Genomic DNA, 55,241 nt, shown 5'->3' on the forward strand with positions numbered 1-55,241 from the left:
TGCGCGCCGATGAAGAACAGCGGCGCGCCAGTAACAACGACAGGGTTGCCTGAGTTACTTCTTCTTGTTACCCGCCACGCAGCTGGAGGCGTCGAAGGCTTGGTCCATGATCGGCTGGTTGGTCTTGTAGACCGAAAACCGATAGACCAGGACCGCGCCCTTGGACATCAGCTGACGATAGCCATTGTTGCGGCACACGCTGTCGCCCAGCTGGCTGCGAACCTGTTCCGGGTTGGCGCGCATCCGCTCGGCGTGGCTCTCGCGTACGCTCAGGTGGTTGACCAACGCCCGGCCTTTCTCGACGGTATAGCCTTGGTCGAGGATATCTTCGTTGATGGCACGCGGGGTGCCGACGCTGCTTTCCTTGGCGACCTTCTGCAGCATCTGGTTCAGCTCGTATTCCTGCTTGGAGGCCGCCTGGGCCGCCAGTGGCAGTGCGAGCAGCAGGCTCAAGGTCGGGATGGTAAGACGCAGCATGAATCTCTCCTGGTTCGATGACTGGCACTTTGACCTGCGCCAGCGAGCGGCGTTCCATGAAACCACCCGCCTGTGGGATATCCCAGGTCGCCAAAATCGCGATTATAAAGGAGGCGTCCGTCCACCTGCACGGCAAATGACAACGCCTCTGGTAGACTGGCGGCTTGTTTCCCGCCGAGTTGCAACCGTGCCTGTTTCCTTCCTTCCGCGAGGCGTGCAGCCATGAGCCACGCCGTAGCACGCCTGCGCGCCGAACGCCTGGCCCGCAGCAACAAGCCTTTCATCGCCCGTGGTTCGCGCGCGGTGCGTTGTCCGGATTGCCGCGTGATCGCCAGCCACTGCCTGTGTGCCTTTAAGCCCAAGGTCACCGCCGACGCCGGCATGTGTCTGGTGATGCATGATACAGAGCCACTCAAGCCGACCAATACTGGCTGGCTGATCGCTGATCTGGTAGAGGACACCTCGGCCTTTGGCTGGCTCCGTACCGACGTCGACCCGCGCCTGCTCGCATTGCTCGACGACCCCAAATGGCAGCCCTACATCGTCTTCCCCGGTGAGTTCGTCGCGCCAGAGCGGGTTGTCAGCGAGGTGGTGCGCGAGCCGGGTAAACGCCCGTTGTTCATTCTGCTCGACGCCACCTGGACCGAAGCCCGCAAGATGTTTCGCAAGAGCCCTTATCTGGACCGCTTCCCAGTTCTGAGCCTGCAGGCCGAGCAGATGTCGCGTTACAAGCTGCGCCGTTCCAAACGTGATGACCATTTCTGTACCGCCGAGGTTGCGGCAATGTGCTTGGAATTGGCCGGTGACCAACGCGCCAGCGAGGCACTGGACGCCTACCTGGATGTGTTCAGCCTGCATTATTTGAGTGCCAAGCGGCACTTGCCGCTGGATCTGGACGACGACGCGCATCGGCGGTTGCATACCTTCCTATAGTCCAAGGGGCAGGCGCGGTGGATTGGTTCATAATGACCAGGCTGGCAGTCAAGGAGGCGGGGACGACCGGGCAATTGGCTTGACCACCCGGACCGTGCTCGGCATTCTTGGCGCCGATTCGGGCACGACGAAGATGCTGTTATCCCGGACTTCGCCGTGCCATTGCGGCCGGCGGCCCTGCCGTTTGCGCCTTGAGTTGCTCGCCAGGCATTCCTCCACCCCTCGCGCCTGGCACAGAACAGGATCCTTAGATCGATGGCCACATACGAAATCCTGATTGCCGATGACCACCCACTGTTTCGTAGCGCCCTGCGCCAGGCCGTTACCCTCGGCCTGGGGCCGGATGTACGTCTGGTCGAGGTGGCGAGCATCGCCGAGCTGGAAACCCGCCTGTCCGAGAAGGCCGACTGGGATCTGGTCCTGTTGGACCTGAACATGCCCGGCGCCTATGGTTTCTCCGGCTTGGTCCTGCTGCGTGGGCAGTACCCGCAGATTCCAGTGGTCATGGTCTCGGCGCAGGAAGAGGCGGCCGTGGTGGTCAAGTCTCGCGAGTTCGGTGCCAGCGGTTTCATCCCCAAGTCGAGCAACCTGGACGTCATCCAGGATGCAGTGCAGAAGGTGCTCGATGGTGACGTGTGGTGGCCGCCACAGGCGTTCGAGAAGGTCGATGTCTCGGCCGAGGCCAAGGCTGCGAGCGAAGGTCTGGCCAGTCTGACGCCGCAGCAGTTCCGGGTGCTGACCATGGTTTGTGAAGGTTTGCTGAACAAGCAGATCGCCTACGAATTGAGCGTGTCGGAGGCGACCATCAAGGCCCACGTGACGGCAATCTTCCGCAAGCTGGGGGTGCGTACCCGTACTCAGGCAGCGTTGCTGCTGCAACAACTCGAATCGGTTTCGGCTAACTAAGTTCCCGTATATTCACGCTTTTTTGACCCGGGTTGGACTAATCTGCTGGCCCTTTAATCGGTGAAGTAACCGTCCATGTCGCCATTCAAGGGCCAGACCGGCCTTAAACGTATCTTCAACGCCGCCGGGTATTCGTTGGACGGCCTGCGTACCGCTTTCAAGGGCGAGGCGGCGTTCCGCCAGCTGGTGCTGGCCAACGTCGTACTGATTCCGTTGGCCTTCTGGCTGCCCGTCACCCGTGTGGAGCGTGCGATCCTTATCGCCGTATGCTTGCTGGGGTTGATCGTCGAGTTGCTCAATTCTGCGGTTGAGGCGGCCATCGACCGTATCTCCCTGGAGCGCCACCCCTTGTCCAAGAATGCCAAGGACATGGGCAGCGCCGCGCAACTGGTCGCGATGACCATGGTGGCGCTGGTGTGGGGTGTAATCCTGCTCTGATCAGGCAATCGGCGGCAGGACGATCTCGTCACTGCGGCTGACGCCGGCGGTGAAGTTACGGCACAGCTCCAGGAATTCGCGCATGGCCGAGGTCTGGTATTTCTGCTTGTGCCAGATGAAATAGAACTGCCGCGACAAGTCCAGTTCCGGCGTTTCCACCGCCACCAGGCTGCCACGCCGGAACGCGTCGCGCAGGGCCAGGCGCGAGATGCAGCCGATGCCCAAGCCGGACTCAACGGCGCGTTTGATCGCCTCGGTGTGTTCCAGCTCCAGGCGGATGTTCAGGTTGGCGCGGTGATGACGCATGGCTTGGTCGAACGTCAGCCGCGTCCCCGAGCCTTGCTCGCGAAGAATCCACGCCTCGTGGGACAAGGTCTCCACATCTGCCCGGCCCACCTTGGCCAAGGGATGCTGAGGCGCGCAGAACACCACCAGTTCATCTTCCACCCAGGGCTGCACTTCCAGATCCGGGTGGTTGCAGTCGCCTTCGATTAGACCCAGGTCAATTTCATAGTGCGCGACCTGCTGCACGATATGTACGGTGTTCTGCACATGGAGTTTGACCTGACTCTCCGGGTGACCCTGCATGAAGCTGCCGATCAGCAGGGTTGCCAAGTAGTTGCCGATGGTCAAGGTGGCACCGACCGAGAGCGATCCGAAGCCGGACTTGCCATTGAGCAGGTCCTCGATCTCCTTGGCCTGGTCGAGCAGGGCAACGGCCTGGGGCAGCAATTGATGGCCCAAGGCATTGAGGCTCAGCCGTTTACCCGCGCGGTCGAATAACTGGCAGCTCGATTGACGCTCCAGTTCAGTGATCGAGGTGCTGGCTGCCGATTGCGACAACGCCAACAGGCTCGCGGCCCGGGACACGCTTTGGTGCTGGGCGACGGCGACAAAGACTTGTAGCTGACGAAGCGTGAATCGCATATCTATATAACCGATAAGACATATCTTGATAATCCATTTAACAGATATTGTCGCTGCCCCTAAAATATCGCGCAATAGTGCGCTAGGTCCGCGCCGCGTCTTTCTTCAGGAGCCCCATCGATGAGCAACATGAACCACGAACGTGTCCTCAGTGTGCACCACTGGAACGACACTCTGTTCAGCTTCAAGTGCACCCGTGATCCGGGCCTGCGCTTCGAGAACGGTCAGTTCGTGATGATCGGCCTGCAACAGGACAACGGCCGTCCGCTCATGCGCGCCTATTCCATCGCTTCGCCTAACTGGGAAGAGCACCTGGAGTTCTTCAGCATCAAGGTGCCGGATGGCCCGCTGACCTCCCAGCTGCAGCACTTGAAGGAAGGTGACGAGATCATCATCAGCAAGAAGCCCACCGGTACCCTGGTGCTCGACGACCTGAACCCGGGCAAGCACCTTTACCTGCTGAGCACCGGCACCGGTCTGGCGCCGTTCATGAGCGTCATCCAGGATCCGGAAACCTACGAGCGCTTCGAAAAAGTGATCCTGGTTCACGGCGTGCGCTACGTCAACGAAGTCGCCTACCGTGAGTTCATCACCGAGCACTTGCCACAGAACGAGTTCTTCGGCGAGGCAGTTCGCGACAAGCTGATCTACTACCCGACCGTGACCCGCGAGCCGTTCGAAAATCAGGGCCGTCTGACCGACCTGATGCGCAGCGGCAAGCTGTTCAGCGACATCGGCCTGCCGCCGATCAACCCACAAGACGACCGCGCCATGATCTGTGGTAGCCCGAGCATGCTCGACGAAACCGCCGAGGTTCTCGACAGCTTCGGTCTGAAGATCTCCCCACGCATGCGTGAGCCAGGTGACTACCTGATCGAGCGTGCTTTCGTCGAAAAGTAAGACGAATCGCACAACGCAAAAACGCAGGCCATGGCCTGCGTTTTTTTATGTCCGGAAAACCGGTACTGCCGGCGGCTGCACCGCCGGGAATTTTCCGAAAGGCTTAAGCGTCCGGTACGACTTCCAGAACACGGATCTGGTCTGGCTTCGGGTAGTGCCAGCGCACCTGGACATCCCAGAACTTCACCCCATACACCCGATCAGCTGGCGGTACCTGGTAAGCCGGGCGTGGGTCCTGCGCCAGGCACTGCTCGATCAGCTCGACCAATGGCTCTCGAAGACGCAAGGCATGTGTATGGGCCTGGGGTAGGGCGGCCTCGCTCCAGGTCACGGCAATAGGTTCAGGCGCATCGCTGGCCATCTGGTTGGTTGCATCATCGATGCAGTCGGCGTAGGGCACATAAGGCTTGATGTCCAGTACCGGCGTCCCGTCGAGCAGGTCGATCCCCGACAGCAGCAGACGACCTGCCTCGACACCCTCCAGGCGCACCACTGACTGGCCGATACCATTGGGTCTGTGGGTGGCGCGGGTGGCGAACACGCCCATGCTCTTGTTGCCCCCTAGGCGCGGCGGGCGCACCTTTAGGCGGGGCTTGTCTTCCAGGGCCTGGTGGAACAGGAACAACAGCCAGACATGGCTGACCTGTTCGAGCCCGGCGACGGCATCACCCTGGTCGAACGGGGGCAGCAGTTCCAGCACGCCACGTGCGGCGGGCGCAAGCTGCGGCTGGCGAGGTATGGCGAACTTCTCCTTGAAGCAGGAGCGGACGATGCCAACCGGTGAGACCGTGTGTTGCATCGTGCTCAGCCACGCACACGCAGGGTCAGGCCCTTGAGAAAGTTGCGCAGCAGCTGGTCGCCACAAGGTCGGTAGTTGTCATGGCCGACCTTGCGGAACAGCGCGCTGAGTTCGGGTTTGGACACTGGGAAGTTGACCGACTTCAGAATTACGTGCAGGTCTTCCTCCTTGAGTTCGAAGGCCACGCGCAACTTCTTGAGGATGGTGTTATTGCTCACCGGGACTTCGATCGGTTGCGCCGGGCGGCTGTCATCGCGGCCTCGACGGTGAATCACCAACCCGTCGAGAAAATGCGCCATGACCCGTTCCGGGCAACGCACGTAGCCGGCTTCATCTTCTTTCTTCAAGTAGGTGGCGACCGCTTCGGGAGAAACTTCGAGGCCGGTCAGCCCAATGATCTCGGCCATTTGGGCATCGCTGACCTTGAGCATGTAGCGCAGGCTGCGCAGGACATCGTTGTGGTTCATGGTGACAAATCCTGTTCAGGCGCCACGCCAGCAGTGGCGTGGCGATAATGCTAGGGGCAGTGTGGCCCGGTGCGGATACATTGCGTACAGGGCCTAGAAGCGTTCGTTGGTCGCCAGGTAGCGCCACTGCCCGGCGGGCAGCTTGCCCATGGACACCCCGCCCAGGCGGATACGGCGCATACCCAGCACCTTGAGTCCAAGGGCGGCGCACAAGGCGCCGATCTGCCCGGGCCGCGGATTCTTCAGGGCCAGGCGCAGATGGCTTTCGTTCTGCCAACTGGCCTTGGCCTTGGGCAGTTCCTGACCGCTGCGGGTGATGCCACGGGCAAGGCGCTGCAAGGCCTCTGCCGACGCCTGGCCTTCGACCTGGACGATGTACTCCTGCTCCATCCGATGAAGATCGGCCTCGAGCTTGCGGGTGACTCGCCAGTCCTGGGTGTACAGCTGCATACCGGTTGCGCCGGGTTCCAGAGGCGCGACACAGGACAACCTGGCGAAGTGACCATGCAGCGGGCGCACCGAAGGCGGATGGGCTTCGCTGAGGGTAGCCATGGTCATGCTGATGCGACCGCTCTCGGCGTCCTGACCAGCCGTTTGATTGAGCAGGAGCGTGACCGGTGGCAGTTGCTCGGCGCGTGCTCCCGGGAGCAGTGCAACCTGCTCGGTCCCGACCTTGTAGTGGGGTTGCTCGACCACGACGCCATCCACCGTGACCCAGCCGCCCTCGATGTACAGCTCGGCCTCGCGGCGGGAGCAACCAAGTTGCTCGATGAGGCGTTTGGAGAGGCGCAGGGGTTCTGACATGAAGGCAATTCGCAAAATGAGGCAGGGAAGGCCGCCATTGTACCTCTCTGGACGATCTTGGGGCTGGGAATCTATGTCATTTACGCCATTTCAGGAGGGGCGTACGGCATCCTGCATCCAAAGCTCAAGAGCCTGTGCGAATCAGGGTCATGTGCAGTAAGGGATAGGGCTGACCTAGTCCATCGGTATCCGAACGCCCGGTGACTTCGAACCCTTCGTGCAGGTAGAACCCCAACGCCTGCGGGTTTTGCTCGTTGACATCCAGGCGCTCGGCATTGAGTTCGTCGACGGCATAGCGCAACAGCCGTTTGCCGATGCCCTGGCCACGGTATTCAGGGGCGACGAAGAGCATGTCCACCCGGCCATTGGCGACGCCGGCAAAACCAAGAATGCGCCTGGTGCTGTCCCTGCAGCAGACCAGCATCACGGCGTCCAGATAACGGCGTAGCACATGTTCGCGCAGCAGTACGATATAGGCATCGGGCATGAAGTCGTGGGTGGCGCGCACCGAGGCCTCCCAGATCCGCACCAGTTCCGGGTAGTCGCTCACATTTGGCGTTTGAAGCGTCAGTGCCGGTTGCATCGCATTGCTCCTGCTGGGTCCTGAGGAAAACATAGATGCAAAAAAAAGCCCCGCCAGTGGCGGGGCTTGATCGGGGCTGACCTGAGGAGGCTCAGATCGGTTCTGCCCACATGTCGTATTCGTCGGCATCGACGATGCGGCAGCGCACCTTGTCGCCTGGCTTGAAGCCATGATCGCCATCGATGAACACGCTGCCGTCGATTTCCGGGGCATCGAAGAAGCTGCGGCCAACCGAGCCCTGCTCCTCGACTTCGTCGATCAGCACGTCGATTTCCTTGCCGATGCGCAGTTGCAGGCGTGCGGCGCTGATGGCCTGCTGGTGGGCCATGAAGCGGTCCCAGCGCTCCTGCTTGATTTCGTCCGGGACTTCTTCCAGGCCCAGATCGTTGGCCGGGGCGCCTTCGACCGGCGAGTACTGGAAGCAGCCGACGCGATCGAGCTGGGCTTCGGTCAGCCAGTCGAGCAGGTATTGGAAGTCTTCTTCGGTTTCACCGGGGAAGCCGACGATGAAGGTGGAGCGGATCACCAGCTCAGGGCACTGCTCGCGCCAGCTCTTGATGCGGGCCAGGGTACGGTCTTCGAAGGCCGGACGCTTCATGGCCTTGAGCACCTTGGGGCTGGCGTGCTGGAAGGGAATGTCCAGGTACGGCAGGATCTTGCCGGCGGCCATCAGGGGGATCACGTCGTCGACGTTCGGGTATGGGTAGACATAATGCAGGCGCACCCAGGCACCGAGGCTGCTCAGGGCCTCGCACAACTCGAGCATGCGGGTCTTGACCGGGCGACCGTTCCAGAAATCGGTCTTGTACTTGACGTCCACACCGTAGGCGCTGGTGTCCTGAGAGATCACCAGGATTTCCTTGACGCCGGCCTTGACCAGGCGCTCGGCCTCGCTCAGCACTTCGCCGACCGGGCGGCTAACCAATTTGCCGCGCATCGACGGGATGATGCAGAAGCTGCAGCTGTGGTTGCAGCCTTCGGAAATCTTCAGGTAGGCGTAGTGACGTGGGGTCAGCTTGACGCCTTGGGGCGGGACCAGATCGATCAGCGGGTTATGGTCCTGACGCGGTGGAACCACTTCGTGTACGGCATTGACTACCTGCTCGTACTGTTGCGGGCCGCTGACCGACAGCACGCTCGGGTGCACGTCGCGGATATTGCCTTCCTCGACACCCATGCAACCGGTGACGATGACCTTGCCGTTTTCCTTGATCGCCTCGCCGATCACCTCCAGGGACTCGGCCTTGGCGCTGTCGATGAAGCCGCAGGTGTTGACCACCACCACGTCGGCGTCCTCGTAGGTAGGCACGACTTCATAGCCTTCCATGCGCAGCTGGGTCAGGATGCGCTCGGAGTCAACGAGAGCCTTGGGGCAACCCAGGCTGACGAAACCGACCTTCGGGGTGGCGGGAGTGGTGGACATGGCTAACCTCGGTATTGAAGACAGATCGCCCAGCCGCTGACGGGGGCGATACTGATGGGCGCTTTTGGCGCCTCTGATCAAAAAGTGCGCAATTCTAGCGAGCGCAAGGTCGCTTTACCAGCAGAAATACGACGAACGCTGCGCTATGCTTCGCGCCGTTGCGCGGGGGCATTCGGGATGGCTCGGCGCGGGTGCAACTCAAATGGGTCTAGAAGGCCTTCTGCGGGAGTGGTCGATGGTTCAGGCAAGCAGTCACGCCGAAGGTGGGCAGGGGGCGACACGCTCGCTGGGCCTGCTCGTAGCAGCTGTTGGGGTGGTGTATGGCGATATCGGTACCAGCCCGCTGTACACCCTCAAAGAGGTCTTCACCGGGGGGTATGGGGTACAGGTCAACCATGATGGCGTGCTGGGCATCCTGTCGCTGATTCTGTGGTCGCTGTTGTGGGTGGTTTCGTTCAAGTACGTGATGTTCATCCTGCGTGCCGATAACCAGGGGGAAGGCGGCACGATGGCATTGACCGCACTGGCGCGCCGGGCGACGGCCAATTACCCGAAGCTCAGGGCGCTAATGGTCGGTTGCGGTCTGGTCGGTGCCTCGTTGTTCTACGGTGACAGCATGATCACCCCGGCGGTGTCGGTGCTTTCGGCGGTTGAGGGCATGGGGCTTGCCTTCGACGGAATCGATCATTGGGTGGTGCCGGTGTCGCTGGTGGTGCTGGTGGCATTGTTCCTGGTGCAGAAGCATGGCACCGAGAAAATCGGCAAGCTGTTCGGGCCGATCATGGTCACTTGGTTCGTGGTGCTGGGGGCGCTCGGGGTGCATGGCATCGCGCAGAGCCCGGAAGTGCTCAAGGCGTTCAATCCGGGCTGGGCGCTGAACTTCTTCATCGTTCACCCGGGCATGGGCGTGGCGATCCTCGGGGCGGTGGTACTGGCGCTGACCGGTGCCGAGGCGCTGTATGCCGACATGGGGCATTTTGGCCGCAAACCGATTGCTCGGGCCTGGTTCGCACTGGTGCTGCCGGCCTTGGTACTCAACTATTTCGGACAGGGCGCGATGCTGCTGCAAAACCCGGAAGCGGCGCGCAACCCCTTCTACCTGCTGGCGCCGGGCTGGGCACTGTTGCCGCTGGTGGGGCTGGCCACGCTGGCGACGGTGATCGCTTCCCAGGCGGTGATTTCCGGGGCCTTTTCCCTGACCCGCCAGGCCATCCAGCTTGGCTACATCCCGCGGATGCAGATCCAGCACACTTCAAGCGACGAGCAAGGGCAGATCTACATCAGTGCGGTGAACTGGACCTTGATGGTCGGCGTCGTGTTGCTGGTGATCGGCTTCGAGTCGTCGGGCGCATTGGCCGCAGCCTATGGCGTTGCGGTGACCGGCACCATGTTGATGACCACCATCCTGGTGTCGGCAGTGATGCTGCTGCTGTGGAAGTGGCCACCGGTGCTGGCGGTGCCGATTCTGTTGGGTTTCCTGTTTGTCGATGGATTGTTCTTCGCCGCCAACGTGCCGAAGATCGTGCAGGGCGGCGCGTTCCCTGTGCTGGCGGGGATCGTGCTGTTCGTACTGATGAGTACCTGGAAGCGCGGTAAACAGATTCTGGTGGACCGTATCGACGAGGGAGCCCTGCCGTTGCCCGTGTTCATCAGCAGTATCCGCGTACAGCCGCCACATCGCGTCGAGGGCACGGCGGTGTTTCTCACTGCGCGGGCAGACGCTGTGCCCCATGCGCTGTTGCACAACATGCTGCATAACCAGGTGCTGCACAGCCAGGTAGTGCTGTTGACGGTGGTCAGTGAGGATCGGCCGCGGGTGCCGGAGCACGAGCGCTTTGAAGTGGAGGCCTATGGTGATGGGTTCTTCCGCGTTCTGCTGCACTTTGGCTTCATGGATGAACCGGACGTGCCGGCGGCGCTGAAGCTGTGCCACCTGGACGGACTCGATTTCAGCCCGATGCGTACCACCTACTTCCTCAGCCGCGAGACAGTGATCGCCTCGCGCCTGGAGGGCATGGCGCGCTGGCGTGGCAACCTGTTCGCGTTCCTGCTCAAGAATGCCAACGGTAATCTTCGGTTCTTCAACCTGCCGCTGAACCGGGTGATCGAATTGGGAACGCAGGTCGAGATCTGATTCCCAGGGGCATTCGGACAGCTGATCGCAGGGCAAGCCCGTGATCAGCCGTCCGAGGCGGCCCGCAGGCTTATTTCAGTTCTGTTCCGCCACGCTGGACTTCCCCTGGCGCGTCTCGATCTCGCTGATCAGGCGCTTGGCCAGGGCTGGATAGTTCTCGTCGAAGTGATGCCCGCCAGGCAGCTTCAGGCGTTCACCGACTGCGGTCTTGTCGGTGCACCCACTTTCATCGGTCTCCTCGACACCATAGACGCACACCACCTTGGGCGCTGGCAGCTTGGCCATTTCCGGGCCGGTTGGGGCTTCCTGACCTTCCTTGCCCAACCAGCCCTCGACCTCGATCTCGAAGCTGCCGCTGCGGGCAAACGCCAGCAAGATCACGGCATCGATCCGCTGTTTGTCTTCATCCGGCAGGCGGTTGTAGATCGCCGGCAGCACGTCGGCGCCGAAGGAGTAGCCGGTGAGCACGAAACGCTTGGTGCCCCATTTCTGGCGATAGTGCTGCATCAGCTCAGAGAGGTCGGCGGCGCTCTGTTCCGGCGTCTTGTGCTGCCAGTAGTAGCGCAGCGTATCGATCCCTACGACCGGATAACCGAGCTTGGCCATTTCGCCGGCGACGTCGCGGTCCAGGTCACGCCAGCCGCCATCCCCGGAGAGGAACAGGGTGACGGTGTCGGTGGTCTGCCCGGCGGGGACCTCAACTACCGGAATGCTCAGTGCATTGCCGTCCTTGCCGATCAGGGCCTGGGTCAGTTGAGCTTTGAGCACCTGGGGCAGGTGAATGTCGTAGTCGGCGATGCTCGTCTCGGCGTTCGCCTGGTCGCGCACGAATGCGGCACTGGCATCGTCGGGGTTGTCATTCCACGCTACGTTCCAATGGCCGTGGGCGGCGGATTTGGGCAGGGGCTGGCAACCGGGCTGTTCGAGGGTGAAGTCCACGGAGATGGCGCGGGCCTTGTCATCGCTCTGGGTGGCCAGCCATCGCCAGGCCTGCGCAGCGCCAGGGCCGATTCCAGCCACCAAGTTCGGCGGTGCGGCCAGCTCGCCCATGGCCTGGTCGAGTGCGCGCTGCTGCTTGACGCAGTCGCCAGGCGGCAGAAGCACCTGGACCAGCTGGGCCTCGCCGGCCTGGCTCAGGTCCAGCAATTGTTTGTCGCTGAGCGCCTGGTCCTGGGGCACGGCAATGGCCACGTGGGCCTTGGCGTGTACGCCCGGTATGGCGCGGACCAGGCTGCTGCCGTCGCCCAGGGTCAGGTGTTCCAGGCGGGCCTCGGGCGCTGGGCGGGTCCACAGCCAGAAGGCCGCGGCACCGGCCAGCAAGGCCAGGAGCAGGGCGCCGGTCAGGTAAAGCCAATAGCGTCGGATCATCAACGTTTCACCAATCCAGTCAGGCCGCCTGCGATCAGGGCGGCGGTATCGGCCAATGCCACCAACGGGTCGAGCCCGGCCGGCACAGCCATGTAGCGGGGTTCCCAATCCGGTTGGAACTTGTCCTTGAAGCGACGTAGCCCCTGGAAGTTGTACAGCTGCTCGCCGCGCTGGAACACCATCGAACCCAGGCGTTGGGTCAGGGGGGCGCCACGTCGGGGTTGAAGGCCGGAGAGCGGGACCATCCCGAGGCTGAAGCGAGCGTAGTCGTGGTTTTTGTAGTGCAGGATCAAACCGATCATCATGAATTCCATGGTCAGCTTGGGGGCTTGCGGATGGGCACGCATCAGGTCCAGGCTCGCCAGCTCTTTGCTCTGGGTTTCGAGCAGGTTGGCAAAGGCCACCGGTAGGCCTTGAAAGCGGATCAACGCGATACGGAAATGCTGCAGGTACTCGGGGCTGAAGCGACCGAGGGAAAAGCCTTTTTCACGTACGTTCTTGCCACCGAGCCAGGCGTCGGAAATTGCCTTGAGTGCCTCGAGCGGGGCATCGCCTGGCTCATGGATATCCAGCGTCAGCCCGTCACGGCCGCCGCGGTTCCAGGTATAGCGCAGGTCTTTCATCTCCTTGCCCTTGGCTTCGAGGTCAAAACGGCGCAGATCGACCCGCGCTTCTTCGCCGAGCTTAAGTGCCGTCAGGCCGATATCCATGTAGAACGGCAGATTCTCCGCGCGGACTTGATAGAACACTGGGCGGGCGTGGTGCAGATCGCAGAGGTCACGGAATTGCCAGATCATCTCGGCGCGCTCCTGGGCGGGGCCGATCGGGTCGTACAGGGCGACCAGGCTGCGGCCGCGACGGGCATACATAAGGAAGGCCTTGTGGTTGGGGTGGAACAGCAAGGCTTTGTCGCCGGTGAGTGCCAGGCCACCGTCGGGTTGGTCGGAGGCCATCAGAATGCCCTTGGCCTGTTGCAGTTCCTCATCGTTGGGCAAGTGAATCACGGGCCGTGCGGTGCGCAGCAGCCAAGTCAGCGCGACGACCACTAACAGCACTGCACTGCCCATGGCGGCGCGCAGGCCACGTGGTGCGTCGGCATCGAGGGTGAACTGCCACCACAGTTCGTGGCTGTAGGGTACATCCTGGTAGGCGAACAGCAGCAGCCAGACCGAGGCGCCGACCACACAAACGCTTGCCACCAGGTACACCGGCGAGAAGGGCAGCTCCAGCAACCGGCTTGGGCGATAGAACGAGCGACGGAACAAGGTCAGCAGCGCCACTGTGAAGATCAGCACGCTGGCCTCTTCCCAATCGAAGCCCTTGAGCAACGACAGCAGTGCGCCTACCAGCAGCAGGACGGTGGTCAGCAGCCAGGCGGCCGACAGTCGCCGGCGTAACCCTTGAGCCAGCAGCAGGCACAGCACCCCGATGAGGCTCGCGCCAAAATGCGAAGCGTCGATCAGGCGATGGGGCACCAGAAAGCCCATGTGCTCAAGGCGCGTGTCGATCTCGGGCGTGGCCCCGGAGAACAACAGCACGACGCCTGACAGAAACACCAGGATTGCCAGCACCGGCGCAGCAAGCCCGGCGGCTGCATTGATCGCTTGGCGGGCGAACAGCAGACGGCGGGCTTCGCTCGCCAACAGCAGCACACAGGCCACTAGCAAAGGCAGGACCACATAGATCAGGCGATACAACAGTAAGGCAGCTGCCAGTGGCGCGGCGCCCAGCTGATTGGCGAAGGCGGCCAGGAGAATGGCTTCGAACACCCCCACGCCACCTGGCACATGGCTGAGTACACCGGCGGCCAGGGCGAGCAGGTAGACCAGGACGAAGGCGCCGAAAGGCGGAGCTTCGGGTAGCAGCAGGTAAAGCACGGTAGCGGCGGCGACGACGTCTAGGGCGGTGATCAACAACTGCAGGGCGGCCAAGCGGGCGCCTGGTAGTCGCAGGGTGCGCCGTCCAAACTGCACCACCAGGCTATCGGCCAGAGGTTGCTCGTCCAGGCGGCGGCGATAGAGGCCGATTACCAATACGGCCGTCAGCGCCAGCACTGCCACGGCGATACTGGCCAGCAATGGGGCAGGCAGGCGCAGGGCGGTGGCGGCACCTTGCAGGTTGCTCAATGTCGCCAGCGCTGCCAGAGGGGGCAGGGCGCAGCCTAGGGATAGGCTAGCGAACACGGTCATCCGTGCGATTTCAGCGGCGCCTAGCCCATGCCGCGCATACAGGCGATAACGTACCGAGCCACCGGACAGGATCGACAGCCCGACCGCGTTACCAATGGCAAAGGCGCTGAACCCGCCCAGCGCCAATGTGCGGGCCGGTAGCTGCACTGCAGCGTAACGGCTGGCGGACCATTCATAGCCCAGCAAAGTCACAAAGCCCACGACGGTCGCCAGCAAGGCGCCCGCCAAAGATCGTGTCGGCACGCTGAGCATGGCGTCGTGAAGGGCATAAATGTCCAGTTCGCTCAGCAAGTGCCGGCAGGCGATCAAGGCCATGCTGAACAGCAGCAACGTCAAGGCCAGCCCCAAGGGTTGGCGATAACGGCTCAGCCGCTCCAGCCAGGGCAGGCGGCGGGCGGCGTTGGGAAGCGCGGTGGCGAGAGGCTCCTGAGGTTCGGAGTCGTGTGAAATCATGGATAACCTCGGGCCAGGAGCGCGAGGTTGGGCAGAGGTGCGGCCAAGTGAAAGTCCCTTCGGAAAACGTATCCAGATATTACTCCTGCCCGGCCCGCTTTCAGCGGTTTGGCAGGGTTAAAGATAGTTCATCCGGCGAGCCCCACTTGAGGCGAAGTGGGGAAGTATTCACGGGGCCAAAAGCAACAAACCCCGCGCTGCGTTAGCAGGCGGGGTTTGTTCTGACGAATATGGTTGCGGGAGCCGGATTTGAACCGACGACCTTCGGGTTATGAGCCCGACGAGCTACCAGGCTGCTCCATCCCGCGTCAGTGGATGCGCATTCTACGGAATTCCGAGTAGCTGTCAAGCATTACTCTTTGATTTGTCGTAGATTTTTTTTAAGACAAGAAAAAAGGCCACTGTATCGACAGTGGCCTTTTTCTGAATCTGGTTGCGGGAGCCGGATTTGAACCGACGACCTTCGGGTTATGAGCCCGACGAGCTACCAGGCTGCTCCATCCCGCGCCTGTGAGATCGAATTCTACGGAAATCCTCTGCCATGTCAAGCGCTATTTCGGAAAAACCCTTTTTTGTTCAATCTCTTAGCGTTTGAATAAGGGCTGCAGCTCAGCAATGACGGGGCTTGCATCGGATTGGAAGGCTTTCCGACAGGCCGGCTCTGGAACACATGGCGACGCACCGGTAGTATCTGTATGAATTTACAGTGCTGACGGTCATCCATGTCCTTGCGCAAGATCATCCACATCGACTGCGATTGTTTCTATGCCGCAATCGAAATGCGCGACGACCCGCGTTTGGCAGGGCGCCCGATGGCCGTGGGCGGGGCGCCTGAGCAGCGCGGGGTGATCGCGACCTGCAATTATGAGGCGCGTGCCTATGGTGTGCGCTCGGCCATGTCTTCGCGTCATGCGCTCAAGCTCTGTCCAGACCTGTTGATCGTCAAGCCGCGCTTTGAGGCTTATCGCGAGGCCTCTCGGGAAATCCACGCCATTTTTCGTGACTACACCGACTTGATCGAGCCGCTGTCGCTGGACGAGGCCTATCTGGATGTCAGCGACAGCCAATGGTTCGCCGGCAGCGCCACGCGTATTGCTGAAGACATTCGCAAGCGGGTCGCTCGGACGCTGCACATCACGGTTTCGGCTGGCGTGGCGCCGAATAAGTTCTTGGCCAAGATCGCCAGCGACTGGCGCAAGCCCAATGGTTTGTTCGTGATAACCCCCGACCAGGTGGAAGCATTCGTAGCAGCCTTGCCGGTCGCAAGGCTGCACGGCGTGGGCAAGGTCACGGCGGACAAACTGGCACGCCTGGGTATCGAAACGTGTCTGGAGCTGCGCGAGTGGTCGCGCTTGGCTTTGGTGCGGGAGTTCGGCAGTTTTGGTGAGCGGTTATGGGGGCTGGCGCGGGGTATAGATGAACGAATCGTACAAAATGACAGCCGGCGTCAATCTGTAAGTGTCGAAAATACCTACGATACCGACTTGCCGGACCTGGCGAGTTGCCTGCAGAAACTGCCCGAGCTGCTCGAGAGCCTGAACGCGCGCATTGCGCGCATGGATAACAGTTACCGGCCGGACAAACCGTTCGTGAAGGTAAAATTTCACGACTTCAGCCAGACGACCCTGGAACAGGCTGGAGCCGGTCGTGATCTGGAGAGCTACCGACAGTTGCTCAGCCAGGCGTTTGCCCGGGGTGGCAAGCCAGTACGGTTATTAGGCGTGGGAGTTCGATTGCGAGATCTGCGTGGGGCGCATGAGCAGTTGGAGCTCTTCCCGCCGCAGTGAGTGAAGGGGAGGGGCCGCTAGGCAGCCCCGGCGGGTTTACTGTATTCCAGGGTCGGCAACCAGTCGCCCGGTGTCCTTAGTCAGTGCTTGCAGGAAGTCCCGTTGCAGCTCCGGATCATTGCGGGTCAACTCGATCAGGCTTTGCTCCAGCTCGCTGGCTTCTTCTTCCAAGCCCAGCTCCGACAGGCGCTTGACCCGATGCACCCATTGGCCGACATCGTCGCCCTCGAGGTCATCGAAGATCAGCTCGTGGGCTTCGAGCAGCTTGCCACGCAAATTGCTGCTGACCAGCAGGCTGGCATCGCCGCGCACACCATTGTCCTCGTCGGCTACATGCAGGTGCAGGGTGCCGATGTGATTGAGGTTCTGCTCGGAGAACGGGCTGTCGAGCAGGTTCAGGCGAAGTACGCCGTTATGGTCGGTGGTCAGCTCGTGGGTCAGTTTGCCAGCCTTGACTTCGACCAGGCGTTCGCTCCAAGGCAGGCTGGTGTACTCCTCGCGCTTGTCCTTCTGCACTTCGCTGATCCCAGCCAGGTTCTGCTGCGCGCGACCATTGGACGGCACGTTCATGAACGGGTTGAGCCCAGCCAGGCCGTAACTGAGCCAATCGTGAGTGATGCTTTCCGGTAGATTGCCCAGGGCGAACACGTTGACCACGTTGGCGCCGACACCGGCCACCACGGCAACCGCGCCCAGGGGGATCTCATAGATCTCTCGCCAGGGTTGGTAAGGCGTGTAGCGGTCGTAACGGCGAGTGACTTCGAACTCGGTAACTTCGAAGCGCTTCTGTTCATGAATACGTACGCGCCGCTGGGGAAGCTCCATCACCTTGGGCTCGCCCACGTCGATTTGCAGGGTATGTTCGAGCAGCTTGCGCTCGGCGCGCTCCTCATGCTCGCTGCGTTGGGACATCTGGTTGGCGCAGCCGCTGACGAGCAGGGCGCCGCACAGTGCGGCGCCCCCCAGGGTAAAGGTGCTTCTGGACATGATCACTCGTGCGGTGGGCTATCAGCGACGGATGCGGGCTTGCAGGAAGGTCAGCACTTCGTTGAGCGGCAGAGGCTGGGCTTCTTGCTCGGTACGGTGCTTGTACTCCAGGTTGCCCTCGGCCAGGCCGCGGTCGCTGACCACGATGCGGTGAGGGATGCCGATCAGTTCCATGTCAGCGAACTTGATGCCGGGGCTGGTCTTCTTGTCGCGATCGTCCAGCAGCACTTCGAAACCGGCGGCAGTCAGTTCAGCGTACAGCTTGTCGGTCGCTTCGCGAACGGCGTCGGTTTCATAACGCAGCGGTACCAGGGCGATCTGGAAGGGCGCGAGGGCATCGTTCCAGATGATGCCCTTGTCGTCATAGCTCTGCTCGATAGCGGCGGCGACCACGCGGGAGACGCCGATGCCGTAGCAGCCCATGGACAAGGTTACCGGTTTGCCGCTCTCGCCCAGTACCTGGCACTTGAGCGCCTCGCTGTACTTGGTGCCGAGCTGGAAGATGTGGCCGACTTCGATGCCGCGCTTGATGACCAGGGTGCCCTGGCCGTCCGGGCTTGGGTCGCCCTCGACCACGTTGCGCAGGTCGGCGACCTGAGGAACCGGCAAGTCACGTTCCCAGTTGACGCCGAAGTAATGTTTGTCGTCGATGTTGGCGCCGATGCCGAAGTCGCTCATCAGGGCGACCGAGCGGTCGATGATGCATTCGAGCGGCAGGTTCAGCGGGCCCAGGGAGCCTGCGCCAGCACCGATGGCGGCGCGCAGCTCGGCGTCGGTTGCCATGACCAGTGGGTCGGCGACCTGCTCGAGCTTGGCGGCCTTGATTTCGTTCAGCTCATGGTCGCCACGGACCACCAGGGCGATCAGCTTGCCTTCTTCGGCGCCGCGCACGATCAGGGTCTTGACGGTCTTTTCGATCGGCAGGCCGTAGTTCTCGACCAGTTGAGCGATGGTCTTGGCATTCGGGGTGTCGACCAGGCGCAGCTCCTCAGTGGGGGCTGGACGCACGGTTTCGCGTGGAATGGCCTCGGCCTTCTCGATGTTGGCGGCGTAGTCGGAGCTGTCGCTGAAAATCACGTCGTCTTCGCCGGATTCGGCCAAAACGTGGAATTCATGGGAGTAGCTACCACCGATGGAACCGGTGTCTGCCTGCACTGGACGGAAGTCCAGGCCCAGGCGGGTGAAGATGTTGGTGTACGCCTGGTGCATGCGGTCGTAGGTTTCCTGCAGGGAAGCCTGGTCGGCATGGAAGGAGTAGGCGTCCTTCATGATGAACTCGCGACCGCGCATCAAGCCGAAGCGCGGACGGATCTCGTCACGGAACTTGGTCTGGATCTGGTACATGTTCAGCGGTAGCTGTTTATAGCTGGACAGCTCGTTGCGTGCCAGGTCGGTGATGACTTCTTCGTGAGTCGGGCCAACGCAGAAGTCGCGGTCATGGCGGTCCTTCAGGCGCAGCAGCTCAGGGCCGTATTGCTCCCAGCGGCCGGATTCCTGCCACAGCTCCGCGGGCTGGATGCTTGGCATCAGCACTTCCAGGGCGCCAGCGGCGTTCATTTCCTCGCGGACCACGGCTTCGACCTTGCGCATCACCCGCAGGCCCATCGGCAGCCAGGTGTACAGGCCGGAGGCCAGCTTGCGGATCATGCCGGCGCGCAGCATGAGCTGGTGGCTGATGACCACTGCATCGGCAGGGGTTTCTTTCTGGGTGGCGAGCAAATATTGACTGGTACGCATGGTGGGCCGTGTCGATTGCCTAAGACGTTGAAATGACCCCGCATTGTACGGGGGCGGAGCGAAGGCGTACAGGATGCCCCAGGGCGGGGCGCTTGTCAGCCAAGAAAAAGCCCGGCGTGATCGCCGGGCTTTTTCGGTGCGGGGCAATTGCAAGCCAGGGGCTTACAGGATGCTCAGCGGGTACTCGACGATCAGGCGCAGTTCGTCGATCGACGGGGAACCGTAGTAGACACCGTCGGCGGAACGGTAGGTGGCCTGGCGTACGCGGAAGCTCAGGTCCTTGGCAGGGCCTTCTTGCAGCACGTACTTGATATCGATGTCGCGTTCCCATTCTTTGCCGTTGCTGGTGCCGGCGACGTTGGCGTCGGTGCCGCGCACGTAACGGGTCATGAAGGTCAGGCCTGGAATGCCGTACTCGGCGAAGTTCAGGTCGTAGCGAGCCTGCCAGGACTTCTCGTCTTCGGCGTTGAAGTCGGAGCGGGCTACGGAGTTAGCCAGGAAGATGGTGCCGCCACCGTCGACGCCGTAAGCGTAGTCGCCGTCACCGGTCACTTTCTGATAGGCCAGAGTGAAGGTGTGAGCGCCGATGTTGTAGGCGCCCGAAAGGCTGAATGCACGGTTGTCGAGCTTGTCGCCATCGAAGGCGCGGGCCAGGTGGCCTTCGCTCTTGGTGTCATAGATGTTGAAGTCGAACACCAGGCCTTGCTTGTCGGAGATCGGCAGCGCCCAGTTGACGTTGGCGTAGTACTTGCGCCAGTAGTCTTCGACCTTGGAGTAGTAGAGGCTGGTGCTCAGGTTTTCGGTGAACGCGTAGGTACCACCGACAACGTTAGCTTCCTTCAGGTGAAGGCTGTCGCGGTTGGTCTCTTCCTGAGCGGTCAGGCTGGTGAAGTGACCGGCGTGCAGGGTCAGGTCCTTGATCTCGTTGCTGGTGATCAAGGTGCCTTGGGCCATTTCTGGCAGCAGGCGGCTGTCATCGGTCGCGAAGACCGGCAGTGCGGTGAATTGGTCACCTACCTTCAGCACGGTGTCGGAAACGCGGAACTTAACTGCGGCGCCGCCTTTGGAGTAGTCGTCCTGCGAACGGCCATCCGAGTCGGTTGGGAAGAGGCCGGTGCCGGAGCGGCCTTTGCCGCTGTCCAATTTCAGGCCCAGCATGCCGATTGCGTCGACGCCCACACCGACGGTGCCTTGGGTGAAACCGGACTCGTAAGTGCCGAGGAAGCCCAGGCCGGTCTCTTCACGGCGGCTTTGGGTGCCGGCCGGGTTGTTGCGGAAGTCACGGCTGAAATACAGCATACGGGTCTTGACGTTCAGCTGGCTGTCTTCAATGAAACCCTTGGATTCGTCCTGCGAAGAGGCCACTGCCAACTGCGAGGTCCCTGCCGCAACGGCCAGGGCGATCATGCTCCACTTCATCACGCGCATCGTGATTTGCTCCTTTGGTTTTTAGGAAGTACCGCTTCACCCTGCTCTTTTAGTTATAGGGCGAGCTCTTTCTTGTTATGTCGGCGAAAATGTATATCACGCTGACTATTCTTGGCGACACTGAAAAAACAACCTTTAGGGAACTTTTTCAACATGTCGCGTTTGGCTATTTCCATGTCGCAAATTACGCCCAGTTTCGGGGCGTATAACGCCAGCGCTGTAACAATTCTGTAAACACACCTGGCTGGTGGAACAACCTGGGTATCCCTGCCGCTTTTTTTATTGTCTCGTGCACCGAGGTGCCTCGTGACTTGGTCGGATGGGGATGCAACAAGCGTGCTCAAAATCACGATTTGTTCATGAATTTTTCACAGTCCCTCTGGCAGGGATGGCAAAGGTCCATAAATACGGGGCGAAAAGCGTCTGATGGTGTGCCAAATCGCGGCCACGCTCGTGGGCGAAAAGCTACCTTAAAAGTCAACGTGTTACCGAAAACTGTTAATCCGCGCACAAAGCAGTGGGGTGTGTTGCGCTGTCGGCTCCTTTTTGGTGCGAAAAGTAGCGCAGTGTTACCGGGTTGTGCGTACAAGTGTGCTGCTCGCCGAAAAAGACAGCCCTTGCGGTGGCATTTCATGCTGGCGCTGTTGAAGCAAGGTATCCTTCGCTCATCTCGCCCGCGCTCTGGCCGGGCCGTTTCGTCTTGAGGAGATATTGCCGTGTTCGTTCTGGATTCGCGTTTGCAGCAGGATTCCCTGGTGTTGGGAGATTTTCCATTGAGTCGCTTGTTGCTGAGCAAGGATGCCAACTACCCCTGGTTTATCCTGGTGCCGCGGCGCGCCGATATCAGCGAACTGTTTCAGTTGAACGAAGCCGACCAGCAGCAGCTCTGGAAGGAAACCACTTACCTGGCCGAGACACTCAAGGACAGCTTCGCTGCCGACAAGCTCAACGTCGCGACTTTGGGCAATGTGGTGAGCCAACTGCACATGCACGTGATCGTGCGCCGACGCGACGACGCGGCCTGGCCCGCGCCAGTGTGGGGGCGGGTGCCTGCTACCGAGTACACCGCCGACCAGATCGACTCGATCCGTCAGCGTTTGCGGATGGTGTTGAACGATGACTTCCGGGAGGTTTAAGGCTATGTCGTTGGAATCCCGAGTCATCGAGCTGGAAAGCCGTCAGGCGTTTCAGGACGACACCATTCAGGCGCTGAATGATGTGCTGGTCGAGCAGGGGCGGGTGATCGAGCGCCTGCAGCTGCAGATGGCCGAATTGATCAAGCGTTACGAGGAAGTGGTGGGGCAGTACGGTGGCGAGGGGGAGCAGGCGCCGCCGCCTCATTATTAAGGAGGGTGACCCTGGCGCGGAGGGATCCGCTGCGCCAGGGTCTGTCGGTCAGCGGCGGGAAACCGCGACCACGTCTTCAGCCTGCAGACCTTTGTCGCGGTGCATCACCGAAAACTCAACGCGCTGGCCTTCGACCAGAACGCGGTGGCCCTCGCCACGGATCGCGCGGAAATGCACGAAAATGTCGTCGCCCGAATCGCGGGAGATAAAGCCGAAGCCCTTGGAGGTGTTGAACCACTTCACCGTGCCGGTATCACGTTTGCCCGCATCTTGTGAGGTGCCTTGGTTGGCGCGTGGCTTCTTGAAGCTGCGGGCGAAGCCTGTGCCAAGGTGCAAGGCTACGGCCAGGGTGGCGCAGAGCAGGGCTGGCAGGTCGCCCAGTTCCGGGCGTGCCAGCAGGGTGATGGTCTGCAGGATCACCGCCAGCACCAACAAGGCGCACGCCAGCGATTGCAGTTGCTGGCGGGCGCCTTTGTAGTAGAGCGGCAGTGCAGGTGCCAACAGCAGGTTGAGCAGGCCGAGCAATGCCAGGTAGACGGCTTCAGGTTGCTCCAGGAACGGGGTTGCATCGGTTTTCAGGCTGGGTATGAGCGACAGCAGCAAAGCTGCTACGCCCGTCACCAGATGGACGATCTTGAACATTTGAGTGGGCTCACATTGATAAGGCCGATCACAGGAAGAGCTGGACGTGCGGTGCGCAGATACAAGGCGCGATCACGCAACTGGCCAGCCTATGCCCCCGGCAATGACTGTCCGCACGGGTGGCACGGTGCCTATTTAACAGCAAAGGCAGGGGGTTCTCAAACCGTGGGGCGACGGTTTGTCCTGTGTCACGGGCAGGAGCGGGAGGGTCTGATACAGTTTGGGGTGCCCGCTTGATGACCAAGCCTTATGGAAAGGGGAGCTTCATGGCAATCGATATCGGTATCAATGAAGAAGATCGCAAGTCCATCGTCGATGGGCTTTCCCGCCTGTTGTCGGATACTTACGTGCTGTATCTGAAAACCCATAACTTTCACTGGAACGTCACCGGCCCTGCGTTCCGCACCCTGCACCTGATGTTCGAAGAGCAGTACAACGAGCTGGCCCTGGCGGTCGACTCGATCGCCGAGCGCATTCGGGCGTTGGGCTTCCCGGCGCCAGGTTCCTATGCCTTCTATGCGCGTCACTCGTCAATCAAGGAAGAAGAGGGCGTACCGCCTGCCGAAGAGATGATCCGCCAGCTCGTTCAGGGGCAGGAGGCGGTGGTGCGCACGGCGCGTAGCATCTTCCCGGTCGTCGACAAGGTCAGCGATGAGCCGACCGCCGACCTGCTGACCCAGCGCATGCAGATCCATGAAAAAACCGCCTGGATGCTGCGGGTATTGCTCGAGGAAAAGTGATCGTTCGTTTGTAGGCTCCATCGACCCGACCCCGTCCAGGGTCGGGTCTTTCGTTTCGCCCGGAAGGTTTTGCCACTGCTTTGGAGGCCCTGACAGCGCTTTATTGATCTGCCCGGTCGTGCATGGGCGCGAGGGGATTTTTCCAGACAATGGAGTGGTGTGGTGGAAGTGATGCAACAAGGCAGGCGAGGCGCTTGCCAGGGAAAATGGCCGGGCAAGCAGTGCATTGACCCTTTTCGGGCAGATTTCGACATGATGCAGGTTCGGCCGGTCTCCCGGTCGGTCCGGCTCAATGGCTTTGCCACCTGCCTGCGGCTTGAGGTGGTCTACTGGCGTATTCTCGAACGCATCGCCCAGGCCAACCAATGCACGGTAAGCGCCGTGCTGTCCTACGTGGATCGGGAGGTCCACTTGCGTCACGGTGGGGTTCGCAACTTCAGTGGGCTGATTCGGGTGATCTGCGTGGCCTGGCTGCTCGATCCGCCCTGAGTACGCTGATCGCCGGGCGGGCTGCGCAGCTCTCCTTAACCATATATAATCCCGCTTTTTACTGCCCCGGCAGCGTTGTGGTTGACGAGAGACACCCCCATGCCCCTTTATGACTATCAATGTGCGTCCTGCGATCACCGGATGGAGGTGTTGCAGAAGATCAGCGCCGCACCACTGACCGACTGCCCGGCGTGCCAGGCTCCAGCCCTAAAAAAGCTGCTGTCGGTACCCGGCTTCCGCCTGAGCGGCAACGGCTGGTACGAGACCGATTTCAAGACCGGGGCGAAGAAGAACCTGGCAGGCGGCGACAAGGCCGACTGAGTTGAATTGCAGTGACTGGGTCTTGCAGTATTAGCCCCTTGGGCGGCCAAGACCTCCACCGAATACACGAATCACGAGAAGCGAAACCACCATCATGATGCGCAGCCATTATTGCGGCCAACTGAACGAGAGCCTGGACGGCCAGGAAGTCACCCTTTGCGGCTGGGTCCATCGTCGCCGCGACCACGGCGGGGTGATCTTCCTCGATATCCGTGACCGCGAAGGCATGGCCCAGGTCGTCTTCGACCCGGATCGCGCCGAGACTTTCGCCGCTGCCGACCGCGTGCGCAGCGAGTATGTCGTACAGATCACCGGCAAGGTGCGTCTGCGCCCGGCTGGCGCGGTCAACCCGAACATGGCGTCCGGCGGTATCGAAGTGCTGGGCTATGAGCTCAAGGTGCTCAACGAGGCGGAAACCCCACCCTTCCCGCTGAACGAATATTCTGATGTAGGCGAGGAAACCCGCCTGCGCTACCGCTTCATCGACCTGCGTCGCCCGGAAATGGCCGACAAGCTGCGTCTGCGCTCGCGCATCACCAGCAGCATCCGTCGCTACCTGGACGAGAACGGTTTCCTCGACGTCGAGACGCCGATCCTGACCCGCGCCACACCGGAAGGCGCGCGCGACTACTTGGTCCCGAGCCGTACCCACGCTGGCAGCTTCTTCGCCCTGCCGCAGTCGCCGCAGCTGTTCAAGCAGTTGCTGATGGTCGCCGGCTTCGATCGCTACTACCAGATCGCCAAGTGCTTCCGTGACGAGGACCTGCGTGCCGACCGTCAGCCGGAATTCACCCAGATCGACATCGAGACCAGCTTCCTCGACGAAGCCGAGATCATGGGCCTGACCGAAGGCATGATCCGCAAGCTGTTCAAGGAAGTCCTGGATCTGGAGTTCGGCGAATTCCCGCACATGACCTACGAAGAGGCCATGCGTCGCTACGGTTCCGACAAGCCTGACCTGCGTATTCCGCTGGAACTGGTCGATGTTGCCGACCAGCTCAAGGACGTGGACTTCAAGGTCTTTGCAGGCCCGGCCAACGATCCGAAGTGCCGCGTCACCGCTCTGCGTCTGCCGGGCGGGGCCAGCATGCCGCGCAGCCGCATCGACGAATACACCAAGTTCGTCGGCATCTACGGCGCCAAGGGCCTGGCCTACATCAAGGTCAACGAGCGCGCCAAGGGCGTCGAGGGCCTGCAGTCGCCGATCGTCAAGAACATCCCAGAGGCCAACCTGAACGTGATCCTTGATCGCGTGGGCGCCGTCGACGGTGACATCGTGTTCTTCGGCGCCGACAAGGCCAAGATCGTCAGCGAAGCCTTGGGCGCGCTGCGTATCCGCCTGGGCCACGACTTCGAGCTGCTGACCTGCGAGTGGGCACCGATGTGGGTCGTCGACTTCCCGATGTTCGAAGAAAACGACGATGGTAGCTTCAGCGCGTTGCACCACCCGTTCACCGCGCCCAAGTGCTCGCCTGAAGAGCTCGAGGCCAACCCGGGCGCTGCGCTGTCGCGTGCTTATGACATGGTGCTCAACGGCACTGAGCTCGGTGGCGGCTCGATCCGTATCCACCGTAAGGAAATGCAACAGGCGGTCTTCCGTCTGCTGGGCATCGGTGCCGAAGAGCAGCAGGAGAAGTTCGGCTTCCTGCTCGACGCCCTGAAGTTCGGTGCGCCACCTCATGGTGGCCTGGCCTTCGGCCTGGACCGCCTGGTCATGCTGATGACCGGCGCCCAGTCGATCCGTGAAGTGATCGCGTTCCCGAAAACCCAGAGCGCCGCGTGCGTCATGACCCAGGCTCCAGGTCTGGTGGATGCCAAGGCCCTGCGCGAGCTGCACATCCGTCTGCGTGAGCAGACCAAGGTCGAGTAATCGACCCAGGGCGCTTCCCTGGCGGAAGCGCCCACGCGCTTTGGCGCAGTTTTCTCGCGTTCCGCCCTTCGGGGCGGAACCTGTTTCTGTTTCAAGGATTCGGAGTCGTTATGGCTGGTCATTCCAAGTGGGCAAACATCAAGCACCGCAAAGAGCGCCAGGATGCCAAGAGAGGCAAGATCTTCACCAAGTGGATCCGCGAACTGACTGTCGCTGCCAAGCAGGGTGGGCCTGACCCGGCTTCCAACCCGCGTTTGCGCCTGGCCCTGGACAAGGCCCTGGGTGCCAACATGAGCCGCGACATTATCGACCGCGCCGTGGCGCGTGGTGCGGGCACCAACGAAAGCGACAACGTCGAAGAGCTGAGCTACGAAGGCTACGGTCCTGGTGGCGTGGCGATCATGGTCGAGGCCATGACCGATAACCGCAACCGCACCGCAGCGGCTGTGCGTCATGCATTCACCAAGTGTGGCGGCAACCTCGGTACCGACGGCTCCGTCGCCTATCTGTTCGAGCGCAAGGGGCAGATCAGCTTTGCTCCGGGCCTGGACGAAGACACCCTCATGGAAGCCGCCATGGAAGCGGATGCCGACGATGTGGTCGCCAATGACGACGGCTCCTTCGATGTATTCACTTCGTTCAACAGCTTCTATGCCGTACGTAACGCCTTGGAAGAGGCCGGCTTCAAGGCCGCCGACGCCGAGATCGTGATGCAGCCGACCACCAGCGCCGAGCTGGATCAGGAGGGAGCGGAGAAAGTGCTCAAGCTGATCGACATGCTCGAAGATCTGGACGATGTGCAAAACGTCTACTCCAACGCCGAAATTTCCGACGAGATCATGGAGAAGCTCGGCTAAGGTGTTCGGGCGCCCCCTACCAGCTCTGTAAGCTTGTCAGCGCCTGTACGGGCTTTGTAGGTAAACCCGCTCTCACAGGCATGGCGCCGCAATCGAAACCGGTGCCATGTCTGTGGGGCGGGTTTGCCCGCGAAAGGGCCGATGCAGTTCGCAAACATGCCTCCTTTCAATGACAGGCCCTATGACTCTGATTCTTGGTATCGACCCCGGTTCGCGCATCACAGGTTTCGGTGTGGTGCGTCAGACGGCTCGCGGCTGCGAGTACGTGGCGTCTGGTTGTATTCGCACAGGCAGTGGCGAATTGCACGAGCGGCTGCAGGTCGTGTTCCGTGGGGTGAGTGAGATCATCCGCCAGCACGGGCCGGTGACCATGGGCATCGAGCGGGTATTCATGGCGCGCAACGCCGATTCGGCTCTCAAGCTGGGGCAGGCTCGGGGCGCGGCGATCGTCGCGGCCGCCGAGGCGGGTCTTGAGATTGCCGAATACAGTGCCAGCCAGGTCAAGCAGGCCGTGGCCGGCACCGGTGGCGCCAACAAGGAACAGGTGATGTTGATGGTCATGCACCTGTTGAAGTTGACGCAAAAGCCCCAGGTGGATGCCTCCGACGCCCTGGCCATCGCGCTGTGCCATGCTCACACTCGGTCCAGCCTCATCCCGCATGGATTGGCCACAGCCCGGCGACGCGGTGGACGCTTGCGTCTGTAGCCGCTTCATGCGCTGATACATATTTTGTGTGGGGGGAACAGTCTCCCACTGCATTTGCTGATAGGGTGGACCGGTTTCTGGCCGGCACCCGAAGGAAAGGATCGGAACGTGATTGGACGTTTGCGCGGCACTCTGGCGGAAAAACAGCCGCCGCACCTGATAGTCGATGTCAATGGCCTGGGCTATGAGCTGGAGGTGCCAATGACTACCTTGTACCGGTTGCCGAAAATCGGTGAGCCGGTCACGTTGCACACCCATCTGGTGGTGCGTGAGGATGCCCATCTGCTCTATGGCTTTGCCGAAAAGCGCGAGCGTGAACTGTTTCGCGAGCTCATCCGCCTCAATGGCGTTGGGCCGAAGCTCGCCCTGGCGCTGATGTCGGGCCTTGAAGTCGATGAGTTGGTGCGCTGTGTGCAGGCTCAGGACGCCTCGGCGCTGGTGCGTGTGCCCGGGGTGGGCAAGAAGACCGCCGAACGCCTGCTGGTGGAGCTCAAGGATCGCTTCAAAGCGTGGGAAACCTCTCCTGCAATGTTCACCCTTGTCTCTGATGGCCCAATGCCCGTCAGCACTGCCTCCAATGCGGAGGCCGATGCGGTCAGCGCCCTGATTTCCCTGGGCTACAAGCCCCAGGAAGCCAGCAAGGCAGTCGCGGCCATCGAGGGCAAGAGCGGTCTGAGCAGCGAGGAGCTGATTCGCCGTAGCCTTAAAGGAATGATCGCCAAGTGATCGAAACTGACCGACTGATCGCCGCCAATGGCCGCGATCGCGAAGAAATCCAGGATCGCGCTATCCGCCCTCTGAGCCTGGATGAGTACATCGGCCAGCCGGTGGTGCGCGAGCAGATGGCGTTGTTCATCCAGGCGGCGCGCGGTCGCAACGAATCCCTCGACCACACTTTGATTTTCGGCCCGCCGGGCCTGGGCAAGACCACCCTTGCCAACATCATCGCCCAGGAAATGGGCGTGTCGGTCAAGAGTACATCGGGGCCCATCCTCGAGCGTCCAGGTGACCTGGCCGCGATGTTGACCAACCTGGAGCCCCATGACGTGCTGTTCATCGACGAGATCCATCGGCTGTCGCCGGTCGTCGAGGAGGTGCTCTATCCAGCGATGGAGGACTTTCAGCTGGACATCATGATCGGCGAGGGCCCGGCGGCGCGTTCGATCAAGCTCGATCTGCCACCGTTCACTCTGGTCGGCGCTACAACCCGTGCTGGCATGCTGACCAACCCGCTGCGCGACCGCTTCGGCATCGTCCAGCGCCTTGAGTTCTACAGCAACAAGGATCTGGCGACCATCGTCAGCCGCTCGGCCAACATCCTCGGGTTGTCCATCGAGGACCAGGGGGCCTACGAGATCGCCCGTCGTGCCCGCGGCACGCCGCGTATCGCCAACCGCTTGCTGCGACGCGTGCGCGATTATGCCGAGGTTCGTGGCAAAGGACAGATCACCAAGGCCGTGGCGGACATGGCACTGAACCTGCTGGATGTCGACGAGCGTGGCTTCGACCATTCCGATCGCCGTTTGCTGTTGACCATGATCGAGAAGTTCGACGGTGGTCCAGTGGGGGTCGACAACCTGGCCGCTGCGATCAGCGAGGAGCGTCACACCATCGAGGACGTGCTCGAGCCGTACCTGATCCAGCAGGGTTACATCATGCGCACGCCGCGCGGGCGGGTGGTCACTCGGCATGCCTACTTGCATTTTGGCCTGAACATTCCAGGGCGCTTCGCCGAAGGCGGAGAGTTCTCCGATCCCGATGAATGACAGATCGAATCATGGTTTTCGTGGTCCTACCGCTGGCACGCGCTTGGCGCACTGGCAATAAGACATTATCCATGCAAAAACAGTTGCCGGGGCGGATTGGCAAGCTGAGGAGTAAGCACTAGAGTATGCGCGCGCAAAATGGCCTGGAACCGTTCGCTCACCGCTGTCGCGTCTATTACGAGGACACCGACGCCGGTGGCGTGGTGTATTACGTCAACTATTTGAAATTCATGGAGCGGGCGCGTACCGAGCGGCTGCGGCACCTGGGGTTTTCCCAGTCCGAGCTTGCCGGCCAGAACCTGTTGTTCGTAGTTCACTCCAGCGAAGCGCGTTACCACGCGCCGGCGCGGTTGGACGACGAATTGCGGGTGACCGCGCAAGTGCTTGAATTGAACCGCGCCAGCCTGCGCTTCGTGCAGCAGGTCTGGCGGGAAAAGGATGAAACACTGCTCTGCGAAGGGCAGTTCCTGGTGGCCGCCGTGCGCGCCGACACTTTCAAACCCCGGGCCATTCCCCCAGAACTGCGCGACGCCTTCCTGGCGGACGGCACGGGTACTCAATCGAATGCAGGAGAATAAGCGTGGAAGCTAACGTCGTCGACCATACCTCCATGTGGAGTCTGGTCAGCAATGCCAGTGTAGTGGTACAGCTGGTCATGCTGACCCTGGTGGCCGCTTCGGTCACTTCATGGATCATGATCTTCCAGCGCAGCACCATGCTGCGCGCCGGTCGTCGTGCGCTCGATGCCTTCGAGGAGCGCTTCTGGTCGGGTATCGACCTGTCCAAGCTGTATCGTCAGGCAGGCAGCAATCCGGACCCGGACTCGGGCGTGGAGCAGGTGTTCCGTGCCGGCTTCAAAGAGTTCTCGCGCCTGCGCCAGCAGCCGGGTGTCGACCCGGATGCGGTCATGGAGGGCGTCGGGCGTGCCATGCGCGTGGCCATCTCCCGTGAGGAAGAAAAGCTCGAGCAGAGCTTGCCGTTCCTTGCCACTGTCGGCTCCACCAGCCCGTACATCGGCCTGTTCGGAACCGTCTGGGGCATCATGAACTCCTTCCGCGGTTTGGCTTCGGCTCAGCAGGCGACCCTGGCCACAGTGGCTCCGGGCATCGCCGAGGCACTGATCGCCACTGCGATCGGTCTGTTCGCCGCGATCCCGGCGGTCATTGCCTACAACCGTTTCTCCGCCCGCAGCGAAGTGCTGATCGGTCGTTACTACACGTTCGCCGACGAGTTCCAGGCAATCCTGCACCGCAAAGTGCACACCAGCGAAGAGTAATCAGGTAGAAGCCCATGGCCCGAGTTCGCCACAAACGCAAGCCGGTCGCCGAGATGAACGTGGTGCCCTACATCGACGTGATGCTGGTGCTGCTGGTCATCTTCATGGTGACTGCCCCCATGCTCAACCAGGGCGTGAAGGTCGACCTGCCCAAGGTTTCCAGCGAAGCCTTGCCCCAGGACAACAACGTTCAGATCCTGACCATCTCGATCAAGGCCGACAAAACCTACTACTGGAACCTCGGCAGCGAAGTCGATACCGACAAGCAGATGGACAAGGCCATGACCTTGCCCGAAATGACCAGCGCGGTGACCAAGATCATCGCCGCCGGTCGCGACCAGGGCAAGCAGACCCAGGTCTTCATTCGTGGCGACAAGGCCGTCGACTACGGCGCGGTCATGGGTGCCATGGGCGGGTTGCAGAAGGCCGGTGTCGGTAACGTTGGCCTGATTACCGAGGCGCCCTGATGCAACAGCGAGAGCCATCCGCCTCGGAAAGCTACTTCTGGCCCACTGTCTGGGCCATTGGTCTGCACGTTCTGGTGTTCGCGATGCTGTTCGTCAGCTTCGCCATGACGCCTGAGCTGCCGCCGTCCAAGCCGATCGTCCAGGCTACGCTCTATCAGCTCAAATCCAAGAGTCAGGCGACCACCCAGACCAATCAGAAGATTGCCGGGGAAGCGAAGAAAACCGCTTCGCGCCAGACTGAGGTCGAGCAACTGGAGCAGAAGAAGGTCGAGCAGGAAGCTGTGAAGGCCGCGGAACAAAAGAAAGCTGACGCCGCTCAAAAGGCCGAAGAGGCCCGTGAAGCCGCCGAGGCGAAGAAGGCCGAGGAGGCTGCCAAAGCCGCTGAAGCCAAGAAGGCTGCCGAGGCCAAGAAAGCCGAGGAGGCGAAGAAGGCCGCTGAGAAGCAGCAGGCTGATATCGCCAAGAAGAAGGCCGAGGAAGAGGCCAAGAAGAAAGCCGAGGAAGAAGCCAAGAAACAGGCTGCCGAGGAGGCTAAAAAGAAAGCCGCCGAAGAGGCCAAGAAGAAAGCAGCCGAGGACGCCAAGAAGAAAGCGGCGGCCGAGGAAGCGAAGAAGAAGGCAGCCGAAGACGCCAAGAAGAAGGCGGCTGCGGATGCCCAGAAGAAAAAGGCGCAGGAAGCGGCCCGCAAGGCGGCAGAAGACAAGAAAGCTCAGGCCCTGGCCGAGCTGCTGTCCGATACCACCGAGCGGCAGCAGGCCCTGGCCGATGAGCGTGGCGATGAAGTGGCCGGCGATTTCGACGACCTGATTCGCTTGCGAGCAGCCGAAGGGTGGGCGCGTCCGCCGTCCGCACGCAGGGGCATGACGGTAGTCCTGCAGATCAACATGCTGCCCGATGGCACCATCACCAACGTCAGCGTGGCGCGCTCCAGTGGCGACGGTCCATTCGACAGCTCGGCGGTGGCAGCGGTGAAGAACATTGGTCGTCTGACCGAGATGCAGGGCTTGAAGCCGAACGAGTTCAATCCGTACCGTTCATTCAAGATGACATTTACACCTGAGGATCTAGCGTTGTGATTAAACGTCTGAAAGGACTGCTGGTCATGCTCTGCTGCGTGGCAGGTATGGCCGTGGCAGAGGAAAAGAACATCCTGGTCACCAGCGGCAGCGATCGGGCGACTCCGATCGCGGTAGTGCCGTTCGGTTTGCAGGGTGGCAGCGTGTTGCCCGAGGACATGGCCGAGATCATTGGCAATGACCTGCGCAACTCCGGCTACTACTCGCCCATTCCACGGCAGAACATGATCAGCCAGCCGACCCAGGCCAGCGAAGTCATCTTCCGTGACTGGAAAGCCCTGGGGGCCCAATACGTGATGGTTGGCAGCATCGTGCCGTCCGGCGGTCGCCTGCAGGTGCAGTACGCCCTGTTCAACGTCGCCACCGAACAGCAGGTGCTGACCGGCAGCGTTGCTGGTGGCGTCGACCAGCTGCGCGACATGTCGCACTACATCGCCGACCAGTCGTTCGAGAAGCTCACCGGCATCAAGGGTGCATTCTCCACCCGCATGTTGTACGTGACTGCCGAGCGCTTCTCCGCCAACAACACCCGTTACACCTTGCAGCGTTCGGACTATGACGGTGCCCGCGCCGTTACTTTGCTGCAATCGCGTGAGCCGATCCTGTCGCCGCGTTTCGCACCGGACGGCAAGCGTATTGCCTATGTCTCGTTCGAACAGAAGCGTCCGCGCATCTTCGTTCAGCACATCGATACCGGGCGCCGTGAGCAGATCACCAACTTCGAAGGCCTCAACGGCGCTCCGGCCTGGTCGCCAGATGGTTCGCGTCTTGCCTTCGTGTTGTCCAAAGACGGCAACCCGGACATCTACGTGATGAACATGGGCTCGCGCCAGATCAGCCGTGTAACTGCAGGCCCAGGCATCAACACCGAGCCGTTCTGGGGCAAGGATGGCAATACCCTGTACTTCACCTCCGACCGTGGCGGCAAACCGCAGGTCTACAAGACATCGGTCAGTGGCGGTGGCGCCGAGCGTGTAACGTTCGTGGGTAACTACAATGCCAACCCGAAACTGTCGGCGGACGAAAAGACCCTGGTGATGATCCATCGCCAACAGGGCTTCACCAACTTCAAAGTGGCTGCCCAGGACTTGCAGCGCGGAAGTGTAAAGATTCTGTCGGACACCAGTCTTGATGAGTCTCCCACTGTTGCGCCAAACGGCACCATGCTAATCTACGCCACCCGCCAGCAGGGCCGGGGAGTCTTGATGCTCGTCTCTCTCAATGGACGCGTGAGGCTCCCGCTTCCTACCGCTCAAGGCGAAGTCAGAGAACCGTCCTGGTCCCCTTACCTGAACTGATGCGGCGTAATACTTTTGCTTAACACACTGGGGTTTCATTAGGAGTTTCACGATGGAAATGCTGAAGTTTGGTAAATTCGCTGCGCTGGCTCTGGCCATGGCCGTAGCTGTAGGTTGCTCCTCCAAGGGCGGTGACAACGCTGGCGAAGGCGCCGCTGTTGATCCTAACGCTGGCTACGGTGCCAACACTGGCGCTGTTGACGGCAGCCTGAGCGAAGAAGCCGCCCTGCGCGCAATCACCACCTTCTACTTCGAATACGACAGCTCGGACCTGAAGCCAGAAGCCATGCGCGCTCTGGACGTTCACGCCAAGGACCTGAAAGCCAACGGCAACCGTGTTGTTCTGGAAGGCCACACCGACGAGCGCGGTACTCGCGAGTACAACATGGCTCTGGGCGAGCGTCGTGCCAAGGCCGTTCAACGCTACCTGGTTCTGCAGGGCGTTTCCCCTGCTCAGCTGGAACTGGTTTCCTACGGCGAAGAGCGTCCAGTTGCCACCGGCAACGACGAGCAGTCCTGGGCTCAGAACCGTCGCGTAGAACTGCGTAAGTAAGTTCTTATGCGTATGTGCCGTCGTGCTGTAACCGTCCTCGCGCTCAGCCTGCCGCTCGCGGCTTGGGCTGAGGTTCCTGTAGTAGATGACAACGCAAGTGGCTATCCGCCTGCGGGTTATGGCACGAGCGGCGCCTATGCCGGGGCAGGGGCTTCGGCCCCTGCTTCTGCACAGGGCCAGCTGTTCATGCAGCTGCAACAGATGCAGGATCAGATTTCCCGCCAGCAAGGCATCATCGAAGAGCTGCAGAACGATGTCGCCCGTATGAAGCAGGAGAACCTGGAGCGTTACCAGGATCTGGACCGTCGCATCAACAGCGGTGTCGCACCTGCCGCGACCCCCGAGAATTCTTCCACCGGTGGCGCCTCCAATGCCGCCACCGGTGCCGCTGCTGGCGCCGCGGCCCAACAACCGGCCGCCAGCAGCGAACCAGGTGATCCGGCGAAAGAGAAGCTCTATTACGATGCCGCTTTCGACCTGATCAAGCAGAAGGATTTCGACAAGGCCAGCCAGGCCTTCGGCGCCTTCTTGCGCAAGTACCCAAATAGCCAGTACGCCGGCAATGCCCAATATTGGCTGGGTGAGGTGAACCTGGCCAAGGGCGACCTGCAAGGTGCCAGCCAGGCTTTCGCCAAAGTCGGCCAGCTGTACCCCAAACACAGCAAAGTGCCTGACTCGCTGTACAAGCTGGCGGATGTCGAGCGCCGTATGGGGCACACCGACAAGGTCAAGGGCATCCTTCAACAGGTCATTACCCAGTATCCCGGCACTTCTGCCGCACAACTGGCTCAGCGTGACCTGCAAAAGCTCTGAATATCGCCATTCGAAAGAAACCCGCGCTTGTCGCGGGTTTTTTCGTTAGAATCTTGGCCCTTTTTTCGTAAACACGCTGGTGCGGATAACGCTATGTCGAGTCCGCGACAGTGCCTGACGGAGGCGGACAGCCTGTTTAGCTGTCACGCCCGTGGCGATCATGCAAGACACATTACGCATCACCGAAGTCTTTTACTCCTTGCAGGGTGAAACACGGACGGCTGGGCTGCCCACCGTATTCGTGCGCCTTACGGGCTGTCCCCTGCGCTGTCAGTATTGCGACAGTGCCTACGCATTCAGCGGCGGCACCGTACGTACCCTCGACGACATTCTCAAGCAAGTGGCGGGATTCCGGCCGCGCTATGTCTGCGTGACCGGTGGCGAGCCCTTGGCCCAGCCCAATGCGTTGCCCTTGCTCCAGCGCCTCTGCGACGCCGGCTACGAAGTCTCTTTGGAGACCAGCGGCGCCCTGGACATCGCCCAGGTCGATCCACGGGTCAGCCGCGTGGTCGATTTGAAGACCCCGGGCTCGGAGGAGTCGCACCGCAACCTCTACGAGAATATCGAGCACCTGACCCGTAACGATCAGGTCAAGTTCGTCATTTGCTCGCGCGAGGACTATGACTGGGCGGTCTCCAAGCTGATTCAGTACAACCTGGCGCAGCGTGCGGGTGAAGTACTGTTTTCACCCAGCCACCACCAGGTGAGTGCCACCGACCTGGCGGACTGGATCGTCGCCGATAACCTGCCCGTACGCTTCCAGTTGCAGTTGCACAAACTGCTGTGGAACGACGAACCGGGACGCTGACACGAGGAGTATGAACATGACTGATAAACGCGCGGTAATTCTGCTTTCCGGTGGTCTGGACTCGGCCACCGTGGTCGCCATGGCCAAGGCTGAAGGCTATAGCTGCTACACCATGAGTTTCGACTACGGTCAGCGTCACCGTGCCGAGCTCAACGCTGCAGCGCGTGTTGCCCGAGACCTGGGCGTGGTCGAGCACAAGGTAATCGGTCTGAACCTCAACGGCATTGGTGGCTCAGCCTTGACCGACACCAGTATCGATGTGCCAGAGACACCTGGCGAAGGTATCCCGGTCACGTATGTGCCTGCGCGTAATACCGTATTCCTGTCCCTGGCACTGGGATGGGCCGAGGTGCTGGGCGCCCGTGACATCTTCATTGGTGTCAACGCCGTGGATTACTCGGGGTATCCGGACTGCCGTCCAGAGTTCGTGGAGGCCTTCGAACGCATGGCCAACCTTGCCACCAAGGCCGGTGTGGAAGGGCAGGGCTTCCGTATCCAGGCGCCTTTGCAGAATCTGAGCAAGGCCCAGATCGTCCAGGCCGGTATTGCCCGTGGCGTGGATTACAGCTTGACCGTCTCGTGCTACCAAGCGGACGACGAGGGGCGCGCCTGCGGCAAGTGCGACAGTTGCCGTTTGCGGGCCGATGGCTTCGCAGCAGCCGGTGTGGCGGATCCTACCCGCTATTTTTGAAAAAATTGCCGATGAGGTGTTGATTTCCCGTTAGAAATCAGTATTATACGCGCCATCCAACGGGTCGTTAGCTCAGTTGGTAGAGCAGTTGGCTTTTAACCAATTGGTCGTAGGTTCGAATCCTACACGACCCACCATATTCACAGCGGTAATGCAGGTACTAGGAAGGGAAGGCTACTCACAGCCAATCTAGTCTTGCTGCCCCTGGAGCGATCCTTAGGCTCGCTTCGATGTGATCTCAATATGGAATAGCCCGCGACCATCTAGGTTTGCGGGCTTTTTCGTTCTTGTCGGTCAGTCAGATTCCTGACTGTGATGCATGACGATCTATCTGAGAGATTCCAAGCGAAACAGCTTGGTGGCTGCCGCAGATGATCGATTTTCGACCACAGTGAATTCTACCAACTTCGGCTTTTTTCAAGCGTAAGCTGCTAGTGGGTAGGTGTTAGCTCCTCCTATGCGACCCAGAGAAGTTATGGGTAGCCACAATCATTGCCTGTAGCGCTATTCAAACACCTGTGTCGATAGCAGTCATCAGCCAGACCAGGTTCCCGATCGCCTGAGCGGGGACAGCCACGCTCCGTTCAAAATTTAACGTCGCCCTGGGGCGCGGTTAAAGCGCTACCGCTTGTCGGTTTCCGGATCCTGTCCACGACAAATTGACGCCAATATGATGGCAAAATAGTACCGCAGCTCGTTTTCTTTGATGGCACAGGGATGTGGTGATGTCGGTGGGTCAGCGTTTGGCACAGAGAGCCTTTCTGTGTGTGGTGTTCAGCAGCTCTATGGGTATGGCCTGCGCCTCACCAGGCGATCAAGACCTGATTCGCGAACGCCAGAACCGACTGCTCGAGGAACAGCAGCGTCGCCTTGAAGATCTACGCAACCTCCCAGGGCAACCCTCCGTCCCTCCGGTGCCCTCCAGGCCTGAAGACGAACGCTGCTTCACGATTCGTTCTATCGACCTCAAAGGTGCAGACAGTCTGTCGATCACCGAGCGAGACGCGTTGCTCAAGCCATTCGTTGGACAGTCGCAGACGGGGGCTTCTTGGACGATAGATGTTATGGATAAGTCAATTAATGGCGGAAGGAAGGTGGAGATCAAGTTCAAATGACTGATGACCTCTATAAATCGGTATTGCGAAGCGCATTTGGGCTTTCAATGGGGGCCATATGGCAGCATATGACGGTTGGGCTTCTTGGTTCGTCTGTTGATTACGCGCGCCGAGTCGATCTGTTCTTCTCTCTGATGGCGCGTTTGATATTGGAGGGAAATGTTAGACTTGCGTATGATGGCCTTTTTCTCGCTGGTACTATTCAAGATCAGCTAAATGTGCTGAAAGATGCGTGGCCTGAAGAGCCTGGTGAAAATGATCTTGATGGCTTCGGGCTTTGGTTTATCACAGAGGCCCCCGCTGGGGTTGTATGGATAGACTCGGATGGGAAGGAGTTTTGGACGTAGTTTGTAAGTTTAGGTTGGTCCAAAAGGGACTGGTCACGCTCTGCGCGAAGTAGAAGTTAGCTCTGGTGGCAAAGGCTCATGGACTAAGGAGCTCCATAAACCAGACCCGATAAGGGCGCTTGGAAGACCTTGGAGAACCAATGGGCGTCTGCGCTTAAAGAAGGAAAGTCGGTAGGTGTAAAAAATGAACCGGTGTACGCAGGCGGGTCTGTAAGACCTGAGTAATTTACTGTGACATATCAGATAGGTTCGGAACGCCCAATAAGAGAAGCTTTTGTCAATTCTCCGGGTGGGATATGAGTGTGGATGATGAGATTTATCAGGGCATTGGTGAGGTTTTGGTTGCGATCTCTCCTGCTGATGCCGAGGTGGTACTGGTAGAGGCCGAACTTTCTCCGGAAGGTGATCACTGTAAGTTGTTATTTGATTATTTGGATCTCTCTGGAACCAAGCAGTGGTTTTTGCCAAGTAGTGTGAAGGTGGATAGTGACTTGCTTCATCTTTTTGTTCGGCTTAGAAATTTCTTCGAGTCATATGGGCTTTATGCGGAAGGTAAGCCATGGAAAGTCTGTATTGTCGAGCTCTGCCTGCGCAGTATGAAGATAAAAATCGACTTTAAGTATGAATAACTAACCTAGGTTTCTGGCGCTTGAATAAACATAGCCCTGGAACTGCCGGGGCTGTTTGAGAAGAAGAGATCGCAAAAGCTCAATCAGATTCATCTCTTCGTCCAGCGGAATGAAGGGTATACCCCCGTTCAGGGGAGATATCCTTGATCAGCCTGCTTGCGAATGGACGCGGGATGACCTAGTCGAAACCCTTGGCCCGCCAGATAGACAGGGTGGTGATAAGATGGATGGCTTGTTGGGCTATATACGACCTTGGGTGCGCTTTAAAAAGTTTGGCTCGGCGTTGCACGCGGAGTTTTCTCAAGACGGTCGTCTGTGGAAGTCACACTCATGCTCGAGTAGAGGGAGATTTTGCAAAGTATACGTTGGCTGAAGCATTGCCCTTAGACAGACCAACGACGTGTGCAGGCTCGATTCATCGGCACACTGGTCAGCTGTACGAATCATTCAGTTTGAAATCGTTCGCACTGCTTGCTGGGTGCTGTTGTCGATCTGCACCTTCGGTCGTTGATTGGTGATCAGCTCGGCGGTGGCGGTTTCGCGCACGCGTAGCATGAAGAGGTTGTTGAAGTTACCGATCACTTGGCTGGCTTTTCAGAGGACTATCAAAATGAGTGTTGATGATTAGCTATTTTGCGCCAAGCATTTTGTTATATAGCCTTCCAGAAATTAAGCCTAATGACAGCCTGCCTCAGGTTGTCTCGCCGCCCCGTGGTGGTTCGATCGAAGTCTCCTATACTCAGATCCAATCGCTCTGACCCCTGCGCCGAGGGCCTCTGGATGAATGTGATCGACTACTTTGATCGCGCCCGAATCATCAACATCCCTTCTCGAAATGATCGCCGCATGGAAACCATGCAAGAGTTCGCCCGTCACGGTTTCAGTATCGATTTTGAAAAAATAGGCTTTTTCGACGCGGTTACACCCAGCGAGGGGGAGGGCTTCCCAAGTGCTGGGGCGAGGGGGTGCTTTCTGAGCCATCTCGGGATATTGGAAGACGCCATCCGATCAAAAGTGAACAACATCCTCATTCTGGAGGACGATATCCAGTTTTCCAGACGCATCGCCCAGTACGGCAAACAAGCGATCGAGTCCCTGCAGGGGATGGAGTGGGACATCGTCTACTTCGGGCATCCGTTCGAGGAGGAAGCCAATGTGCCGGGCTGGCAGGTGGTCGATCGTCCTATCCACCTGTCCCACTTTTATGCAGTGAACGGCCAATGCATCGAACGGTTGAGGGATTTTTTGTTCCAGATCCTGCAACGGCCGCCGGGTCACCCCGACGGCGGGCCTATGCATTACGACGCAGCCCTCAACACGTTGATCCACACGAACAAGGATCTACGGGCGTTCTATTTCACCCGGAACCTTGGCTATCAACGCCCTTCGCGCACCGATCTGCATGAGCTGTCCTTCCTGGATAGAAGTCGGCTCTTGCGTCCGGTGATGAACAATCTGCGCAGGTTCAAGGCAACCCTGCTCAGAAAAACGCGTTAGTCAGCTGGCGAAACGCGCTCGGTTTCATTTGTTCAGGCGTCGGGCATCGAAGGCATCGATGGCCTGGTAGGTGGTATAGGTCGCCTGGGCGGCCACGAGGCCAGCGAGGCCGAAGGTGCGGGTCAGGCCGAACTGCCCGAAGCCCTCTGGCACAGGAAGCCTGCGCGCAATGGCATCGGCGAGTACTTCGCCGGCAACCGTGGTTGGCGCCATGCCGTGGCCACCGAAGCCGACCGCGTGCCAGATGCCATTGTCATCCTGGCCGATCTGGGCCATCTGGTGGCGCCCATAGCTCATCAGGCCGCCCCAGGAATAGTCGATCTCTACATCCTCGAGCTGAGGGTAGACCGTGACCAGGTCCGTCTTGAGCAGCTTGGCGATGGCCTCGGGCCCGCGATCGAGGATGGAGATGCGCCCGCCCCACAGGATGCGGGTGTCTTGCAGGGGGCGGTAGTAATCGAATGCAAAGCGGGTGTCATAGACAGCCGATTCGCAGGCAATGGCGTCCTTCAGTCGCGCCCCCAGGGGTTGGGTGGCAACCACGTAGGTGGCAATCGGCAGTACCGCGCGTTCGACGGGGCGATAGATGCCTCGTGCGTAGCCGCCACCTGAGAACATCACTTCTTCTGCATGCACTTCACCGCCTTGGGTCCGCACCACATATTTGCCTGAGCGCTTTTCAATGCCGAGCACGGGGGAGTGCTCGAACAGGCGCGCGCCGAGGTCGGTGATGGTGCGTGCCACCCCGCACACATACTTCAGAGGGTGAAAGTGGAATGCGTTGCGCTCCAGCAGCCCACCGTAGTAGCGGTCGGTGTTGAGCATTTCCTTGAGTTCGCCGGCAGAAATGCATTCCCACTCAACACCGTAGGCCTGCTTCATCAATTGGCGCGGTTTTTCCAGGCGGGCCGGATCGTTGAACCAGTTGGCGAGGATCACGCCTTTATCGACCAGGTCGCAATCGATGGCGTATTGGCGGGCGCGCGTGCGGATCAGGTCGACGGCGTTGACTGTCAGCTGGTACAGCCTGCGTGCTTCGGTGGCGCCCAGGGTGGACAGCAGGTCCGCGTTGCCCAGGCTGTAGCCGCCGAATACAAACCCCCCGTTGCGCCCTGAGGCGCCATGCCCCACCTGCTGCGACTCCAGCACCACCACGTCAGTGACGCCGCGTTCGGCAAGCCCCAGGGCGGTCGAAAGGCCGGCCAGGCCGCCGCCGAGGATGCACACCCGGGTATCGGTGCGGCCCGAGTGGACGGGGTACGAAGCGCGTGCGACGGAGGCTTCGTAGAAGGATTTGCTGAAATCGGTGCTCATCGGTGGTCCTACGCGGTAGTGGGCATTCGCTCAAGGCAACAAGGCGCCGGGCAGGTGCTCGGCGCCTTGGTGGTTCAGGCCGAGACCTGTTGGCCTAGCGCAACGCCATCCAAGTTGCTCTGGGCTTTTCGTTCGTCTTGTCTGCGTCTGGTTTCGATCACGCTGAAATCCATTTCCCGGTAGCGGACGATGCGCGATCGGGTGATCAACTTGTGGCCGTACCACATCACCGCGAACAGCACCAAGCCGATGTAAGTCGCAGCCGCACCTACCCAGTCGATGCGATCTCCGATAAAGGCCTGGTAGTTCTGACCCAGCATGACGACCATGCACAGGGCGAAGGCAAAGAACGGCCCGAACGGGAAGAACTTCGAAACGTACGGGAGCTTGTCGAGGCTGTTGCCCTGCAGCTTGTAGCCGCGGCGGAAGCGGTAGTGGCTGATGGCGATGCCCAGCCAGGCGATGAACCCCAGCATCCCGGAGGTATTCAACAGCCACAGGTAGAGCTTGCCGGGGCTGAACAGGAAGCTCAGCAGGCACAGTCCCGCCACCACTGTGGTGGCGAGCAACGCCCAGACCGGCGTACCCGAGCGGGTGAGCTTGGCGAACAGTGCCGGAGCCTTGCGCTCGACAGCCAGGCTGTAGAGCATGCGCGACGAGGCGTACATCCCTGAGTTGCCGGCCGACAGCACGGAGGTGAGGATGACCGCGTTCATGAGGGCGGCAGCAGCCAGCATGTCGGCTTTCTCGAAGATCAAGGTGAACGGGCTGATGGTGATGTCGGACAGCCCATCCTTGAGTAGGCGTGGGTCCGTGTAGGGGATCAGCAGGCCGATCACGATAATGGTGCAGACATAGAACAGCAGGATGCGCCAGAAGATCTGGCGGACGGCCTTGGGAATGTTGCGCCCAGGGTTTTCGGTTTCCCCGGCTGCGATGCCGACGAACTCGGTCCCCTGGAACGAGAAGCCGACGATCATGGCCACGCCGATCAGTGCAGGCAGGCCGCCGGCGATCGGGCCATCGCCGATCTGCCACAGGTGCGCACCGCCCTCCTGGCCGCCGTCGAGGATGCCCAGCAGCATCAGCACACCGGTGATGATGAAGGCGACGATGGTGATGACTTTGATCAGGGCGAACCAGAATTCCGTCTCGCCGAAAAAGCGTACGGAAGCGACGTTCAAGGCAAAGAGCAGGCCCAGGAACAGAGCGCTCCAGATTACCCCGGGCGTGTCGGGGAACCAGTAGGACATGATGATCTGCACGGCCACCAAGTCGACCGCAATGGTCACGGCCCAGGAGTACCAGTAGTTCCAGCCCAAGGCAAAACCGAAGCTTTCGTCGACATAGCGCGAGGCATAGGTCGCGAACGAGCCGCTGACCGGCATGCAGGCGGCAAGCTCGCCCAGGCTGGTCATCAGGAAGTAGACCATCAAGCCGATGATCGCGAAGGAGAGCAGTGCGCCGCCGGGACCGGATTGCGCAATGGTGGCGCCAGAGGAAACGAAGAGCCCGGTGCCGATGGAGCCGCCAATGGCAATCATGTTCAGGTGGCGGCTGTTCAGGGTTCTCTTCAGGTGACCGGAGGTGTTGCTGGTGGTAGCCGAACTCGCGTTTTTATTGGAATGGGTCATGGGCAACCTTTTGACCTGCGTTCATTTTTTGGATTTGTTTTTGTTTTCTGGTGGCGCCTGCGATCCAGGCTGGCCGAGCAGCAAGGCCCAATGCGCGTTGAGCCGGTCGTCAACCGTGCGGTGTCTCCTGTGCAATCGCGGGTTTTATTGATCGAGATCAGTATCGGTCTGCAAATGACATTGGAACAAACGACCTTTAGGCAAGACATCATTCTGTTTTGGAATGATTGTGTGTTTTTTGACCTGTCATAATGTAGGCCAACGTTTGCGCGACAAACGCGACAAATTTCGTTGTACCGCTCTATTTATAGGGTTGTATGGTCGTCAAAAAGACAGTTTTTCTCGTCATTTTGTATGACTTGGTAGTCATGCTTTGCAAATTGGCGGAAAAAAACTCATAAACTAGATGGCGCTTACCTACAGACGGCCTCAGAAAAAAAAAGCCGGTGCCTGGATCGTCCAGGCACCGGCTTTTTGTTTGGGGGAGGGCGTGATTCAGGTCTTGTCCGGTTGCACCTTGGCGCTGGTAACGGTCTGCTGTTCCTTGTCGGTCTTGTCCGTAGGCAAGGCATCGAACTCACGCAGCCCGTTCTTGCTGTAGGGGTCGCCGATCCAGCGGGGTGCCACGACAAATTGTGGGCTTACCAGGCTCTTGGCGGGCTCGTAACGGTCGTAGCTCAGACCTGCCAGGTCGGACAGCGTGTGGATCAGATGAGAGCTGCTGTAAGCCCGGTCGGTCATGGCCTGCAGGTCGCGCGGGTGTGCAGCCTGCCAGCTTGGCGAAGTCCAGAGCAGGAACGGAATGGTGTACATCGGCCGGGTCGGTGCGCCTTCGTTGCGCCCCAGGCGGTCGTGGTTGCCGGAGCTGTAGACGTCCTCGCCATGGTCGGAAAGGTACAGCAAGAAACCGTTGGGGGTGGTGGCCGAATACTGTTTGATCAAGTTCGAGACCACATAGTCGTTGTAGCGCACCGCGTTGTCATAGAAGTTGTAGGTCTGCACCTCGTCAGGCGTCAGGACCCCCGGCACGCCCTGGTTATCCTTGAAGTGGTCGTAGGCATCCGGATAGCGATAGCGGTAGTCCATATGCGTGCCGAGCAGGTGGACGATGATGAACTTCTTCTCGGCTGGGTCCTGCAGCGCTTTCTCGAAGGGGGCGAGCACCACTTCGTCGTATTGGCTGGCGTTCTGGTTGCGCTGATTGTTCAGGTAGACCGGCACATCCGTTTGCTGGGAGAACGTGGTCAGCATGGTGTTGCGCTTGGTCATCGTCTGCTGGTTGGTGATCCAGAAGGTCTTGTAACCGGCCTGTTTCATCAGGTTGATCAGCGACGGGTCGGTGAGGAAGCGGTCCGGGTTCTTCTGGTCGCCGAAGGTCAGGATCTGCTGCATCACCTCGATGGTGTAAGGGCGTGGCGACACCACGTTGCGGAATACGCTGAGGTTCTTGTCGTTGGCGGCCAGAGCGTCGAGTTCCGGCGTGGTATCCCGGCCATAGCCGTACAGATGCATGTGTTCACGGGTGGTGGACTCGCCCAGTACCAGCACCAGGGTGCGCGGCGCGTCGCCGCTGCTGTCCTTGAGGTCTTTGAGCGGCGGCAGGGCTGCGTTCTGCTCCAGCAGCTTCTGCATGTTGTCCAGTTGCTGACGGTACTGCTGGTAGCCGACCACCAGTTGCCAAGGCACCGCCGGCTCCATGCGCTGCTGAACCTTTTCCACTGCTTCGGCGAACGTACGTTGCTGAGTCACCAATTGCTTGTAGAAGGGGAACACCAGATTGGCCGCCAACAGCAGGATGACCAACGGGATCCGGCTGCGCAGCGGGAGAGTGACTGGCCGGACACGTTTGAACAGGGCTACCGCAACCAGGGTGTACAGCACCAGGCCCAGGCACAGCCAGAGGCTGAAATACTGGCTGAAGTATTCACCGGCCTCGGCGGTATTGGACTCGAACATCACGAAGATGACGCTTTGGGAAAATTCCTGGCGGTAAATACCGAAGTAGCTCAGGCCCACCAGCGAAGCCGCCCATAGCACCAGACCGATCAGCGCGCTGATGAGGCGAGTGTGGCGGGGCAGCAGCAGGACCGGGGCAAGCCACAGGGTGCTCAGAAACAGCGCATCGCGAAACCCGGAGAAGCCGGTCGTGCCGCTGAACATGAGCAGTGCCTGGGTGATGCCGGAGAAATACCAGAAGAACAGCAGGAGCCAGCCCAGCCCGGCCCAGTCCATGCCTTTGCGAATCGTTGGGGATGTAGTGCTTGCCACGTGTGCCTCGTTGAAACTCGATGGCAGCCAAGGGGCCGGCTGCCGGAAAGGCTGCGACGCTAGCGGAGTGGGCGTGAAAATAACGTCAACGTATATCCATGAGATAAGAAGGGATATTGCGCAATTGTATTGCGCGCAGGGTATTAACAGCTCGAAGGCGCTCCAATCAATAAGTCAATTCCTATATATTGCCCGCCAAATAAACACGCTGTTTTCGCTGTCCTGTTGGCGCGAGCGAAGTACCGCGAGCGAGAGGATTTACCCGGGCATGAAACCGATCAAACTTTTCTGGAGTCGTGGCAGTGGGCGCGACGATGCTGGCAAACAGAACTTTGGTGATTATTTGTCCGCTTTGACCGTGGAATTCGTCTCTGGGCGCAAGGTGGTGCACAGCCCGGTCAAAGAGGCGGAAATGATCGCCATCGGCAGTATCCTGGCCCGTGAAAAGAAGGCCAGGACGTGGGGGGTTCGTCGTAAGTTGCATGTCTGGGGTACCGGCTCCAGCACGCCGGGCGATGTGTTCTCCGGCCACCACCACTATCACGCGGTCCGTGGTCGCAAGTGCCTGGAGCAGATAAAGGGCCTGAAGGGCCAGCCGGTCCTGGGTGACCCGGGCTTGTTGGCTTCTTCATTGGTCAAGAAGCCGGCGTTGAAGACCATTCGGGTAGGCATCATCCCGCATATCAATCATCGCAATTCGCCTGAAATCGCCAGCCTGCTGTCGTTGATCCCGGGGTCGCGAGTGATCGATGTGTTCTCACCGGTCAAGCAGGTGCTCGAGGAGATCGCGTCGTGCGAGTTCGTCTTGTCGACGAGCCTGCACGGCCTGATCGTCGCGGACTCCTATGGTGTCCCGAACCAGTGGTTGTGCATGAAGCGCTACCCGCAGTGGGAGTTCAAGTTCCAGGACTACTACTCCAGTTTCGGGATCGCCGACCCGGTGCCGGTCACACCGGAGCAGATTCACCTGGACAAGGCCTGGTCCATCGAGCGCAGCACCGAGGGCTACGCCCGCCCTGGCCTGGAAAGCCTGCAGGAAGGCCTCGTCAAGGCGTTTCCATCTCTCTGAAGGGCTTGCTTGCCATGGTGGCAAAGGGCTGATGCTATTCAGCCCATTCCGGATCGCCTGTGAACACCACCGTGAGCCAACGGTCCGGACCTTCGCCGCCGATGGCGTTGCCGATCTCGTCGCGCAGGGCATCCCACTCGGCGATGGTCCTGGCAGCCATGGTGGCCGGTACGATGAAGTAGAGTTCGATTTCCCGCGAGCGGCCGACCTTGGCCACGTAGGCCCGATACGACTGCAGGCCGTGTTGGGCGACGAAGGCTTGGGCGACATCGTCCACGTGTTGCTTCAGGTCGCCAGGGGTCACCAGGAACATTTCCGAGAGCGCCTGGCGGACTACCGACATCGGCAGCGGGATGATGACCAGGCAGACCAGCGCCAGCACCGCCGGGTCGATGTAGGGGGAGATCCAGGCCCATTGGGTGCCCTGTACCAGGTAGCCGACACAAAAGGCCACCAGCAGCGCCGCCGTGATGCTGGCTGACATCACCCAACCTTTGACGTCCATGCGCACGAAGTCCGAGCCGATCTTGCGGTTGGCACGGGCCTCGGCGATGGCGATTGCCAGGCACGCGCAAACAGTCACCACGGCGTACACCAGTGCCACGCCGAACTCCAGGTCCCGCCCGCCCTCGAGCAGGCTGCTGGCGGCGTTGATCAAGGCATAGAGCGCAACGCCAGTCAGCAGGATGCCGTTGAGCGCCAGAACCATGGGTTCGAGGTGCCAGAAGCCCATGGTGAAGCGCTCGCGCAGCTTGCGTGACATGCGCTCGGCCCGGGCGTGGGAGGTGATCAGCTTGACCACCACCAGCGACAGTCCGCTCATGCTGGCATCGACCAGTGAGTAGACACCATCGAAGACAATCGAGAACGAGCCTGACGCCAGGCCGAAGGCGATGCCGATCAAGGCGATGAACAGGGTGACCGCGATGGACAGGCGTAGCACGCCTTGTTCGCTGGTCAGGTCGAAAAACGGTTTTCCCATCGTGGGGCTCCATCAAGGCTGCCCCAAGGGCAGCCATCCTTTTAAGTGTCGTCCCCGTCGTGGGGCTTCAGACCTTGAACTGTTCCATCAAGGCCTGTTGTTGATTGGCCAGGCGATTCAATGCCTGGCTGATGCGGGCCGATTCGTCGGCCTGTCCGGACAGCGACTCGGTGACATCGCGGATGCCGGCTACGTTGCGATTGACCTCCTCAGCCACGGCGCTCTGCTCTTCGGCGGCCGAGGCGATCTGTAGGTTCATGTCGCTGATCACCGCCACTGCCTCGCCGATCCTTTGCAGGGCGGGCAGCGCCTGCTCCATGCGTGTGGCGCTGTCCTGGGCCTGACGCTGGCCCTCGTGCATCGCGCCGACCACATCGTGGGTGCCTTGTTGCAGCCCCTCGATGACCTGGCGGATCTCCTGCACCGACACCTGTGTACGTTGGGCCAGGCTGCGCACTTCGTCGGCGACTACCGCGAAGCCGCGCCCGGCTTCGCCAGCGCGCGCGGCTTCGATGGCGGCATTGAGCGCCAGCAGGTTGGTCTGTTCGGCAATCGAGCGAATCACCTCAAGCACCGAGCCGATCTGCTCGCTACGCCCGGCCAGTGCGCGTGCCTGATTCATGGCGTTGTCCATGTCGCTCACCAGCTGGTCGATGGCCTGGCGGGTGACCGCCACCAGTTCCAGGCCTTCATGGGTGGCTTGGTCGGCGCCGCGCGCGGCCTGGGCCGCCTGGGAGGCATTGCGCGCGACGTCCTGGGCGGTGGCGCTCATTTCATTGGCGGCGGTGGCCACCTGTTCGATTTCCCGTTGCTGCTGCTGCATACCGCCGCTGGTCTGGCTGGCGATGGCTGCGGACTGATCGGCGGTGCCGCGGGCGTCCTGCAACGAGCCTTTGACCTGGGCGATCACCGGCTGGAGCTTGTCCAGGAAACGGTTGAACCAACCGCTCAGTTGGCCCAGTTCATCCTCGCGGGTGTAATCCAGGCGCCGGGTCAGGTCGCCTTCGCCGCTGGCGATGTCACGCAGGCGCTCGGCCACGGCAAGGATCGGCCGGGTCACGCCACGGGCTGTCAGCCACACCAGTAGCAGGCCCAGCACGGCGGCGGCCAGGCCAACCAGCAGGCTGGTAAGGTTGGCGGTCTGGTTGTGTGCGTCCAGGCGCTGGTTGAGAGCGACCGCGGGTGCTTGCAGAACAGCCTCCGGCAGTTCCAGCAGCACCTGCCAGGCTTCGGCCTGCGGGATCGGCGCGAAGGGGCGCGAGATGCGCATCAAGCCGTGATCGAGGCGCTCCACGGCCTGGCCGGCACGTATCGGTCCGGCGAGTTCGCCGGCTTGATCCCCAAAGGCCTGTTCCAGTGTCTTGCTCAGCTGGGCGCTGTCCTGGCTGTGCCCGGCCAACAGGCCGGCGGGGCTGACGATGCTGACTTGACCTTGACCGTCGAACAGCTCCTGGCGCCCGGCCAGGCTCAATTGCTGCAGGTTGTCCAGGCCGATGTCCAGGCCGACCACGCCGATCACCTTGCCGTTTTCCAACAAGGGCAAGGCAATGCTGGTCATCAGGACCTGGCGACCGCTGACCTCGTCGAAGTAAGGGTCCAACACGCAGGCTTTAGCGGTCTCCAGAGGGCAGGTCAGCCAGCGGTTGTAGGGGGATCCGTTGGCTGCGGTGCTGGTGTCGGCCAGCATGGACTCAGGCATGACCTCGGATTCGAGGGTGCCAGGGCTCGGCTGGGACCAGTAGAACGAGTAGCGACCGATATCGTTGCTACCGCTGGCATCCTGGCCGACGAAGCGGGCGTCCTGTCGATCCAGGGCGTTGGGCTGGAACACCAGGTACAGGCCGATCAGATCCGGGTTGCCGGCCAGCGCCTGACGGGCTTGCTTGACGAGCTCGGCACGCAGGTCTTCGCCGCCGCGTTCCCGAAGCGCCTGCACCAGGCGGGCGAAGCCGTTGCCGTACTGGTAGGCATCCATGAAATAGCGTTGCACGCGCAAGGCTTGGCTTTCGGCGTGGGCCTGCAGGCGCAGGCGCGCGCTTTGGTCGAGCAGTTCGGTGTTGGCCTGGAAGACCTGAACCGCGCTGCGCTTGGCCTGGAACAGCGAGGTGGCTACCAGCAGCACTACGATGGTCAACAGGCACAAGCCGGCAAGGAGCGTAATCTTCCATTGGATGGAGAGGCGGCGCAGGAACATGGGAGCTTTCCTTCTCATCAAGGACAACGCCCGCGATCAAGCGCGGGCGTCGTCGACAGGCAGTCTCATTCGGCGAGGTAGGTCGGCGGCGCGACCCTGAACGCCTTGGTCAACCAGGCTAGATATAGCACGCCGCACGCGGCCCAGACGCCGCCGAACAGCAGTGAATCCACGTTCAGGTTCAGCCAGAGCATGGCAATGATGCAGAAACCGATGGTTGGCAACACCAGGTATTTCAGCTTGTTCGCCAGCCCCTTGTTGAGGCCCTCGCGCAGGTAGCAGTGGATGATCACCGAGAGGTTGACGAAGCTGAAGGCTACCAGCGCGCCGAAGTTGATGATCGAGGTGGCCGTCACCAAGTCGAAGAAGATCGCCGACAGGGAAATCAGACCGACCACGGCGATGTTCAGCACCGGAGTCTTGTAGCGTGGGTGCAGGCGTGCGAACAGCCCCTGGGGGATGACTTTGTCGCGGCCCATCACATACAGCAGGCGCGAGACGCTGGTCTGCGATGCCAGGCCCGAGGCGATGGTGTTGATCACGGTGCAGACGATGAAGATCGACTGGAACAGCATGCCGCCGACGTAGAGCGCGATTTCCGGCAAGGCCGCTTCCTGGTCGTGGAAACGCTCCATGGTTGGGAAGAACGCCTGGATGAAGAACGACATGAGGATGAACATCAAGCCGCCGATCAGGGCCACGAGGAAGATCGCACGCGGGATGACCTTTTCGGGATTGCGGGTTTCCTCCGACAGGGTGGAGACCGCGTCGAACCCCAGGAACGAGAAGCACAGGATGGTCGCGCCCGCGACCAGGGCGTTGAGATGGGTCTGGTCGTCGGCGAACGGTTGCAGGGTCCAGGCGGTACCCATCCCTTCACCTTGGCTCAGACCGCGCACGCAGAGGTACGCGAACACCGTCATGATCACGATCTGCACGCCGACGAACAGGGTGTTGAAGCTTGCCACCAAGTTGATGCTGCGCATGTTGATCAGGCTGATCAGGGTGACGAACCCCACGACCCATACCCATTCAGGGACTTCCGGGAACATCGCCGAGAGGTACAGCTTGGCCAGCAAGGCGTTAATCATCGGCAGCAACAGGTAATCCAGCAGCGAGGCCCAGCCCACCAGGAAGCCCACGTGCTTGTTGATGGCGCGTTGGGTGTAGGTGTAGGCCGAGCCGGATTGCGGGAAGCGGCGCACCAGCGTGCCGTAGCTCAGCGCGGTGAACAGAATGCCGGCCAGCGCCAGGATGTAGGCGCTTGGGACATGTCCGGCGGTGAGGCCGGAGACGATGCCGAAGGTGTCGAACACGGTCATCGGCGTGAGGTAGGCCAGGCCGATGATGACCACGTGCCAGAGACGCAGGGACTTTCTCAGTTGGGCGGTGCCGTGAGTGCTGTGGTCAGGCTGCATGCTGGCAACGCTCCTGGGGCTGGGAGGCGGGCACGGTGTGTGACAGGCACGGCAAGAGCGAGCGGGTGGGCTCCATGTTGTTCACCTTTTTTGTCGGAGCGGATATGGGCGCGAGAGACGCCTGTGTCGGGCTGGCAGGGCCTAAAACGTCGAAGGTGGCGGGCGGACTGAAGTCATGATGGCGGCGCTGTTCTTCTTCGTTTGTGGGGCGCTGGGCGGGTGGTGAAAATAAAAATCGAAGGGCGGGATGGTGTCAAGTGAAACGTGACAAGATGTAACTTTGATGAAGTTTTATCGACGGTTTATCCAGATGAGTGGTCGTTTTTTGGAATGTTACCGTCGCTATGTCGATTATTGTGTTCGTAAAACTTTACATTGCAGCGATGCAAAGATCGCGCGCCCAGGCGTCCCTTTGCGGGCAGTGATAATCTTGGCTCCCCGCGTGGCGCTGGGTGCCGCGTATCAGCCTCCTATGGACAGCAATCGGTCTTATTCATGAAGAAATCAGTAGGCATTCTCTGCGGCCTGGCCGTCGTCATCGCCGCCGTCACCGCCGGCGGCGCCTGGTACACGGGCAAGCAATTGCCCGCAGAGCTGGAGCGTTCCATTGCCCTGGGCAACGAGCAACTGAAGAAAGCGGTCGCCGGTACCGGGGGCAGCATGACCTTGGAACTGGTCTCGTTGGATCAGCACTTCTTCACCAGTACCGCGCATTACCGGATCAAAGCCAAAGACCTCTGGCTAGGCGAAGGCGAGCCGCTGAGCTTCGACTTGGGCGTGACCGACCGAATCGAACATGGCCCGTTCCCCTGGTCGCGGGTCAAATCCCTGAATCTGGCGCCGGTCCTGGCCACCAGCAACAGTCAGTTGGACAAGGACGATGCTACCGCGTCTTGGTACACCGCCGCCGGCGAACAGGCGCCGATCACCAGCCAGGTCAGCTTGGGCTATGACGGCAGCTTGTCCAGCGACATCCGTCTGGCCCCTGTCAAGTTCAGCGAAGATGACGGCAGCAGTCTCGATTTCTCCGGCATGCGCCTGCTGCTGCGGGGGGATCGTGACGGCCAATCGATGCGGGTCGACGGCAAGGCCGAGCGACTGGCGCTGAATCTGGTCGGTGACGACCAGCCCCCGGTCAAAGTGCTGCTCAACGGCTTCAAGGTCGCTGGCGATCTGAAAGGCACCGGCCATGACATGATCTATGTCGGCAATCTGGACATGACATTGGCCGAAACCCAAGTGACCTTGGGCGACAAGCAGGAAGTCCTGGTGCTCAAAGGCCTGGAGCAGAACAATCGCTATGACGCCGAGGGCGAAGACAAGCTGTCCGGACGCCTGGAGTACAAGGTCGCCGACATTACCTACGCCGGACGCGCGGTGGGCAGCGGGCGGATGATCTGGAGCATGAAATCCATAGACATCCCGGCAATGCAGGGGTTGATCGCTTGGTACCAGTCCCGCATGCCGCAACTGCAGCAAAGCGCGGCCCGGGGAGAGGCGCAGCCTTCGTTCGAGATGACGCCGCAAGAGCGGGCGAAGGTTCAGGCGGACTTGCAGAGAATGCTCGCAGCCAAGCCGCAGGTCGCGTTGGAGGAGTTGTCATTCAAGACGGCTAACGGCGAGAGTCGTTTCAGTTTGGCGGTGGACCTGGCCAATCCGCCCTCGTTCGATCTGACACCGACCCAGGTAGGCGAGCAGATGGTCAGCCGCCTGCAAAGCAAGCTGTCCGTCTCCAAGCCGATGCTCGGGGATCTGGCGACCCTGCAGGCCTTGCTGGACGGCCAGACGGATGCCCAGGCCATCGCGATGCAGTCGCGTCAGGCGGGGGAGATGGTCGGCATGATGGCGTTGCAGAGTGGCATGGGAACTGTGCAGGGCGATGACGTGATCTCCAGCCTGAATTATGCCGATGGTATCGTCGACTTCAACGGCAGGAAGATGACCCTGACGGAGTTCGGTGTGCTGTTGGGCGCTCATCTGGCGGCGCTGTCGTCACAAGGGTGAGATGCGTTCGCCCAGGCCAGTGCAGACACCCCGTCGGCCCTGGCCTGGGGGCGTAAAAAAGGCTTTTGAATTGGCGCGATTGTCTGTAGCCTTCGGCCTCCGATAATAGTCCGCGCCCGCAGATGGGTCGCGATGGTCACTCGGCCATCCGGCACCCTTTAGCCGATCTGCCAGGGCCGGGTGATACACTCGACTGACGCGCACATGCGCCTGCAGGTTCAGCGATCATGACCCAGATTTCCGAACGCCTGTTGGTTCAAGCTCATCTTGATGCCAAGCAGCCCAATCCGCTGACGCCCGAGCAGGAGGCCGATTACCGTGCGGCCATCGCTGCCGAGCTCAAGGCCCAGAACGCCGTGCTGGTGGCCCATTACTATTGCGACCCGGTGATTCAGGCGCTGGCCGAGGAAACGGGCGGCTGTGTGTCCGACTCCCTGGAAATGGCTCGCTTCGGCAAGAACCATCCCGCCAGTACCGTGGTAGTGGCAGGCGTGCGTTTCATGGGTGAGACCGCGAAGATCCTCACCCCGGAAAAACGCGTGCTGATGCCGACGCTGGAAGCGACCTGCTCCCTTGACCTGGGATGCCCGGTGGAGGAGTTTTCGGCCTTCTGCGACCAGCACCCGGAGCGCACCGTGGTGGTCTACGCCAATACTTCGGCGGCGGTGAAGGCGCGGGCAGACTGGGTGGTGACTTCCAGCTGCGCGCTGGAGATCGTAGAGAGCCTGATGGACAACGGCGAGACGATCATCTGGGGGCCCGACCAGCACCTGGGGCGCTACATCCAGAAGCAAACAGGTGCCGACATGCTGCTGTGGGATGGCGCTTGCATCGTGCATGAGGAATTCAAGTCGCGCCAGTTGGCCGACATGAAGGCGCTGTATCCGGACGCGGCGATCCTGGTCCATCCGGAATCGCCGGAGGCGGTGATCGAACTGGCCGACGCGGTGGGCTCTACCAGCCAGCTGATCAAGGCAGCCCAGACGCTGCCGAACAAGACGTTCATCGTCGCCACCGACCGCGGCATCTTCTACAAGATGCAGCAGCTGTGCCCGGACAAGGAGTTCGTCGAAGCGCCCACCGCGGGTAACGGTGCGGCCTGCCGTAGCTGTGCCCATTGCCCGTGGATGGCCATGAACACCCTGGAGCGCACCCTCGACTGCCTGCGCAAGGGCAGCAACGAGATCTTCGTGGATCCTGCGCTGGTGCCCAAAGCGATCAAACCGCTCAATCGCATGCTTGATTTCACCCAGGCAGCGCGCTTGAAGCTTTCCGGCAACGCCTGACCCGCATTGCCCTGGGGCGCAAAGCGCCCCCTTGGCCTTAGCGGCCCATCATCTCCTTGACCATCCGTTGCTGTTCCATGATTTCCCGCTGGCGCTGATCGATCTGCGAGGCCAGTGGGAAATTGCTGCCTGCGCGGCGTTTGGCGTAGTCCAGTTGCTGGATGGCTTGGTCGAAGTCGCCGACCAAGGTGAAGTACTCGGCACGTGCCCGGTGCAGGCCAATAGTGTTGCCTGACAATCCGCGCACCTCGGCGACGTCGTACCACACGTCCGGATCGTCCGGTCGGCGTTTGATCAGATCATCCAATACCTTTTCCGCCTCGGCGGGGCGATTCTGCTTGATCAGAAGGTCGGCCCGTATCTGTTGCAGCGGGTAGCTGCTCGGGTACAGCGCGCGCAGGCGCTCGGCCCGCTGTTGGGCGTCGGCCAGGCGGTTGTTGGTGATGTCCAGGTCGATCTGCGCCAAGTTGTAGGTGATGTCGTTGGGCGCCTTGGCCAGCAGCGGCTGCAGGTTGGCCCGCGCTTCGTTGAGCTGGCCGCCCTTGATCTGGGCGATGGCCAGGCCATAGCGCGCGGCATCCAGGGTGGGGTCTTCGTCTAGCTGGGCACGGAAGCGCTTGGCCGCCAGGCCTGGTGTGCCTTCGTAGATCAGCGCGACGCGGGCGCGGATCAGCTGGTAGCGCGCGCTGTCCTCGACCCCGCCTTTGGGCGCTTGTTCAGCGCGGTTGCGGGTGTCGGCGATACGCGATTCGGTGACCGGGTGGGTGAGCAGGAATTCCGGGGGCTTGGCGTCATAGCGATACTGGCGGGCCAGGCGCTCGAACATGCTGGGCATGTTGCGGGGGTCGTAACCGGCTTTTTCCAGGTTGAGGATACCGATGCGGTCGGCTTCCTGTTCGTTCTGTCGAGAGAAGCGGCGCTGTTCCTGGATCGCTGCGGCCTGGGTGCCGGCGATCACGCCGATGCCGGCGTCGCCACCACCACCGGCCGCCAGCACGATACCGGCCAGCAGCGCGGCCATCAT

At 60.7% G+C, this 55,241-nt stretch carries 53 protein-coding genes, 3 tRNA genes and 3 pseudogenes (2 of these 59 only partly in view); 35 read left to right on the forward strand and 24 right to left on the reverse strand.

Features of this window, described 5'->3' with window-relative positions; genetic code table 11:
- Window positions 1-53, forward strand: the 3' end of a protein-coding gene (locus tag BLS27_RS18145) for a hypothetical protein (RefSeq protein ID WP_090346107.1). The gene continues 154 nt to the left of window position 1, outside the view; the window shows 53 of its 207 coding nt (coding positions 155-207); its start codon lies off the left edge, out of view; its stop codon occupies window positions 51-53.
- 1 nt (window position 54) lies between these two features.
- On the opposite strand, the gene BLS27_RS18150 is transcribed toward BLS27_RS18145, so the two are convergent.
- Complete coding sequence (locus BLS27_RS18150; protein ID WP_043208752.1) at window positions 55-477, reverse strand: quorum-sensing-regulated virulence factor family protein; 423 nt, start codon at window positions 475-477, stop codon at window positions 55-57.
- Between the two features lie 222 nt (window positions 478-699).
- Between BLS27_RS18150 and BLS27_RS18155 the strand changes: the two genes are divergently transcribed.
- From BLS27_RS18155 to BLS27_RS18165, 3 genes are all read left to right on the forward strand, one after another.
- Window positions 700-1,410 carry a tRNA-uridine aminocarboxypropyltransferase gene (locus BLS27_RS18155; RefSeq protein WP_070572311.1) on the forward strand — a complete coding sequence of 237 codons (711 nt, stop codon included), beginning with the start codon at window positions 700-702 and terminating at the stop codon, window positions 1,408-1,410.
- A gap of 255 nt (window positions 1,411-1,665) precedes the next feature.
- Window positions 1,666-2,316 (forward strand): response regulator transcription factor ErdR, encoded by a 651-nt coding sequence (gene erdR / locus BLS27_RS18160; protein ID WP_043208748.1) that lies wholly within the window; start codon window positions 1,666-1,668, stop codon window positions 2,314-2,316.
- Between the two features lie 75 nt (window positions 2,317-2,391).
- Window positions 2,392-2,754 carry a diacylglycerol kinase gene (locus BLS27_RS18165; protein ID WP_043208747.1) on the forward strand — a complete coding sequence of 121 codons (363 nt, stop codon included), beginning with the start codon at window positions 2,392-2,394 and terminating at the stop codon, window positions 2,752-2,754.
- Here BLS27_RS18165 and finR read toward each other — a convergent pair whose 3' ends face one another.
- Window positions 2,755-3,681 carry a LysR family transcriptional regulator FinR gene (finR, locus tag BLS27_RS18170; RefSeq protein ID WP_043208745.1) on the reverse strand — a complete coding sequence of 309 codons (927 nt, stop codon included), beginning with the start codon at window positions 3,679-3,681 and terminating at the stop codon, window positions 2,755-2,757.
- 120 nt (window positions 3,682-3,801) lie between these two features.
- Here finR and fpr point away from each other — a divergent pair, with 120 nt between their 5' ends.
- Window positions 3,802-4,581 (forward strand): ferredoxin-NADP reductase, encoded by a 780-nt coding sequence (gene fpr, locus BLS27_RS18175; RefSeq protein ID WP_043208743.1) that lies wholly within the window; start codon window positions 3,802-3,804, stop codon window positions 4,579-4,581.
- Between the two features lie 103 nt (window positions 4,582-4,684).
- Here the strand turns inward: fpr and tsaA are convergent, their stop codons facing one another.
- The 5 genes from tsaA to rimO form a co-directional block, all read right to left on the reverse strand.
- Entirely contained in the window at window positions 4,685-5,380 is a 696-nt protein-coding gene (gene tsaA, locus BLS27_RS18180) for a tRNA (N6-threonylcarbamoyladenosine(37)-N6)-methyltransferase TrmO (protein ID WP_043208741.1), read from the reverse strand.
- Window positions 5,381-5,385: 5 nt separating this feature from the next.
- Complete coding sequence (locus tag BLS27_RS18185) at window positions 5,386-5,847, reverse strand: YehS family protein (protein ID WP_043208739.1); 462 nt, start codon at window positions 5,845-5,847, stop codon at window positions 5,386-5,388.
- A gap of 93 nt (window positions 5,848-5,940) precedes the next feature.
- Window positions 5,941-6,651 (reverse strand): rRNA pseudouridine synthase, encoded by a 711-nt coding sequence (locus BLS27_RS18190; RefSeq protein WP_090346109.1) that lies wholly within the window; start codon window positions 6,649-6,651, stop codon window positions 5,941-5,943.
- Window positions 6,652-6,775: 124 nt separating this feature from the next.
- Window positions 6,776-7,234: a GNAT family N-acetyltransferase gene (locus BLS27_RS18195; RefSeq protein ID WP_043208735.1), complete on the reverse strand. Its 459-nt coding sequence runs from the start codon at window positions 7,232-7,234 to the stop codon at window positions 6,776-6,778.
- Between the two features lie 91 nt (window positions 7,235-7,325).
- Complete coding sequence (gene rimO / locus BLS27_RS18200) at window positions 7,326-8,657, reverse strand: 30S ribosomal protein S12 methylthiotransferase RimO (protein WP_043208732.1); 1,332 nt, start codon at window positions 8,655-8,657, stop codon at window positions 7,326-7,328.
- 235 nt (window positions 8,658-8,892) lie between these two features.
- Between rimO and BLS27_RS18205 the strand changes: the two genes are divergently transcribed.
- The gene (locus BLS27_RS18205; RefSeq protein WP_043208731.1) at window positions 8,893-10,791 is read left to right on the forward strand and encodes a potassium transporter Kup; all 1,899 of its coding nucleotides are present in this window, start codon (window positions 8,893-8,895) and stop codon (window positions 10,789-10,791) included.
- Between the two features lie 75 nt (window positions 10,792-10,866).
- Here the strand turns inward: BLS27_RS18205 and BLS27_RS18210 are convergent, their stop codons facing one another.
- The 4 genes from BLS27_RS18210 to BLS27_RS18225 form a co-directional block, all read right to left on the reverse strand.
- Window positions 10,867-12,159 (reverse strand): virulence factor family protein, encoded by a 1,293-nt coding sequence (locus BLS27_RS18210; protein WP_090346112.1) that lies wholly within the window; start codon window positions 12,157-12,159, stop codon window positions 10,867-10,869.
- The gene (mprF, locus tag BLS27_RS18215; protein WP_090346114.1) at window positions 12,159-14,801 is read right to left on the reverse strand and encodes a bifunctional lysylphosphatidylglycerol flippase/synthetase MprF; all 2,643 of its coding nucleotides are present in this window, start codon (window positions 14,799-14,801) and stop codon (window positions 12,159-12,161) included. Before mprF ends, BLS27_RS18210 begins: the two co-directional genes overlap by 1 nt.
- 231 nt (window positions 14,802-15,032) lie before the next feature.
- Window positions 15,033-15,109 (reverse strand) — tRNA-Met (locus BLS27_RS18220).
- 122 nt (window positions 15,110-15,231) lie between these two features.
- Window positions 15,232-15,308 (reverse strand) — tRNA-Met (locus BLS27_RS18225).
- A 221-nt stretch (window positions 15,309-15,529) separates the two neighbouring features.
- Here BLS27_RS18225 and dinB point away from each other — a divergent pair.
- Entirely contained in the window at window positions 15,530-16,588 is a 1,059-nt protein-coding gene (gene dinB / locus BLS27_RS18230) for a DNA polymerase IV (protein WP_167358118.1), read from the forward strand.
- 36 nt (window positions 16,589-16,624) lie between these two features.
- Here dinB and BLS27_RS18235 read toward each other — a convergent pair whose 3' ends face one another.
- The 3 genes from BLS27_RS18235 to BLS27_RS18245 form a co-directional block, all read right to left on the reverse strand.
- Window positions 16,625-17,578, reverse strand: a complete 954-nt coding sequence (locus tag BLS27_RS18235) for a hypothetical protein (protein WP_090346163.1) — start codon at window positions 17,576-17,578, stop codon at window positions 16,625-16,627.
- An 18-nt stretch (window positions 17,579-17,596) separates the two neighbouring features.
- Window positions 17,597-19,312, reverse strand: coding sequence for a proline--tRNA ligase (locus BLS27_RS18240; protein WP_043209534.1), 1,716 nt, complete (start codon window positions 19,310-19,312; stop codon window positions 17,597-17,599).
- A gap of 162 nt (window positions 19,313-19,474) precedes the next feature.
- Window positions 19,475-20,740 carry an OprD family porin gene (locus BLS27_RS18245; RefSeq protein WP_070572295.1) on the reverse strand — a complete coding sequence of 422 codons (1,266 nt, stop codon included), beginning with the start codon at window positions 20,738-20,740 and terminating at the stop codon, window positions 19,475-19,477.
- Window positions 20,741-21,456: 716 nt separating this feature from the next.
- Here BLS27_RS18245 and BLS27_RS18250 point away from each other — a divergent pair.
- Window positions 21,457-21,876 (forward strand): HIT family protein, encoded by a 420-nt coding sequence (locus tag BLS27_RS18250; protein WP_043209529.1) that lies wholly within the window; start codon window positions 21,457-21,459, stop codon window positions 21,874-21,876.
- A 4-nt stretch (window positions 21,877-21,880) separates the two neighbouring features.
- The gene (locus BLS27_RS18255; RefSeq protein WP_043209527.1) at window positions 21,881-22,087 is read left to right on the forward strand and encodes a SlyX family protein; all 207 of its coding nucleotides are present in this window, start codon (window positions 21,881-21,883) and stop codon (window positions 22,085-22,087) included.
- 48 nt (window positions 22,088-22,135) lie between these two features.
- On the opposite strand, the gene BLS27_RS24070 is transcribed toward BLS27_RS18255, so the two are convergent.
- Window positions 22,136-22,729 (reverse strand): cold-shock protein, encoded by a 594-nt coding sequence (locus tag BLS27_RS24070; RefSeq protein WP_043209525.1) that lies wholly within the window; start codon window positions 22,727-22,729, stop codon window positions 22,136-22,138.
- A 266-nt stretch (window positions 22,730-22,995) separates the two neighbouring features.
- On the opposite strand from BLS27_RS24070, the gene BLS27_RS18265 reads away from it, so the two are divergent.
- The 22 genes and pseudogenes from BLS27_RS18265 to BLS27_RS18370 all read left to right on the forward strand — a co-directional run bounded on the left by BLS27_RS18265 (window position 22,996) and on the right by BLS27_RS18370 (window position 38,551).
- Complete coding sequence (locus BLS27_RS18265) at window positions 22,996-23,469, forward strand: Dps family protein (RefSeq protein WP_043209523.1); 474 nt, start codon at window positions 22,996-22,998, stop codon at window positions 23,467-23,469.
- Window positions 23,470-23,640: 171 nt separating this feature from the next.
- Window positions 23,641-23,958, forward strand: coding sequence for a ribbon-helix-helix domain-containing protein (locus BLS27_RS18270; protein WP_232111746.1), 318 nt, complete (start codon window positions 23,641-23,643; stop codon window positions 23,956-23,958).
- 99 nt (window positions 23,959-24,057) lie between these two features.
- Window positions 24,058-24,279 (forward strand): FmdB family zinc ribbon protein, encoded by a 222-nt coding sequence (locus tag BLS27_RS18275; RefSeq protein ID WP_043209521.1) that lies wholly within the window; start codon window positions 24,058-24,060, stop codon window positions 24,277-24,279.
- Window positions 24,280-24,373: 94 nt separating this feature from the next.
- On the forward strand, window positions 24,374-26,149 hold the full coding sequence (gene aspS / locus BLS27_RS18280) for an aspartate--tRNA ligase (RefSeq protein WP_043209519.1): 1,776 nt from the start codon (window positions 24,374-24,376) through the stop codon (window positions 26,147-26,149).
- A gap of 110 nt (window positions 26,150-26,259) precedes the next feature.
- Window positions 26,260-27,006, forward strand: a complete 747-nt coding sequence (locus BLS27_RS18285) for a YebC/PmpR family DNA-binding transcriptional regulator (protein WP_043209518.1) — start codon at window positions 26,260-26,262, stop codon at window positions 27,004-27,006.
- A gap of 181 nt (window positions 27,007-27,187) precedes the next feature.
- Complete coding sequence (gene ruvC, locus BLS27_RS18290) at window positions 27,188-27,712, forward strand: crossover junction endodeoxyribonuclease RuvC (protein ID WP_043209516.1); 525 nt, start codon at window positions 27,188-27,190, stop codon at window positions 27,710-27,712.
- A 108-nt stretch (window positions 27,713-27,820) separates the two neighbouring features.
- Complete coding sequence (gene ruvA, locus BLS27_RS18295) at window positions 27,821-28,438, forward strand: Holliday junction branch migration protein RuvA (RefSeq protein ID WP_043209514.1); 618 nt, start codon at window positions 27,821-27,823, stop codon at window positions 28,436-28,438.
- The gene (gene ruvB, locus BLS27_RS18300; RefSeq protein ID WP_043209512.1) at window positions 28,435-29,478 is read left to right on the forward strand and encodes a Holliday junction branch migration DNA helicase RuvB; all 1,044 of its coding nucleotides are present in this window, start codon (window positions 28,435-28,437) and stop codon (window positions 29,476-29,478) included. The genes ruvA and ruvB overlap by 4 nt, the downstream gene beginning before the upstream one ends.
- A 125-nt stretch (window positions 29,479-29,603) precedes the next feature.
- Window positions 29,604-30,056 carry a tol-pal system-associated acyl-CoA thioesterase gene (ybgC, locus tag BLS27_RS18305; protein WP_043209510.1) on the forward strand — a complete coding sequence of 151 codons (453 nt, stop codon included), beginning with the start codon at window positions 29,604-29,606 and terminating at the stop codon, window positions 30,054-30,056.
- A gap of 2 nt (window positions 30,057-30,058) precedes the next feature.
- Window positions 30,059-30,754, forward strand: a complete 696-nt coding sequence (gene tolQ, locus BLS27_RS18310) for a protein TolQ (protein ID WP_043209509.1) — start codon at window positions 30,059-30,061, stop codon at window positions 30,752-30,754.
- 14 nt (window positions 30,755-30,768) lie between these two features.
- Window positions 30,769-31,221, forward strand: coding sequence for a protein TolR (gene tolR / locus BLS27_RS18315; protein WP_012315816.1), 453 nt, complete (start codon window positions 30,769-30,771; stop codon window positions 31,219-31,221).
- On the forward strand, window positions 31,221-32,297 hold the full coding sequence (tolA, locus tag BLS27_RS18320) for a cell envelope integrity protein TolA (protein ID WP_043209507.1): 1,077 nt from the start codon (window positions 31,221-31,223) through the stop codon (window positions 32,295-32,297). Before tolR ends, tolA begins: the two co-directional genes overlap by 1 nt.
- 26 nt (window positions 32,298-32,323) lie before the next feature.
- A complete protein-coding gene (tolB, locus tag BLS27_RS18325; protein ID WP_043209564.1) occupies window positions 32,324-33,595 on the forward strand; it encodes a Tol-Pal system beta propeller repeat protein TolB in 1,272 nt (423 codons plus the stop codon).
- A gap of 52 nt (window positions 33,596-33,647) precedes the next feature.
- On the forward strand, window positions 33,648-34,148 hold the full coding sequence (pal, locus tag BLS27_RS18330) for a peptidoglycan-associated lipoprotein Pal (RefSeq protein WP_043209505.1): 501 nt from the start codon (window positions 33,648-33,650) through the stop codon (window positions 34,146-34,148).
- A 6-nt stretch (window positions 34,149-34,154) separates the two neighbouring features.
- The gene (gene ybgF / locus BLS27_RS18335) at window positions 34,155-34,961 is read left to right on the forward strand and encodes a tol-pal system protein YbgF (protein WP_070572287.1); all 807 of its coding nucleotides are present in this window, start codon (window positions 34,155-34,157) and stop codon (window positions 34,959-34,961) included.
- Window positions 34,962-35,121: 160 nt separating this feature from the next.
- Window positions 35,122-35,769 carry a 7-carboxy-7-deazaguanine synthase QueE gene (gene queE, locus BLS27_RS18340; RefSeq protein WP_090346166.1) on the forward strand — a complete coding sequence of 216 codons (648 nt, stop codon included), beginning with the start codon at window positions 35,122-35,124 and terminating at the stop codon, window positions 35,767-35,769.
- A 16-nt stretch (window positions 35,770-35,785) separates the two neighbouring features.
- Entirely contained in the window at window positions 35,786-36,460 is a 675-nt protein-coding gene (gene queC / locus BLS27_RS18345) for a 7-cyano-7-deazaguanine synthase QueC (RefSeq protein ID WP_043209502.1), read from the forward strand.
- 61 nt (window positions 36,461-36,521) lie between these two features.
- Window positions 36,522-36,597 (forward strand) — tRNA-Lys (locus BLS27_RS18350).
- 588 nt (window positions 36,598-37,185) lie between these two features.
- Window positions 37,186-37,575 carry a hypothetical protein gene (locus BLS27_RS24285; protein WP_090346116.1) on the forward strand — a complete coding sequence of 130 codons (390 nt, stop codon included), beginning with the start codon at window positions 37,186-37,188 and terminating at the stop codon, window positions 37,573-37,575.
- Window positions 37,572-37,922 (forward strand): DUF596 domain-containing protein, encoded by a 351-nt coding sequence (locus tag BLS27_RS18360; protein WP_208599422.1) that lies wholly within the window; start codon window positions 37,572-37,574, stop codon window positions 37,920-37,922. The genes BLS27_RS24285 and BLS27_RS18360 overlap by 4 nt, the downstream gene beginning before the upstream one ends.
- A gap of 123 nt (window positions 37,923-38,045) precedes the next feature.
- A pseudogene (locus BLS27_RS24290) lies at window positions 38,046-38,147 on the forward strand (hypothetical protein); the annotation flags it as partial.
- Window positions 38,148-38,224: 77 nt separating this feature from the next.
- Window positions 38,225-38,551 carry a hypothetical protein gene (locus tag BLS27_RS18370; RefSeq protein WP_139205760.1) on the forward strand — a complete coding sequence of 109 codons (327 nt, stop codon included), beginning with the start codon at window positions 38,225-38,227 and terminating at the stop codon, window positions 38,549-38,551.
- Between the two features lie 367 nt (window positions 38,552-38,918).
- Here BLS27_RS18370 and BLS27_RS24295 read toward each other — a convergent pair.
- Window positions 38,919-39,145 (reverse strand): annotated as a pseudogene (locus tag BLS27_RS24295) (type IV conjugative transfer system coupling protein TraD); the annotation flags it as partial.
- A 186-nt stretch (window positions 39,146-39,331) separates the two neighbouring features.
- On the opposite strand from BLS27_RS24295, the gene BLS27_RS18375 reads away from it, so the two are divergent.
- A complete protein-coding gene (locus BLS27_RS18375; RefSeq protein ID WP_090346120.1) occupies window positions 39,332-40,048 on the forward strand; it encodes a glycosyltransferase family 25 protein in 717 nt (238 codons plus the stop codon).
- 24 nt (window positions 40,049-40,072) lie between these two features.
- Here BLS27_RS18375 and BLS27_RS18380 read toward each other — a convergent pair whose 3' ends face one another.
- From BLS27_RS18380 to BLS27_RS18390, 3 genes are all read right to left on the reverse strand, one after another.
- The gene (locus tag BLS27_RS18380) at window positions 40,073-41,362 is read right to left on the reverse strand and encodes an NAD(P)/FAD-dependent oxidoreductase (protein ID WP_090346121.1); all 1,290 of its coding nucleotides are present in this window, start codon (window positions 41,360-41,362) and stop codon (window positions 40,073-40,075) included.
- Between the two features lie 74 nt (window positions 41,363-41,436).
- Entirely contained in the window at window positions 41,437-42,996 is a 1,560-nt protein-coding gene (locus BLS27_RS18385) for an amino acid permease (protein WP_090346122.1), read from the reverse strand.
- 495 nt (window positions 42,997-43,491) lie between these two features.
- Window positions 43,492-45,264, reverse strand: coding sequence for a phosphoethanolamine transferase CptA (locus BLS27_RS18390; RefSeq protein WP_090346123.1), 1,773 nt, complete (start codon window positions 45,262-45,264; stop codon window positions 43,492-43,494).
- A 268-nt stretch (window positions 45,265-45,532) separates the two neighbouring features.
- Between BLS27_RS18390 and BLS27_RS18395 the strand changes: the two genes are divergently transcribed.
- Window positions 45,533-46,333 (forward strand): polysaccharide pyruvyl transferase family protein, encoded by an 801-nt coding sequence (locus BLS27_RS18395; RefSeq protein WP_090346124.1) that lies wholly within the window; start codon window positions 45,533-45,535, stop codon window positions 46,331-46,333.
- Window positions 46,334-46,367: 34 nt separating this feature from the next.
- Here BLS27_RS18395 and BLS27_RS18400 read toward each other — a convergent pair whose 3' ends face one another.
- From BLS27_RS18400 to BLS27_RS18410, 4 genes and pseudogenes are all read right to left on the reverse strand, one after another.
- Window positions 46,368-47,315, reverse strand: coding sequence for a cation diffusion facilitator family transporter (locus BLS27_RS18400; RefSeq protein WP_070574370.1), 948 nt, complete (start codon window positions 47,313-47,315; stop codon window positions 46,368-46,370).
- A gap of 67 nt (window positions 47,316-47,382) precedes the next feature.
- Window positions 47,383-48,138, reverse strand: coding sequence for a methyl-accepting chemotaxis protein (locus BLS27_RS24300; protein ID WP_409286673.1), 756 nt, complete (start codon window positions 48,136-48,138; stop codon window positions 47,383-47,385).
- Between the two features lie 102 nt (window positions 48,139-48,240).
- Window positions 48,241-49,527, reverse strand: a pseudogene (locus BLS27_RS24305) (methyl-accepting chemotaxis protein); the annotation flags it as partial.
- A 47-nt stretch (window positions 49,528-49,574) separates the two neighbouring features.
- Window positions 49,575-50,927, reverse strand: coding sequence for an APC family permease (locus BLS27_RS18410; protein WP_090346127.1), 1,353 nt, complete (start codon window positions 50,925-50,927; stop codon window positions 49,575-49,577).
- A gap of 495 nt (window positions 50,928-51,422) precedes the next feature.
- Here BLS27_RS18410 and BLS27_RS18415 point away from each other — a divergent pair, with 495 nt between their 5' ends.
- Together BLS27_RS18415 and nadA are read left to right on the forward strand one after the other, a co-directional pair.
- Window positions 51,423-52,931, forward strand: coding sequence for a YdgA family protein (locus tag BLS27_RS18415; protein ID WP_090346128.1), 1,509 nt, complete (start codon window positions 51,423-51,425; stop codon window positions 52,929-52,931).
- 227 nt (window positions 52,932-53,158) lie between these two features.
- Window positions 53,159-54,217: a quinolinate synthase NadA gene (gene nadA, locus BLS27_RS18420; RefSeq protein ID WP_043213124.1), complete on the forward strand. Its 1,059-nt coding sequence runs from the start codon at window positions 53,159-53,161 to the stop codon at window positions 54,215-54,217.
- A gap of 37 nt (window positions 54,218-54,254) precedes the next feature.
- Here the strand turns inward: nadA and BLS27_RS18425 are convergent, their stop codons facing one another.
- Window positions 54,255-55,241: the 3' portion of a M48 family metalloprotease gene (locus BLS27_RS18425; protein ID WP_043213125.1), read on the reverse strand. It continues 450 nt past the right edge of the window; only the last 987 of its 1,437 coding nucleotides appear in the window; its start codon lies off the right edge, out of view; the stop codon is at window positions 54,255-54,257.

The sequence above is a fragment of the Pseudomonas guariconensis genome, assembly GCF_900102675.1.
In the GTDB taxonomy this organism is placed as follows: domain Bacteria; phylum Pseudomonadota; class Gammaproteobacteria; order Pseudomonadales; family Pseudomonadaceae; genus Aquipseudomonas; species Aquipseudomonas guariconensis.

Bases quoted from the DNA above. Each gene is read 5' to 3' on its own strand.
- BLS27_RS18165 (WP_043208747.1), top strand. From the start codon at position 2,392: ATGTCGCCATTCAAGGGCCAGACCGGCCTTAAACGTATCTTCAACGCC.
- BLS27_RS18255 (WP_043209527.1), top strand. From the start codon at position 21,881: ATGTCGTTGGAATCCCGAGTCATCGAGCTGGAAAGCCGTCAGGCGTTT.
- BLS27_RS24300 (WP_409286673.1), bottom strand. From the start codon at position 48,138: ATGCAGCAGCAGCAACGGGAAATCGAACAGGTGGCCACCGCCGCCAAT.
- BLS27_RS18210 (WP_090346112.1), bottom strand. From the start codon at position 12,159: ATGATCCGACGCTATTGGCTTTACCTGACCGGCGCCCTGCTCCTGGCC.
- pal (WP_043209505.1), top strand. From the start codon at position 33,648: ATGGAAATGCTGAAGTTTGGTAAATTCGCTGCGCTGGCTCTGGCCATG.
- BLS27_RS18375 (WP_090346120.1), top strand. From the start codon at position 39,332: ATGAATGTGATCGACTACTTTGATCGCGCCCGAATCATCAACATCCCT.
- BLS27_RS18245 (WP_070572295.1), bottom strand. From the start codon at position 20,740: ATGCGCGTGATGAAGTGGAGCATGATCGCCCTGGCCGTTGCGGCAGGG.
- BLS27_RS18205 (WP_043208731.1), top strand. From the start codon at position 8,893: ATGGTTCAGGCAAGCAGTCACGCCGAAGGTGGGCAGGGGGCGACACGC.
- ybgF (WP_070572287.1), top strand. From the start codon at position 34,155: ATGCGTATGTGCCGTCGTGCTGTAACCGTCCTCGCGCTCAGCCTGCCG.
- BLS27_RS18270 (WP_232111746.1), top strand. From the start codon at position 23,641: ATGCAACAAGGCAGGCGAGGCGCTTGCCAGGGAAAATGGCCGGGCAAG.
- rimO (WP_043208732.1), bottom strand. From the start codon at position 8,657: ATGTCCACCACTCCCGCCACCCCGAAGGTCGGTTTCGTCAGCCTGGGT.
- BLS27_RS18185 (WP_043208739.1), bottom strand. From the start codon at position 5,847: ATGAACCACAACGATGTCCTGCGCAGCCTGCGCTACATGCTCAAGGTC.
- BLS27_RS18240 (WP_043209534.1), bottom strand. From the start codon at position 19,312: ATGCGTACCAGTCAATATTTGCTCGCCACCCAGAAAGAAACCCCTGCC.
- BLS27_RS18155 (WP_070572311.1), top strand. From the start codon at position 700: ATGAGCCACGCCGTAGCACGCCTGCGCGCCGAACGCCTGGCCCGCAGC.
- finR (WP_043208745.1), bottom strand. From the start codon at position 3,681: ATGCGATTCACGCTTCGTCAGCTACAAGTCTTTGTCGCCGTCGCCCAG.
- BLS27_RS24070 (WP_043209525.1), bottom strand. From the start codon at position 22,729: ATGTTCAAGATCGTCCATCTGGTGACGGGCGTAGCAGCTTTGCTGCTG.
- erdR (WP_043208748.1), top strand. From the start codon at position 1,666: ATGGCCACATACGAAATCCTGATTGCCGATGACCACCCACTGTTTCGT.
- tolA (WP_043209507.1), top strand. From the start codon at position 31,221: ATGCAACAGCGAGAGCCATCCGCCTCGGAAAGCTACTTCTGGCCCACT.
- BLS27_RS18400 (WP_070574370.1), bottom strand. From the start codon at position 47,315: ATGGGAAAACCGTTTTTCGACCTGACCAGCGAACAAGGCGTGCTACGC.
- BLS27_RS18195 (WP_043208735.1), bottom strand. From the start codon at position 7,234: ATGCAACCGGCACTGACGCTTCAAACGCCAAATGTGAGCGACTACCCG.
- mprF (WP_090346114.1), bottom strand. From the start codon at position 14,801: ATGATTTCACACGACTCCGAACCTCAGGAGCCTCTCGCCACCGCGCTT.
- ybgC (WP_043209510.1), top strand. From the start codon at position 29,604: ATGCGCGCGCAAAATGGCCTGGAACCGTTCGCTCACCGCTGTCGCGTC.
- queC (WP_043209502.1), top strand. From the start codon at position 35,786: ATGACTGATAAACGCGCGGTAATTCTGCTTTCCGGTGGTCTGGACTCG.
- BLS27_RS18285 (WP_043209518.1), top strand. From the start codon at position 26,260: ATGGCTGGTCATTCCAAGTGGGCAAACATCAAGCACCGCAAAGAGCGC.
- BLS27_RS18395 (WP_090346124.1), top strand. From the start codon at position 45,533: ATGAAACCGATCAAACTTTTCTGGAGTCGTGGCAGTGGGCGCGACGAT.
- ruvC (WP_043209516.1), top strand. From the start codon at position 27,188: ATGACTCTGATTCTTGGTATCGACCCCGGTTCGCGCATCACAGGTTTC.
- BLS27_RS18410 (WP_090346127.1), bottom strand. From the start codon at position 50,927: ATGCAGCCTGACCACAGCACTCACGGCACCGCCCAACTGAGAAAGTCC.
- BLS27_RS18275 (WP_043209521.1), top strand. From the start codon at position 24,058: ATGCCCCTTTATGACTATCAATGTGCGTCCTGCGATCACCGGATGGAG.
- fpr (WP_043208743.1), top strand. From the start codon at position 3,802: ATGAGCAACATGAACCACGAACGTGTCCTCAGTGTGCACCACTGGAAC.
- BLS27_RS18385 (WP_090346122.1), bottom strand. From the start codon at position 42,996: ATGACCCATTCCAATAAAAACGCGAGTTCGGCTACCACCAGCAACACC.
- BLS27_RS24285 (WP_090346116.1), top strand. From the start codon at position 37,186: ATGTCGGTGGGTCAGCGTTTGGCACAGAGAGCCTTTCTGTGTGTGGTG.
- BLS27_RS18360 (WP_208599422.1), top strand. From the start codon at position 37,572: ATGACTGATGACCTCTATAAATCGGTATTGCGAAGCGCATTTGGGCTT.
- tolB (WP_043209564.1), top strand. From the start codon at position 32,324: ATGCTCTGCTGCGTGGCAGGTATGGCCGTGGCAGAGGAAAAGAACATC.
- BLS27_RS18150 (WP_043208752.1), bottom strand. From the start codon at position 477: ATGCTGCGTCTTACCATCCCGACCTTGAGCCTGCTGCTCGCACTGCCA.
- aspS (WP_043209519.1), top strand. From the start codon at position 24,374: ATGATGCGCAGCCATTATTGCGGCCAACTGAACGAGAGCCTGGACGGC.
- BLS27_RS18415 (WP_090346128.1), top strand. From the start codon at position 51,423: ATGAAGAAATCAGTAGGCATTCTCTGCGGCCTGGCCGTCGTCATCGCC.
- BLS27_RS18265 (WP_043209523.1), top strand. From the start codon at position 22,996: ATGGCAATCGATATCGGTATCAATGAAGAAGATCGCAAGTCCATCGTC.
- tolR (WP_012315816.1), top strand. From the start codon at position 30,769: ATGGCCCGAGTTCGCCACAAACGCAAGCCGGTCGCCGAGATGAACGTG.
- BLS27_RS18380 (WP_090346121.1), bottom strand. From the start codon at position 41,362: ATGAGCACCGATTTCAGCAAATCCTTCTACGAAGCCTCCGTCGCACGC.
- queE (WP_090346166.1), top strand. From the start codon at position 35,122: ATGCAAGACACATTACGCATCACCGAAGTCTTTTACTCCTTGCAGGGT.
- BLS27_RS18190 (WP_090346109.1), bottom strand. From the start codon at position 6,651: ATGTCAGAACCCCTGCGCCTCTCCAAACGCCTCATCGAGCAACTTGGT.
- tsaA (WP_043208741.1), bottom strand. From the start codon at position 5,380: ATGCAACACACGGTCTCACCGGTTGGCATCGTCCGCTCCTGCTTCAAG.
- nadA (WP_043213124.1), top strand. From the start codon at position 53,159: ATGACCCAGATTTCCGAACGCCTGTTGGTTCAAGCTCATCTTGATGCC.